This window comes from Erythrobacter sp. WG, assembly GCF_026586795.1.
In the GTDB taxonomy this organism is placed as follows: Bacteria; Pseudomonadota; Alphaproteobacteria; order Sphingomonadales; family Sphingomonadaceae; genus Erythrobacter.
In genome coordinates this window covers 1-51,109 of the sequence record NZ_JAPFGY010000006.1, presented here as the reverse complement: position 1 = coordinate 51,109, position 51,109 = coordinate 1, and the positions used below count along the sequence as shown (strand labels likewise).

At 69.1% G+C, this 51,109-nt stretch carries 73 protein-coding genes, 1 tRNA gene and 1 pseudogene (1 of these 75 cut by a window edge); 13 read left to right on the top strand and 62 right to left on the bottom strand.

Annotated features, from left to right (window positions below):
* Nucleotides 1–10 carry the 3' end of a hypothetical protein gene (locus tag OPU67_RS04755; protein ID WP_267617945.1) on the top strand. The gene continues 380 nt to the left of window position 1, outside the view, so 10 of the gene's 390 nt are visible here — the last part of the coding sequence; its start codon lies beyond the left edge, outside the window; the stop codon is at nt 8–10.
* 5 nt (nt 11–15) lie between these two features.
* Here the strand turns inward: OPU67_RS04755 and OPU67_RS04750 are convergent, their stop codons facing one another.
* Both OPU67_RS04750 and OPU67_RS04745 read right to left on the bottom strand, forming a co-directional pair.
* A complete protein-coding gene (locus tag OPU67_RS04750; RefSeq protein ID WP_267617944.1) occupies nt 16–1,002 on the bottom strand; it encodes an asparaginase in 987 nt (328 codons plus the stop codon).
* Nucleotides 1,003–1,011: 9 nt separating this feature from the next.
* Nucleotides 1,012–1,638 carry a GNAT family N-acetyltransferase gene (locus OPU67_RS04745; protein ID WP_267617942.1) on the bottom strand — a complete coding sequence of 209 codons (627 nt, stop codon included), beginning with the start codon at nt 1,636–1,638 and terminating at the stop codon, nt 1,012–1,014.
* 94 nt (nt 1,639–1,732) lie between these two features.
* Between OPU67_RS04745 and OPU67_RS04740 the strand changes: the two genes are divergently transcribed.
* The 3 genes from OPU67_RS04740 (at nt 1,733) to asd (ending at nt 3,525) form a co-directional block, all read left to right on the top strand.
* Nucleotides 1,733–1,808: transfer RNA gene (locus OPU67_RS04740), tRNA-Val, on the top strand.
* Between the two features lie 75 nt (nt 1,809–1,883).
* On the top strand, nt 1,884–2,636 hold the full coding sequence (locus OPU67_RS04735; RefSeq protein WP_267617941.1) for an SDR family oxidoreductase: 753 nt from the start codon (nt 1,884–1,886) through the stop codon (nt 2,634–2,636).
* A gap of 46 nt (nt 2,637–2,682) precedes the next feature.
* On the top strand, nt 2,683–3,525 hold the full coding sequence (asd, locus tag OPU67_RS04730) for an archaetidylserine decarboxylase (RefSeq protein ID WP_267617940.1): 843 nt from the start codon (nt 2,683–2,685) through the stop codon (nt 3,523–3,525).
* On the opposite strand, the gene OPU67_RS04725 is transcribed toward asd, so the two are convergent.
* The gene (locus OPU67_RS04725) at nt 3,522–3,965 is read right to left on the bottom strand and encodes a TlpA family protein disulfide reductase (RefSeq protein WP_267617939.1); all 444 of its coding nucleotides are present in this window, start codon (nt 3,963–3,965) and stop codon (nt 3,522–3,524) included. The genes asd and OPU67_RS04725 overlap by 4 nt on opposite strands.
* A gap of 154 nt (nt 3,966–4,119) precedes the next feature.
* Between OPU67_RS04725 and argH the strand changes: the two genes are divergently transcribed.
* The 4 genes from argH to OPU67_RS04705 are packed head-to-tail and all read left to right on the top strand — an operon-like array spanning nt 4,120 to nt 7,907.
* Complete coding sequence (argH, locus tag OPU67_RS04720) at nt 4,120–5,496, top strand: argininosuccinate lyase (protein WP_267618073.1); 1,377 nt, start codon at nt 4,120–4,122, stop codon at nt 5,494–5,496.
* Nucleotides 5,496–5,732 carry a hypothetical protein gene (locus tag OPU67_RS04715; RefSeq protein WP_420708954.1) on the top strand — a complete coding sequence of 79 codons (237 nt, stop codon included), beginning with the start codon at nt 5,496–5,498 and terminating at the stop codon, nt 5,730–5,732. The genes argH and OPU67_RS04715 overlap by 1 nt, the downstream gene beginning before the upstream one ends.
* Before the next feature lie 14 nt (nt 5,733–5,746).
* Complete coding sequence (lysA, locus tag OPU67_RS04710; RefSeq protein ID WP_267617937.1) at nt 5,747–7,006, top strand: diaminopimelate decarboxylase; 1,260 nt, start codon at nt 5,747–5,749, stop codon at nt 7,004–7,006.
* A 7-nt stretch (nt 7,007–7,013) separates the two neighbouring features.
* Nucleotides 7,014–7,907: a precorrin-2 dehydrogenase/sirohydrochlorin ferrochelatase family protein gene (locus OPU67_RS04705; RefSeq protein ID WP_267617936.1), complete on the top strand. Its 894-nt coding sequence runs from the start codon at nt 7,014–7,016 to the stop codon at nt 7,905–7,907.
* Between the two features lie 83 nt (nt 7,908–7,990).
* On the opposite strand, the gene OPU67_RS04700 is transcribed toward OPU67_RS04705, so the two are convergent.
* The 23 genes from OPU67_RS04700 to OPU67_RS04590 all read right to left on the bottom strand — a co-directional run bounded on the left by OPU67_RS04700 (nt 7,991) and on the right by OPU67_RS04590 (nt 27,829).
* On the bottom strand, nt 7,991–9,016 hold the full coding sequence (locus OPU67_RS04700; RefSeq protein WP_267617935.1) for a winged helix DNA-binding protein: 1,026 nt from the start codon (nt 9,014–9,016) through the stop codon (nt 7,991–7,993).
* A 150-nt stretch (nt 9,017–9,166) separates the two neighbouring features.
* Entirely contained in the window at nt 9,167–9,934 is a 768-nt protein-coding gene (locus OPU67_RS04695) for a hypothetical protein (protein WP_267617933.1), read from the bottom strand.
* Nucleotides 9,935–9,978: 44 nt separating this feature from the next.
* Nucleotides 9,979–10,770, bottom strand: coding sequence for a DNA adenine methylase (locus OPU67_RS04690; RefSeq protein ID WP_267617932.1), 792 nt, complete (start codon nt 10,768–10,770; stop codon nt 9,979–9,981).
* A 128-nt stretch (nt 10,771–10,898) separates the two neighbouring features.
* On the bottom strand, nt 10,899–11,462 hold the full coding sequence (locus OPU67_RS04685) for a host-nuclease inhibitor Gam family protein (protein WP_267617931.1): 564 nt from the start codon (nt 11,460–11,462) through the stop codon (nt 10,899–10,901).
* Between the two features lie 11 nt (nt 11,463–11,473).
* The gene (locus OPU67_RS04680) at nt 11,474–11,737 is read right to left on the bottom strand and encodes a hypothetical protein (RefSeq protein ID WP_267617929.1); all 264 of its coding nucleotides are present in this window, start codon (nt 11,735–11,737) and stop codon (nt 11,474–11,476) included.
* A complete protein-coding gene (locus tag OPU67_RS04675; protein WP_267617928.1) occupies nt 11,734–12,123 on the bottom strand; it encodes a hypothetical protein in 390 nt (129 codons plus the stop codon). The genes OPU67_RS04680 and OPU67_RS04675 overlap by 4 nt, the downstream gene beginning before the upstream one ends.
* A gap of 13 nt (nt 12,124–12,136) precedes the next feature.
* Nucleotides 12,137–12,538, bottom strand: a complete 402-nt coding sequence (locus tag OPU67_RS04670) for a hypothetical protein (protein WP_267617927.1) — start codon at nt 12,536–12,538, stop codon at nt 12,137–12,139.
* A gap of 9 nt (nt 12,539–12,547) precedes the next feature.
* Nucleotides 12,548–18,205 carry a phage tail protein gene (locus OPU67_RS04665; RefSeq protein ID WP_267617925.1) on the bottom strand — a complete coding sequence of 1,886 codons (5,658 nt, stop codon included), beginning with the start codon at nt 18,203–18,205 and terminating at the stop codon, nt 12,548–12,550.
* Nucleotides 18,198–18,614, bottom strand: a complete 417-nt coding sequence (locus tag OPU67_RS04660; protein ID WP_267617924.1) for a DUF6950 family protein — start codon at nt 18,612–18,614, stop codon at nt 18,198–18,200. The genes OPU67_RS04665 and OPU67_RS04660 overlap by 8 nt, the downstream gene beginning before the upstream one ends.
* A complete protein-coding gene (locus OPU67_RS04655; protein WP_267617923.1) occupies nt 18,611–19,258 on the bottom strand; it encodes a hypothetical protein in 648 nt (215 codons plus the stop codon). Before OPU67_RS04655 ends, OPU67_RS04660 begins: the two co-directional genes overlap by 4 nt.
* Nucleotides 19,255–19,953 (bottom strand): hypothetical protein, encoded by a 699-nt coding sequence (locus OPU67_RS04650; RefSeq protein ID WP_267617921.1) that lies wholly within the window; start codon nt 19,951–19,953, stop codon nt 19,255–19,257. Before OPU67_RS04650 ends, OPU67_RS04655 begins: the two co-directional genes overlap by 4 nt.
* Nucleotides 19,950–22,241 (bottom strand): phage tail length tape measure family protein, encoded by a 2,292-nt coding sequence (locus OPU67_RS04645; protein ID WP_267617920.1) that lies wholly within the window; start codon nt 22,239–22,241, stop codon nt 19,950–19,952. Before OPU67_RS04645 ends, OPU67_RS04650 begins: the two co-directional genes overlap by 4 nt.
* Complete coding sequence (locus OPU67_RS04640) at nt 22,234–22,494, bottom strand: hypothetical protein (protein ID WP_267617919.1); 261 nt, start codon at nt 22,492–22,494, stop codon at nt 22,234–22,236. Before OPU67_RS04640 ends, OPU67_RS04645 begins: the two co-directional genes overlap by 8 nt.
* Nucleotides 22,495–22,496: 2 nt before the next feature.
* Nucleotides 22,497–22,982 carry a hypothetical protein gene (locus tag OPU67_RS04635; protein ID WP_267617918.1) on the bottom strand — a complete coding sequence of 162 codons (486 nt, stop codon included), beginning with the start codon at nt 22,980–22,982 and terminating at the stop codon, nt 22,497–22,499.
* A 16-nt stretch (nt 22,983–22,998) separates the two neighbouring features.
* Nucleotides 22,999–23,601: a hypothetical protein gene (locus tag OPU67_RS04630; protein WP_267617916.1), complete on the bottom strand. Its 603-nt coding sequence runs from the start codon at nt 23,599–23,601 to the stop codon at nt 22,999–23,001.
* A 4-nt stretch (nt 23,602–23,605) separates the two neighbouring features.
* Nucleotides 23,606–24,037 carry a hypothetical protein gene (locus tag OPU67_RS04625; protein WP_267617915.1) on the bottom strand — a complete coding sequence of 144 codons (432 nt, stop codon included), beginning with the start codon at nt 24,035–24,037 and terminating at the stop codon, nt 23,606–23,608.
* Entirely contained in the window at nt 24,030–24,485 is a 456-nt protein-coding gene (locus OPU67_RS04620) for a hypothetical protein (protein ID WP_267617914.1), read from the bottom strand. The genes OPU67_RS04625 and OPU67_RS04620 overlap by 8 nt, the downstream gene beginning before the upstream one ends.
* Nucleotides 24,485–24,832 carry a hypothetical protein gene (locus OPU67_RS04615; RefSeq protein WP_267617912.1) on the bottom strand — a complete coding sequence of 116 codons (348 nt, stop codon included), beginning with the start codon at nt 24,830–24,832 and terminating at the stop codon, nt 24,485–24,487. The genes OPU67_RS04620 and OPU67_RS04615 overlap by 1 nt, the downstream gene beginning before the upstream one ends.
* Nucleotides 24,833–24,911: 79 nt before the next feature.
* The gene (locus OPU67_RS04610; RefSeq protein ID WP_267617911.1) at nt 24,912–25,478 is read right to left on the bottom strand and encodes a hypothetical protein; all 567 of its coding nucleotides are present in this window, start codon (nt 25,476–25,478) and stop codon (nt 24,912–24,914) included.
* 1 nt (nt 25,479) lies between these two features.
* Complete coding sequence (locus tag OPU67_RS04605; protein ID WP_267617910.1) at nt 25,480–25,704, bottom strand: hypothetical protein; 225 nt, start codon at nt 25,702–25,704, stop codon at nt 25,480–25,482.
* Between the two features lie 2 nt (nt 25,705–25,706).
* A complete protein-coding gene (locus OPU67_RS04600) occupies nt 25,707–26,084 on the bottom strand; it encodes a hypothetical protein (RefSeq protein ID WP_267617908.1) in 378 nt (125 codons plus the stop codon).
* A gap of 26 nt (nt 26,085–26,110) precedes the next feature.
* Entirely contained in the window at nt 26,111–26,374 is a 264-nt protein-coding gene (locus tag OPU67_RS04595) for a hypothetical protein (RefSeq protein WP_267617907.1), read from the bottom strand.
* 138 nt (nt 26,375–26,512) lie between these two features.
* Nucleotides 26,513–27,829, bottom strand: a complete 1,317-nt coding sequence (locus tag OPU67_RS04590; RefSeq protein WP_267617906.1) for a phage major capsid protein — start codon at nt 27,827–27,829, stop codon at nt 26,513–26,515.
* Nucleotides 27,830–28,021: 192 nt separating this feature from the next.
* On the opposite strand from OPU67_RS04590, the gene OPU67_RS04585 reads away from it, so the two are divergent.
* Nucleotides 28,022–28,279 carry a hypothetical protein gene (locus OPU67_RS04585; protein ID WP_267617905.1) on the top strand — a complete coding sequence of 86 codons (258 nt, stop codon included), beginning with the start codon at nt 28,022–28,024 and terminating at the stop codon, nt 28,277–28,279.
* Between the two features lie 129 nt (nt 28,280–28,408).
* On the opposite strand, the gene OPU67_RS04580 is transcribed toward OPU67_RS04585, so the two are convergent.
* From OPU67_RS04580 to OPU67_RS04420, 33 genes are read right to left on the bottom strand one after another with little or no spacing between them, the layout of a single operon-like run.
* Nucleotides 28,409–29,143 (bottom strand): HK97 family phage prohead protease, encoded by a 735-nt coding sequence (locus OPU67_RS04580; protein WP_267617904.1) that lies wholly within the window; start codon nt 29,141–29,143, stop codon nt 28,409–28,411.
* Nucleotides 29,144–29,153: 10 nt separating this feature from the next.
* Nucleotides 29,154–31,367 (bottom strand): phage portal protein, encoded by a 2,214-nt coding sequence (locus OPU67_RS04575; protein WP_267617902.1) that lies wholly within the window; start codon nt 31,365–31,367, stop codon nt 29,154–29,156.
* A complete protein-coding gene (locus OPU67_RS04570) occupies nt 31,367–31,528 on the bottom strand; it encodes a hypothetical protein (RefSeq protein ID WP_267617901.1) in 162 nt (53 codons plus the stop codon). Before OPU67_RS04570 ends, OPU67_RS04575 begins: the two co-directional genes overlap by 1 nt.
* Nucleotides 31,525–32,940, bottom strand: coding sequence for a terminase large subunit domain-containing protein (locus OPU67_RS04565; RefSeq protein WP_267617900.1), 1,416 nt, complete (start codon nt 32,938–32,940; stop codon nt 31,525–31,527). The genes OPU67_RS04570 and OPU67_RS04565 overlap by 4 nt, the downstream gene beginning before the upstream one ends.
* Complete coding sequence (locus OPU67_RS04560; RefSeq protein WP_267617899.1) at nt 32,940–33,518, bottom strand: phage protein Gp27 family protein; 579 nt, start codon at nt 33,516–33,518, stop codon at nt 32,940–32,942. Before OPU67_RS04560 ends, OPU67_RS04565 begins: the two co-directional genes overlap by 1 nt.
* A 1-nt stretch (nt 33,519) precedes the next feature.
* Entirely contained in the window at nt 33,520–33,828 is a 309-nt protein-coding gene (locus OPU67_RS04555) for a hypothetical protein (RefSeq protein WP_267617897.1), read from the bottom strand.
* Nucleotides 33,825–34,274 carry a hypothetical protein gene (locus OPU67_RS04550; protein ID WP_267617895.1) on the bottom strand — a complete coding sequence of 150 codons (450 nt, stop codon included), beginning with the start codon at nt 34,272–34,274 and terminating at the stop codon, nt 33,825–33,827. The genes OPU67_RS04555 and OPU67_RS04550 overlap by 4 nt, the downstream gene beginning before the upstream one ends.
* The gene (locus OPU67_RS04545; RefSeq protein WP_267617893.1) at nt 34,271–34,702 is read right to left on the bottom strand and encodes a hypothetical protein; all 432 of its coding nucleotides are present in this window, start codon (nt 34,700–34,702) and stop codon (nt 34,271–34,273) included. Before OPU67_RS04545 ends, OPU67_RS04550 begins: the two co-directional genes overlap by 4 nt.
* Nucleotides 34,699–34,923, bottom strand: coding sequence for a TraR/DksA C4-type zinc finger protein (locus tag OPU67_RS04540; RefSeq protein WP_267617892.1), 225 nt, complete (start codon nt 34,921–34,923; stop codon nt 34,699–34,701). The genes OPU67_RS04545 and OPU67_RS04540 overlap by 4 nt, the downstream gene beginning before the upstream one ends.
* A complete protein-coding gene (locus OPU67_RS04535) occupies nt 34,920–35,567 on the bottom strand; it encodes a hypothetical protein (RefSeq protein WP_267617890.1) in 648 nt (215 codons plus the stop codon). The genes OPU67_RS04540 and OPU67_RS04535 overlap by 4 nt, the downstream gene beginning before the upstream one ends.
* Nucleotides 35,567–36,142: a lysozyme gene (locus tag OPU67_RS04530; RefSeq protein WP_267617888.1), complete on the bottom strand. Its 576-nt coding sequence runs from the start codon at nt 36,140–36,142 to the stop codon at nt 35,567–35,569. The genes OPU67_RS04535 and OPU67_RS04530 overlap by 1 nt, the downstream gene beginning before the upstream one ends.
* Nucleotides 36,143–36,197: 55 nt before the next feature.
* The gene (locus OPU67_RS04525) at nt 36,198–36,620 is read right to left on the bottom strand and encodes a hypothetical protein (protein ID WP_267617887.1); all 423 of its coding nucleotides are present in this window, start codon (nt 36,618–36,620) and stop codon (nt 36,198–36,200) included.
* A complete protein-coding gene (locus OPU67_RS04520) occupies nt 36,617–36,817 on the bottom strand; it encodes a hypothetical protein (protein ID WP_267617886.1) in 201 nt (66 codons plus the stop codon). The genes OPU67_RS04525 and OPU67_RS04520 overlap by 4 nt, the downstream gene beginning before the upstream one ends.
* 4 nt (nt 36,818–36,821) lie before the next feature.
* Nucleotides 36,822–37,040 carry a hypothetical protein gene (locus OPU67_RS04515; protein ID WP_267617885.1) on the bottom strand — a complete coding sequence of 73 codons (219 nt, stop codon included), beginning with the start codon at nt 37,038–37,040 and terminating at the stop codon, nt 36,822–36,824.
* Nucleotides 37,037–37,738 (bottom strand): gp16 family protein, encoded by a 702-nt coding sequence (locus tag OPU67_RS04510; protein ID WP_267617884.1) that lies wholly within the window; start codon nt 37,736–37,738, stop codon nt 37,037–37,039. Before OPU67_RS04510 ends, OPU67_RS04515 begins: the two co-directional genes overlap by 4 nt.
* On the bottom strand, nt 37,735–37,908 hold the full coding sequence (locus OPU67_RS04505; protein ID WP_267617883.1) for a hypothetical protein: 174 nt from the start codon (nt 37,906–37,908) through the stop codon (nt 37,735–37,737). Before OPU67_RS04505 ends, OPU67_RS04510 begins: the two co-directional genes overlap by 4 nt.
* 2 nt (nt 37,909–37,910) lie before the next feature.
* Entirely contained in the window at nt 37,911–38,063 is a 153-nt protein-coding gene (locus tag OPU67_RS04500) for a hypothetical protein (protein ID WP_267617882.1), read from the bottom strand.
* The gene (locus OPU67_RS04495; protein ID WP_267617881.1) at nt 38,060–38,254 is read right to left on the bottom strand and encodes a hypothetical protein; all 195 of its coding nucleotides are present in this window, start codon (nt 38,252–38,254) and stop codon (nt 38,060–38,062) included. Before OPU67_RS04495 ends, OPU67_RS04500 begins: the two co-directional genes overlap by 4 nt.
* Nucleotides 38,251–39,225, bottom strand: coding sequence for an AAA family ATPase (locus OPU67_RS04490; protein ID WP_267617880.1), 975 nt, complete (start codon nt 39,223–39,225; stop codon nt 38,251–38,253). The genes OPU67_RS04495 and OPU67_RS04490 overlap by 4 nt, the downstream gene beginning before the upstream one ends.
* 24 nt (nt 39,226–39,249) lie before the next feature.
* The gene (locus tag OPU67_RS04485) at nt 39,250–41,199 is read right to left on the bottom strand and encodes a transposase domain-containing protein (protein WP_267617878.1); all 1,950 of its coding nucleotides are present in this window, start codon (nt 41,197–41,199) and stop codon (nt 39,250–39,252) included.
* The gene (locus tag OPU67_RS04480; protein WP_267617877.1) at nt 41,196–41,657 is read right to left on the bottom strand and encodes a hypothetical protein; all 462 of its coding nucleotides are present in this window, start codon (nt 41,655–41,657) and stop codon (nt 41,196–41,198) included. The genes OPU67_RS04485 and OPU67_RS04480 overlap by 4 nt, the downstream gene beginning before the upstream one ends.
* Nucleotides 41,650–41,919, bottom strand: coding sequence for a hypothetical protein (locus tag OPU67_RS04475; protein ID WP_267617876.1), 270 nt, complete (start codon nt 41,917–41,919; stop codon nt 41,650–41,652). Before OPU67_RS04475 ends, OPU67_RS04480 begins: the two co-directional genes overlap by 8 nt.
* Complete coding sequence (locus tag OPU67_RS04470; RefSeq protein ID WP_267617875.1) at nt 41,912–42,184, bottom strand: hypothetical protein; 273 nt, start codon at nt 42,182–42,184, stop codon at nt 41,912–41,914. Before OPU67_RS04470 ends, OPU67_RS04475 begins: the two co-directional genes overlap by 8 nt.
* 3 nt (nt 42,185–42,187) lie before the next feature.
* Nucleotides 42,188–42,445, bottom strand: a complete 258-nt coding sequence (locus OPU67_RS04465; RefSeq protein ID WP_267617874.1) for a hypothetical protein — start codon at nt 42,443–42,445, stop codon at nt 42,188–42,190.
* Nucleotides 42,442–42,870, bottom strand: coding sequence for a hypothetical protein (locus OPU67_RS04460; protein ID WP_267617873.1), 429 nt, complete (start codon nt 42,868–42,870; stop codon nt 42,442–42,444). Before OPU67_RS04460 ends, OPU67_RS04465 begins: the two co-directional genes overlap by 4 nt.
* Nucleotides 42,870–43,145, bottom strand: coding sequence for a LexA family protein (locus tag OPU67_RS04455; RefSeq protein ID WP_267617872.1), 276 nt, complete (start codon nt 43,143–43,145; stop codon nt 42,870–42,872). Before OPU67_RS04455 ends, OPU67_RS04460 begins: the two co-directional genes overlap by 1 nt.
* Nucleotides 43,142–43,423 carry a hypothetical protein gene (locus OPU67_RS04450; protein ID WP_267617871.1) on the bottom strand — a complete coding sequence of 94 codons (282 nt, stop codon included), beginning with the start codon at nt 43,421–43,423 and terminating at the stop codon, nt 43,142–43,144. Before OPU67_RS04450 ends, OPU67_RS04455 begins: the two co-directional genes overlap by 4 nt.
* A complete protein-coding gene (locus tag OPU67_RS04445) occupies nt 43,420–43,566 on the bottom strand; it encodes a hypothetical protein (RefSeq protein ID WP_267617869.1) in 147 nt (48 codons plus the stop codon). The genes OPU67_RS04450 and OPU67_RS04445 overlap by 4 nt, the downstream gene beginning before the upstream one ends.
* Nucleotides 43,563–43,715: a hypothetical protein gene (locus OPU67_RS04440; protein WP_267617868.1), complete on the bottom strand. Its 153-nt coding sequence runs from the start codon at nt 43,713–43,715 to the stop codon at nt 43,563–43,565. The genes OPU67_RS04445 and OPU67_RS04440 overlap by 4 nt, the downstream gene beginning before the upstream one ends.
* Nucleotides 43,715–44,404 (bottom strand): hypothetical protein, encoded by a 690-nt coding sequence (locus tag OPU67_RS04435; RefSeq protein WP_267617867.1) that lies wholly within the window; start codon nt 44,402–44,404, stop codon nt 43,715–43,717. Before OPU67_RS04435 ends, OPU67_RS04440 begins: the two co-directional genes overlap by 1 nt.
* A complete protein-coding gene (locus tag OPU67_RS04430) occupies nt 44,401–45,408 on the bottom strand; it encodes a hypothetical protein (RefSeq protein WP_267617866.1) in 1,008 nt (335 codons plus the stop codon). Before OPU67_RS04430 ends, OPU67_RS04435 begins: the two co-directional genes overlap by 4 nt.
* Entirely contained in the window at nt 45,405–45,821 is a 417-nt protein-coding gene (locus tag OPU67_RS04425; protein WP_267617865.1) for a hypothetical protein, read from the bottom strand. The genes OPU67_RS04430 and OPU67_RS04425 overlap by 4 nt, the downstream gene beginning before the upstream one ends.
* Nucleotides 45,818–46,066 carry a hypothetical protein gene (locus OPU67_RS04420; protein ID WP_267617864.1) on the bottom strand — a complete coding sequence of 83 codons (249 nt, stop codon included), beginning with the start codon at nt 46,064–46,066 and terminating at the stop codon, nt 45,818–45,820. The genes OPU67_RS04425 and OPU67_RS04420 overlap by 4 nt, the downstream gene beginning before the upstream one ends.
* An 88-nt stretch (nt 46,067–46,154) precedes the next feature.
* On the opposite strand from OPU67_RS04420, the gene OPU67_RS04415 reads away from it, so the two are divergent.
* From OPU67_RS04415 to OPU67_RS04405, 3 genes are read left to right on the top strand one after another with little or no spacing between them, the layout of a single operon-like run.
* A complete protein-coding gene (locus OPU67_RS04415) occupies nt 46,155–46,838 on the top strand; it encodes a LexA family transcriptional regulator (RefSeq protein ID WP_267617863.1) in 684 nt (227 codons plus the stop codon).
* A gap of 4 nt (nt 46,839–46,842) precedes the next feature.
* Nucleotides 46,843–47,157, top strand: coding sequence for a hypothetical protein (locus tag OPU67_RS04410; RefSeq protein WP_267617862.1), 315 nt, complete (start codon nt 46,843–46,845; stop codon nt 47,155–47,157).
* Complete coding sequence (locus tag OPU67_RS04405) at nt 47,157–47,612, top strand: hypothetical protein (RefSeq protein ID WP_267617861.1); 456 nt, start codon at nt 47,157–47,159, stop codon at nt 47,610–47,612. Before OPU67_RS04410 ends, OPU67_RS04405 begins: the two co-directional genes overlap by 1 nt.
* Before the next feature lie 460 nt (nt 47,613–48,072).
* Here OPU67_RS04405 and OPU67_RS04400 read toward each other — a convergent pair whose 3' ends face one another.
* From OPU67_RS04400 to OPU67_RS04390, 3 genes are all read right to left on the bottom strand, one after another.
* A complete protein-coding gene (locus tag OPU67_RS04400; RefSeq protein ID WP_267617860.1) occupies nt 48,073–48,630 on the bottom strand; it encodes a L,D-transpeptidase family protein in 558 nt (185 codons plus the stop codon).
* Between the two features lie 86 nt (nt 48,631–48,716).
* Nucleotides 48,717–49,400, bottom strand: coding sequence for a DJ-1/PfpI family protein (locus tag OPU67_RS04395; RefSeq protein WP_267617859.1), 684 nt, complete (start codon nt 49,398–49,400; stop codon nt 48,717–48,719).
* Between the two features lie 12 nt (nt 49,401–49,412).
* Nucleotides 49,413–50,702, bottom strand: a complete 1,290-nt coding sequence (locus OPU67_RS04390; protein WP_267617857.1) for an adenylosuccinate synthase — start codon at nt 50,700–50,702, stop codon at nt 49,413–49,415.
* Between the two features lie 150 nt (nt 50,703–50,852).
* Between OPU67_RS04390 and OPU67_RS04385 the strand changes: the two are divergent.
* Nucleotides 50,853–51,109: pseudogene (locus OPU67_RS04385) on the top strand (alpha/beta hydrolase); the annotation flags it as partial.

Genomic DNA, 51,109 nt, shown 5'->3' with positions numbered 1-51,109 from the left:
TGCGCCCTGAACGCCTCACCCCGCGTCGAAGGCCGCCTGCACCCGCACGGGATCGGTGATCCCGCTGGCGATCAGCACCATCAGCAGCACCCGCGCCTTGGCCGGGCCGAGCGCACGGGCGGCGATCAATCCGAGGGCCGCATCGCCCACCTCGACATCGCGGTCGACCATCCCCTCGTCGACGCGGCTGGCGCGCACCACCGGCACGCCGCTCGCCGCCGCGCGGGCCAGCGCCGCAATGACTGAGGCCGGGGCATTGCCCTGCCCCATCCCGGCGAGCACGATCCCCCGCGCCCCGATGCCGAGCAGCGCCTCGACCGGCTGTTCGTCCATCCCCGCACCCGCCGTCAGGATCGCCACGCGCGGCAGCTCGGCCGGAAAGGGATAGCGCGCGCTCTCGCCGATGCGATGCGGCGGGCCGAACCAGTCGAGGCTCGAGGGGGTGACGCGCGCGAGCGGCCCCCTCGGGTAGCTGCGGAAGGCATCGATGCTGGTTGTCGCGGCCTTCCTCGCATCGCGCGCGGCGAGCACCGCATCGCCCATCACCAGCATGACGCCGCGCCCTGCCGCCTGCCCGTCGCGCGCCACCTTCACCGCGTTGGCAAAGTTGCGCATCCCGTCGGTGCCGACCGCGTCCGCGGGGCGCATCGCGCCGACCAGCACGACCGGCTTGATGGTCGGCAGGGTGAGATCGAGCAGCAGGCCCGTCTCCTCGGCGGTGTCGGTGCCATGGGTGATGACGATGCCGCCCACTGCCGGATCGGCCATCGCTGCCGTGCAGGCGGCGTGGAGCGCCTGCCACTCGGCAAAGCCGATATCCTGCGATCCGATCCGCGCGATCTCCTGCGCGATGAGCTCCGCATCGAGGCCGAGCTCGGCCAGATGGGCGACGAGGCTGCCCAGGGCGAGGCCGCCGGGACGGTAGGCCGAGCCGGTCCTCTCGCTTCCCGCGCCCGCGATGGTGCCGCCGGTGCCGAGAACGAGGATGCGCTGCGAGGTCATGCCCCGCCCCTAGCCGGCCGCGGCGCCCTCGCCTAGCGGGCCGTGGCCCGGGCCGCCGCCTTTTTCGGCCTGCGCGAAGACCGCCGCGAGCCCCGGCACGTCGGCCTCGGCACGCAGGGACGCGAGCGCTGCGGCGATGTCGATCTCGAGCACCGTCACGCCCCCTTCATACCCTGCCCCTTCCGCGCCCAGCGAGCGCGCCAGCGCCAGCGCCGGGCGGTTTTCGGGCAGGATGTGGACCGTGAACCGCGTCAGCCCCTCGCCCGCGCAATCGAGCAGCAGCACCGCCGTCAGCAGCCGCGCCAGCCCCCGGCCGTGATAGGCGTCGACCACCGCGACGGAGAACTCCGCACTGTCGGGGTCGTCCTTGTCGCGGAAGGCGTGGACCACGCCCAATGCGGGCGTGTCCGGCAGATCGGTGCGCAGCGCGCCCCAGGCGAGGTGATCGTGCCCGTCGGGGCTCGCCAGCGTGCGCAGCACCTGCGGCGGGGCCTCGCGCATCCCCGAGAAGAACCTGAGGTAGCGCGATTGCGGCGAGAGCTGCGCGATGCCGTCCCTGAGCCGCTGTTCGTCCTCGCGCCGCACCCGGCGGATGCAGACCGGCGTTCCGTCGTTGAGCTGGGTCTCGATGATCATGCTCGCCATCCTAGCACGCCCACGCCGCCGAGGGCAGCGCGCGCGGCACCGCTTGACCCCTGCCCCGCCGCCGCCTAACCGCAAGCCCCTGTCCGGGCGGTTAGCTCAGTTGGTAGAGCATCTCGTTTACACCGAGAGGGTCGGCGGTTCGAGCCCGTCACCGCCCACCAGATTTCCCCGCCATCCCGCGATTTGATCGGACGCGCGCGCCGTGCCATGGCAGTGGACGAACGGCGGAGGACATCATGGACCTGCAACTGGAGGACAAGACCGCGCTGGTGCTCGGCGCCAGCAAGGGGCTGGGACGCGCCATCGCCGCAGCGCTGGCGGCGGAGGGCGCGCGGGTGATCACCGTCGCGCGCTCGGGCGAAGGGCTGGCGAGCGGTCTCCACATCGCTGCCGATCTCGATGACCCCGATGCCCCGCAGGCGATCATCGACGCGGTGCTGGGGGCGGGCCCTTCGCCCGACATCCTCGTGCTCAACAGCGGCGGCCCGCCGACCGGCACCGCGGCGCACACCACACCGGCCGATTTCGGCGCGGTGATGCGCCGGATGTTCGATGCCCAGCTTACCCTCGCCCAGGCCCTCCTCCCTCAAATGCGCGCGCGCGGTTTCGGGCGGATCCTCGCGGTCGCCTCGACCAGCCTCGTCGCGCCCGTTCCCAATCTCGTGCTTTCGAACGCAGTGCGCGCGATGCTCGCCGCATGGTGCAAGACGCTCGCCGCCGAGGTCGCGGCGGACGGCGTGACGGTCAACCTGCTGCTGCCGGGCCAGATCGCCACCGACCGGCTGACCAGCCTCCATGCCGGAACGGCGGCGGCGAGCGGCGCGTCGCCCGAGCAGGTGACGGCCCGCGCGATCGCGGCGATCCCCGCCGGGCGGCTCGGGCGGCCGGAGGAGTTCGGCGACATCGCCGCCTTCCTCGCCTCCCCGCGCGCCGGTTTCATCACCGGGTGCGCGATCAGGGTGGACGGCGGGCAGACGACGACACTCTGAGCGGGCGCGGCTTGCGCGGCGGTGCGCCTGCCGGTAGCGCCGGAGGATGTCCGCAGCCTTCATCGCGCTCCAGCACGTCCTGCCGCAGCACGCCCTCTCGCGCCTCGCGGGGCGCCTCGCATCGAGCGAGAGCCCGTGGCTGCGCGACCGCCTGATCCGGCGCTTCGTCGCCGCCTATGGCGTCGACCTCTCCGAGGCGGCGCGGGGGATCGGCGAGTTCACGAGCTTCAACGACTTCTTCACCCGCGAGCTGAAGCCCGGCGCCCGCCCGCTTGCCGATGCCGCGCAGTTCGTCCTCTCGCCTGCCGATGGCGCGGTGAGCCAGCTCGGCCCCGTCAGCGGCGGACGGATCATTCAGGCCAAGGGGCGCGATTACAGCGTGGCCGAGATCCTCGGCTGCGGGCCCGAGGAAGCCGCGCGGTTCGAGGGCGGGAGCTTCATCACGATCTACCTTTCCCCCAGGGATTACCACCGCGTCCACATGCCCGCCGCCGGCACCCTCGCCGCGACCAGCTATATCCCCGGCGACCTCTATTCGGTCAACGTCGCGACCGCCGCCGGGGTCGACCGCCTGTTCGCCCGCAACGAACGCCTGGCCTGCCGCTTCGACGGGCCCGATGGCCACTTCGCCAGCGTCATGGTCGGCGCGATGATCGTCGCCGGGATCGACACCGTGTGGCCGAACAGGTTCCGCCCCCACGCCGGCGGGATCGTTCGCGAAGACTTCGCCGGCGCCGGCCGCAGCTTCGCCGCCGGCGACGAGATGGGCCGCTTCTACCTCGGCTCGACAGTGGTGCTGCTGTTCGAGCCGGGGCGCGTGGCGTGGCGCGACGACCTGACAGCGGGCGACCCGCTGCGCATGGGCGAGGCGATCGGGCGGCGGCTCTAGCTGGCGGCCAGGCTGTCCCGGATCAGCGCCTCGGCTTCCGGGCTGTCCCAGTCATAGCCCCCCGCCACCCGCAGCACCTCCTTGCCGGTCGCATCGAAGAGGATGGTGAGCGGCAGCGCGCCCTCGGGGGTGAAGCGGCCCGAAAGCGCGGTGTCGGGATCGAGCCAAGGCTCCAGACGGCTGTAATTGCCCTTGGCAAAGAAGGGCTCCACCACCTCGGCTCCGCGGATGTCCTGGCTGACGGTGACGACCTTGACCTCGCCCTCGAGCTTGCCGGCCAGCGCGTCGAGCTGCGGCATCTCCTTGACGCAGGGGCCGCACCACGTTGCCCACAGGTTGAGCAGCACCGGGCCGTCCTGCGCGCCCAGGTCGAGCACCTTGCCCGCTGGATCCTTCACTTGCAGGTCCGGGATCGGGGTTCCGGCGAACTGGCGGGTCATCAGGCCGATCGTCGTGCCCGACGCTGCGCCCGTCTCAACCGGTTGCGCTGGCGCCTCTGCCGCCCTATCGCATCCCGCCAGCAGCAGGAGCGGCAATCCGAGAATGAGCGACGAGCGGGACATGACGGGCTCCGGACAGGGTGGCACGAACGCCATGTGGGGCGGTCGGTTCGCTGCCGGCCCTAGCGCGATCATGCGCGAAATCAATGCCTCGATCCCCTTCGACAAGGCGCTGTGGCGGCAGGACATTGCCGCGTCCAAGGCCCATGTGGCGATGCTCGGCGCGCAGGGGATCGTCGCGCCCGAGGATGCTCAGGCGATCAGCGCGGGCCTCGACACGGTCGCGGCCGAATACGAGCGCGACGGCGTGCCCGAGGACTGGGACCGCGAGGACATCCACATGACCACCGAGGCCCGGCTCGCCGAGCTGATCGGCCCGGTCGCCGGGCGCCTCCACACCGCGAGGAGCCGCAACGATCAGGTCGCGACCGATTTCCGCCTGTGGGTGCGCGATGCGGCGCAGCAGCTCGACGAAGGCCTCGCCGCGCTCCAGCGTGCGCTGGTGAGGCGCGCGGGCGAGCACGCGGACTCGATCATGCCCGGCTTCACCCACCTCCAGACCGCGCAGCCGGTGACGTTGGGCCACCACCTCATGGCCTATTACGAGATGTTCCGCCGCGACCGCGCGCGCCTTGCCGACGCGCAGGCGCGGATGAACGAGTGCCCCCTCGGCTCGGCGGCGCTCGCGGGCACGGGCTTCCCCATCGACCGCGAGGCGACCGCCCGCGCATTGGGCTTCGACCGGCCGACCGCCAATTCCCTCGACGCCGTCTCCGACCGCGACTTCGCGCTCGATTTCCTGTGGTGCTGTTCGGCGACCGCCCTCCACCTCTCGCGCCTTGCCGAGGAGCTGATCCTGTGGGCGAGCCAGCCCTTCGGCTTCATCCGCCTGCCCGACAGCCTGTCGACCGGCAGCTCGATCATGCCGCAGAAGAAGAACCCCGACGCTGCCGAACTGGTGCGCGGCCATTCGGGCCGGGTGATCGGCAGCCTGACCAGCCTGATGATCACCATGAAGGGCCTGCCGCTCGCCTATTCCAAGGATATGCAGGACGACAAGCCGCCGGTCTTCGAGGCAGCCTCGCTGATGGCGCTCTCGGTCGCGGCGATGACCGGGATGATCGCGGATGCCACCTTCAACACCGGGCGGATGCGCGCGGCAGCGGAGCTGGGCTACGCCACGGCGACCGATCTCGCCGACTGGCTGGTGCGGCAGGCAGGCATCCCGTTCCGTGAAGCACATCACATCATCGGCGCTGCGGTGAAGCTCGCCGAGAGCCGCGGCGTCGCGCTCGACCAACTGCCGCCCGAGGACCTCAAGGCAATTGATGCGCGCATCGACGAAAGCGTCTATGCGGCGCTCTCGGTCGATGCCTCGGTCGCGGCGCGCGCGTCCTTCGGCGGCACCGCGCCCGACCGGGTGCGCGAGGCTGTCGCCGCCGCGCGCGCGGTGCTGGGAATGGAGGAATGATGCGCCTTGCTGCCGCCCTCGCCCTTGCGGCGCTCCTATCGGCGTGCGGCGCACAGGCCCCGCTCGTCCCGCCCAAGAACGCCGCGCTGCCGCCCGCGCCCTATGGCGCCTCCGAGCGGCCGAGCGCCGACGAGCTGCTGCGCCGCGACGCCCTCGCCGCGCCCGAACGCTCGGTCGAACTGCGCCGCCGCTCCGAAGAGCGCGAGGACGATCCCTTCGACCTGCCCCCCGAGTAGAGCCCCTTCCCCGCATGGACCATTTCACCCTCAAGGACGGCGTGATGCACGCCGAAGACGTGCCGCTGCCGGCCATCGCCGCGGCGGTCGGCACCCCTGTCTACGTCTATTCGCGCGCCACGCTGGAACGCCACGCGCGGGTGTTCCGCGAGGCGCTGGCGGACGTGCCCGACAAGCTCATCGCCTTCGCGGTCAAGGCGAACCCCAACCTCGCGGTGCTCAAGGTGCTGGGGCAGCAGGGCATGGGCGCGGACGTCGTGTCGGTCGGCGAAATGCGCCGCGCGCTGGCGGCGGGGATTGCACCGGACATGATCGTCTTCTCGGGCGTGGGCAAGACCGCCGCCGAGATGGTCGCCGCGCTCGAGGCGGGGATCGGCCAGTTCAACATCGAGAGCGAGGAGGAGGGCGTCGAGCTCGCTGAGCTGGCGGCGGCGCGGGGGCTGACCGCACAGTGCACCTTGCGCATCAACCCCGACGTCGACGCCGGCACCCACGACAAGATCTCGACCGGCAAGGCCGACAACAAGTTCGGCGTGCCGATCAGCGAGGCGGGGCAGATCTTCGGCAAGCTGGCGGGCCTGCCGGGGGTGAACTTGCGCGGGGTTGCGGTGCATATCGGCAGCCAACTCGCTGATCTTGCTCCGCTCGAAGCAGCCTTCGCAAAACTTGGCGCGCTGGTGCAGGCGCTGCGCGGGGCAGGGCACACGATCACCCATGTCGACCTCGGCGGCGGCCTCGGCGTGCCCTACCGGGTGGGCGAGGTGCTCCCCGCGCCGGCGGCGTATGGCGCGATGGTTGCCCGGGTGACGCGGGACTGGGGCGTCAAGCTGATCTTCGAGCCCGGCCGCGTGATCGCGGGCAATGCGGGCGTGCTGCTGACCCGCGTGGTGCGGGTCAAGCGCGGGATTCGCGATCCTTTCGTGATCGTCGATGCGGCGATGAACGACCTTGCCAGGCCCGCTCTCTACGGCGCCTATCACCATTTCGAGGCGGTCGAGCCCCGGGGCGCACGCATGACCGCCAACATCGTCGGCCCGATCTGCGAGACCGGCGACACCTTCGCCATGGGCCGGGAGTGCGACCTGTTGGAGGCGGGCGATCTCGCCGTGTTCCGCACCGCGGGGGCCTACGGGGCGACGATGGCCTCGTCCTACAATTCGCGCGGTTTCGTGGCTGAGGTGCTGGTGGATGGCGACCGTTTCGCGGTTGTCGCCGACCGCATCGAGGCGGGCGCAATCATGGATGCCGAGCGCGTCCCGGAATGGCTCGCCTGAGGCCCCTGTGAGCGGCATTGCCAGCCTGCCGCTGTTCCACACAATCGCGGGAAAACAGGTGCTTGTGCTGGGTGACGGCCCGGCGGCCGAGCCCAAGCGGCGGCTGGTCGAGCGGGCCGGGGGCGTGATCGTCGAGGATTTCGCCCGGGCCGTGGACGAGGGGGTGCGGATCGCCTTCATCGCCTTCGAGGATCCCCTTGCGTGCGAGGCGGCAGCGATCAATGCGCGCTGTGCGGGGATGCTCGTCAACGTCGTCGACCGCCCAGAATTGTGCGATTTTACAATGCCTTCCATCCTCGATCGTGACCCGCTGCTGATCGCGATCGGGACCGGGGGGGCCTCGGCGGGGCTCGCCAAGCACGTGCGGCTGCGGCTCGAGCGGGTGCTGCCCGGAACGCTCGGCGCGCTCGCCCGGGCGCTCGAGACCGCGCGGCCCGTCCTGCGGCGGCGTCTGCCCGAGAGCACCGCGCGGCGGCGGGCGGTGGACGCGGCGCTGCGCGAGGGAGGCCCGCTCGATCCGCTCGATCCGCAGGCTTTTCAGCGAGTTGCCGCCTGGGCCGAGGGGGCGGGAGGCGCGCTGAAGGGCCAAGTGCAGGAGGTGGTGCTGACCAGCGCCGATCCCGAGGAGCTGACCTTGCGGCAGGCCCGCTGGCTCGGCGAGGCGGATGTGCTGTGGCTTGACGGGGAGGTCCCCCCGGCGATCCTCGCCCGAGCCCGCGCCGATGCCGAGCGCCGGATGTTTCACGTGAAACAGGGGGGCAAGGAGGGGTCTGGAGGCGGTCTGGCGGGGGTCAAGCCCGGGCCAAGCGCGGGCAAGGCGGGGTCTGGGGCCGGTCACGGGGAGCCTGGCGACGGCCTCACCGTGATCCTGCGCTGGCGACCGGGTGAGACCGAGGTCTAGGGAGTTGGCCCGCGTGGCCGCTGGCGGGGAGCCCCCACCCCCGACCCCTCCTCCAAGGAGAGGGGAGCGATGGCCCCGCCCAATCAGGCCGCCTGCAACACCGGCAGCCGCAGGCTCGCGAAATAGCCCGACATCGCGGCGAGCGCCTTGTCGCTCAAGGCAATGAAGGCGCGGCGGCGGTCGGCGGGGTCGGGCACGCGCACGAAGATGCCGCTTTCGACCATCTGGGTAATCCAGCGCAGCGCCGTGGTCGCCGGGACACCGGCAGCGATGCACAGCGAGGAGACCGACACACGCCCGCCTTCCCCGTGCGCGGCGGTGAGATCGAGCAGCATATCCCACGCCGGATCGCCGAACAGCGCCGGATCGAAGAAGCGGTTCCGCGCCTGGCGATTGGCGATGATCTGACGCACCACCTGCGGATCGGGCAGCGGCACGGCACGCGAAGCCGGCGCCTGGCCGAAGCTCCCTGCGAGCGCCGTCTCGGCCGGGCGATAGTCGCGCCGGAACTCGCCGAAGGCGCTGCGCTCTTCCGCCGGGGCCCCGCCATGGCCGAGCCGATCGAGCGAATGGGCGATCGCCTCGACCTGTTGCGAGAGGCGCAGCAGGGCGAGGCGGTCCTCTTCGCCCATTTCCCTGAGGCGCGCCGCCCCCGCCTCCCCCATCACCCGGCCGACCGCGATCACGCGTTCGGCCCGGCTGGGGCTGACGAGGATCTGCGGCGCCGACTGATCGAGCACCGCGAATACATCGTCGAGGCCTGCAAGGTTGGTGCCGACGATCAGCTTGGCCCCCGAACGCGCCACGCGCATATCGAGCCGGGCGAGGCCCGCCAGCATCATCGCGTCGATCCCGCGCGAGCCGGTGACCGGACAATCGACCACCACCACATCGCCCAGGAGCGCGATCGGCCCTTCGAGCAGGGCGCGCACCGGGCCGCCGTCGATGCACCGGAACCCCGCCCCGCCGAGATCCCCCGCGACCTGGCGGCGCTGCCCTTCGTCCTCCCCGAAGATCGCGACCCGCGCAGGCAGGCCGGCGCCGTCATCGGCGCAGCCATAGGCAAGATCATCGGGAAAAGCGGTGCCAGTGGCAGGGGAGTTCAGCATCGACTCGACTCCAGCAGTGTTGGAACGAGTGTAGAACAAATGGGGATCAGGTCAAGGTTATCCTACTCCTGCGCCGCAATCGCGCAGCCCGCCGCCTCTGTAGCGGGGCGCGAGCTTCTGGAGTCTTTGACAAGAGCGATTAGAGCACTCTCAAGGCGTGGGGATCGGGATAAGCTGTAGCGCTGATGGCAGCGGCAGCTTCCTCTTTAAGCCGTCCGTTCGCCGCTGCATCACGATGGCTTCCCCTTCGAGAGTGAGCTGGACCATCGGCATAGCGTCATCGAGCCTTGCGACGTTCTGATCAGTGAGGCCAAGTACACCCGAACCGTAAGCAGCGACCATGCGGTTATGATCATCGGTCTCCTTCTTCAGCTCCTGTGTGATCCGCTTGATCTGCGCTGGCTGATCTGCAGCCTGCAACTCTCCGAGCAGCCGCAGGATCTGTCGAGCATGGACCTTCGGGCTGCCATGAGAGAATGCTTCAAGGTTCGAAATGCCCGAGACGCCACCATTCGCCGCTCTATCTAGAGCCGCACGCGCCTTGCTATCGAGCTCATTCAGCGCCTCCTTGATATCGGTAATTGCCTGAAGGCCTTGATCCACCAGAGTCTTGTTCGCAGCGTCCTTAATCGAGGAACGCAGCTCCAAGTAGGCCAGCCGAAGAGCCGCCAAGCGCTCTGCCTCCTCCCGCGCCTCGAAAATCCTCACCTTCAAATGATAGTCGACACCGAGATGACGCCGACCACAGTCGTGGCCGACGAGCACCTCGGTTCCTGTCGTCAACAAGCGAACCCGCCACCCCTTGGCGAACTTCGGTGAGTTCGGCGAGCAGATGTAGCAAGTGTGCTCCTTCTGCGTGCCCGTGATCTTTGCGACGATCTCGAAACCGCCTTCGAGCAAATCAATCCGGTCCTGCATAGCGCCCCTCGAGTGATCGCCCCCCCACGGAAGGCAACGTCGATCTATGGCCCCGAGATTATCAGCTCCCTCGCCGGAGTCACGGCGCCGCTGGCGCGATAATTGAGGGAAACCTCCTCCATCTCGAACCCGGCGAACAGCTCGCGCACCTCAGGGCGGTCGTTGAGGCTCAGGATAAAGCGTCCCTGAAGCTTGCCTAAGAGGTCTCTCAGACGCTCGAAATCGGCTGGTGAGAAGATGTCCTTCCCATAGTCATCAGTGTGCCCCCAGTAGGGCGGATCGCAGTAGAACAGCGTCCCCGGCCGGCTGTCATAGCGCTCGATGCAGGCGCCGAAGTCGAGGCACTCGATGAGCACGTCCTCGAGCCGCTCGTGCACCGCCTCCAGCATCGGCTCCAGCTTGCTGAGGCTCCAGCGCGGCCGGGCGTAGTCGATGCCGAAGGTGCGCCCCATCCCGCCGAAGCCGGTCTTCTGGAGGTAGAGGAAGCGCGCCGCCCGCTCGAGGTCGGTGAGCTGGTCGGCCGGGGTCGCGCGGAGCCGCTCGAAATCGGCCCGGCTGTAGAGCTGGAACCTCAGCACGTCGAGCAGCTGCTGGTAGTGCCGCTGGAGGATCCGGAAGAGGTTCACGACGTCACGATTCACGTCGTTGATCACCTCGAGCTTGGGCCGCGCCGGACGGCGGAAGAACACCCCGCCCATGCCGACGAAGGGTTCGACATAGCGGGTGTGGGGCGTGGCCGCGATGCGCTCGGCTATGCGGCGTGCGAGGGCGCGCTTGCCGCCCAGCCACGGAGCAACCGGCTGGACAGGGCGCACGGCAATCAATCCTTCTTTCATCACTTGCACCTTAAGGCAGGCTCCGCCGCTTGCGGCCGGGGGAGCCGACGGGCCGGTCATGACGGCCCCAGGTGCGAGACTGCCTTCTCGCGGCTCGGGCTGTTGCGACCAGCCCAGCCACCCCCGTTTCAGGAGGCGGCGATCTCCTTCTTCAGCTCATCCTCGTCGAGGCCGGTGTCGATGAAGAACTCGTCGGTCTGCTCGACGCTCAGCACCCGCGCGAAGGTCGCGCCAGCCTCGGCGTCGGCATCGGCGAAGACGGCCTTGATCACCGCCTGCCTGTCGAGGTCGACCTTCGTGCGCAGGAAGTCCTTCGCCCGGTGCCAGCGCAGCCCCTGAAGGAAGGCGACCACGTCGCCAATCTTCACCCCGCGCTTCAGCTTGACCGCCGGCGGCGTGAGCCGGATGCCGATCTTCGCACCCGCAAGCTCGGCCGAGCGGCGGCCCTTGGCGAGCTCCTCCTTGCCGTTCGCCTCCCACCATGCCTTCAGCCCGGCGAAGAGCGGCTTGGCCTCTGCCTCCAGCTCGGCCAGGCGCTGGTCGCGCTGGCCGGCGATCCGGTCGATCTCGGCGGCCGCGGCGAGCCGCTCCAGCGCCTTCTCACGCTCGATCTGGACGTATTCGGCAGCCATCAGTGCGGCCTCGGCCGTGCTGGTGGGAGCGGGGGCGGCGACAGACTTGCGACGGGGCATAGAGCTTCTCCTCAGATCGGTTTAGCGGCGGCTGCGGTGAGCCCGCCGAGGGTCCAGAAGGCGAGGTCGATCCATGGGTCGCGCTTTGCAAAGTGCGGCGGGATCTCGGCCAGCGCGATGCGCGAGCCACCCGCCTCGCTCAGCTCGCGCACCAGCCCGATGCCGAGCCCCGCCAGCGCGCCGCCCAGCGCGCCGAGCTGGGCGAACAGGCTCAGCAGGCCGAGCGCCACCGCGAAGTGGGCGATCTGGTCGGTGATACGGGGGTGGAACCTCACTGGTCGCCCTCGGCCGGCTGCTCGGATGCGACCGCCGGCGCCTCGAACCCCGGCTCGACCTTGGGGTCGCCGGCCGCCTCCGCGTTGCCGCCGCGTGCGATGCGCCTGGCGACGCCGGAGATCTGCGCTGCGCGGTGCGCCTTGCCGTAGAAGTTGTTCGCGCTCACGAACCGCGCCAGCCCGTCGAGCAGCTCGACACCCTCGGCCGGCAGATCAGCCCGGGCGGCATAGAGCGCTTCCAGCGCGGTGATGATGCCGCCCAGCCAGTCGGCGCCGGCTAGCGCCTCGCTCAGCTTTTCGCGGGTATGATCGGGAAGGGCCGCGGCGTGCGCGCCGAAGAAGGTGAGCACGGCGCGGTTGGCGTCGAGGCCTGAGAAGGTAAGCATCGGTCGGGTCCTTTCAGTTGAGCAGCAAGCCGGCATCGGCCGCGGCGGAGATGCCGCGCGCCTGCCGGATGATGTCGGAGATGACGCGCGCCGCGCAGGCATCCAGCCATGCGGCAGGGTCAAAGGGCGTGTCGGCGTGGAACTGCCAGGCGTGGCTGGTCTCGGGGCCGAGCAGCAGCCGGCCGGCAATCCGCTCCACCGCGCCCTCGGTATCGATCAGGCTGGCAGAGATCCGCACCTCCACGCGCGCAGGCACCGCCGGGGCGTTGGGCTGGTGGAGACGGTCCTCGGTATCGCTGACCACGGGCGTGATGCGCACCCGGGCCAGCGGCCAGTCCGGCTCGCCCGTCTCGTAGGCGATCTCGTGCCATGTGTCGCTGCGGGCAAGGCCGGGATGATCGTCGATCCGCTTCATGTCGTCTCCTCAGGGCAGCACGTTCGGGGGGACATCACCGCCGCCGCCGCCCGTGCCCCAGCCGCCCGTGCCCCAGCCTCCCCCGCCGACGCCGCCGCCGGTGGCTGGCGGAGCCGAGACGTCCGGCGTCCTGACCCAACCCACGAACCGGCGACCGAAGCCGGTCAGGTCGTTGCGGTTGGTGGTGGCGACGTAGGATCGAGCCCCGCCGACGAAATCGGGGTTGAACTCATAGACGTAGTAGATCGTCGAGCCCGTCAGCCCGCCGATGCTGGCGGCCGAGAAACTGGTCGTTCCCTGGTCATCGAAGACCGTGTGCGCGTTGATGGTGATGGTCGATGTGTTGGTGAAATCGGTCGTGGCCGTGAGCGGGTTGGTGTCGAGCGTTTGCAGGATGCCGCTCGCCATGATCTGCGAGTTCAGACGGCGGCTCGCCGCACGCCCGGTACTCGGGTTGAGCAGGCTCACCACTGGCTGATCGACCGTGCGGTCGGCTGCCCGGTCGGACGGGCCGGAGCTGTACGGCAACCACTCCGTCTGCGAGGCAGGCACCTTGGTGACGAACGGTTGGGCAAAGAAGATGTAGGCCCAATCCCAGCTGATGATGCCTCTTGCCCACAACCTGACATAGCGGGCGTTGGCAGGTGCCGTGGCGAAGCCCGCCGACCGTGTCATGGTGGCTGGGTTGCCGTTGTTGGCACCAAGGTTCTCGGCGATCGTGTTGCCGCTCGCTTCTACGATGTAGTTGCCTGAGCCGTCGTAAAACCCGATCTGCGCGTAGGCGCTGCACCGGTGGGCTCCGAGCAGGCAGCTGAAGAAGACGCGTTCACCCGGCAGTACGGGAATGGCGAACCTCTTGAGGTCGGTCCCGATAACGAAGGCGTCGAACACGCTCCCGATGGGAGCGGTTCCCGGCCTCTCAGCATAAGCGACATTCATCTGCCCATGCCATCCGGGCAGGTTGAGGCCCCGGTTGACCGTGCCGCCTTGCGTGCCGTCCCACGCAGCATCCCAGCCCAAGAGGCCGTTCATGAAGTCGCTGTTGACGACCAAGTTACCCTGACTGAACGGCAGGGTCGCGGCGTTGCGGGTGGCGAGGTCGCCTTGGTTGACGATCGCCGCTGCCGCGTGGTTCTGCGTGCGGTTGGCTCCCCCTTCATCAGGCCAGCGGTTGCCCAGCAAGCTGGTGCTGTCGGGGCTAGCAACGTACCAGGGATTGATGCGCTCGACGCCCGCGACGGTAGTGAGGTCCGTGACGACTGCGGGCCTGCCCCAGATTTCCGAAGACCAAGCGACGTTACTCTTGGTCGCTAGCGCCCCCTGGTTGGCAATGGCCGAAGCTACGCGGTTCTCGGTGACATTCGCGCCGAACTCTCCGGGACGGAGGTCGTTCATGACCTGTCCGTTGTTGTATTCGACCTGATTGCCGAAGGTCCTGCCGAAGGCAGTCTCTGAGAACGGCGTTGCTTGCGCCCCGCGCTCAACCTTGATCGCCCACCAGACCGCGTCCTGATAGGCACCCGACGCCGAGAAGGTAGCCCGGCACACGAGGCGCAGCCATGCGGTGCCCGGAGGCGTGGTGAAACCGTTCGCCTCCCAGCGGTCGTTCGTGCCGTTGTAGCTGAGTGGGTGCCAGGACAAGGCCGTGTTGCGGGCTTGGTTCAAGCACTCGACGTAAGGCGAGAAGGTCGTGCCGGGACCGCCGTAGCCGGTCAGACCCACCGAGGTGAGCATGTTCTCGACGAATGGAATGTCGTAGAGCGGGAAGACCGTGTCTGCCGCACCGCCATTGGACCTCGCAAAAACGTAGGCGTCGCCGTCGAGGTACTGCGAACGAAAAGCCGCAAGACTGCCGCCTCCGCCCACCGCGTTGGCCCAGCCAATCTGTGCGGGGCTACGGCCATCGGAGGGAGCGAACGGGTAGGGAAACATGTTGGGGCGCACCATCGCCAGCTTGCTGACGGGCACGTTGGTCGTGGCCCACGGACCTTGACCCGCCACGGCAGAGGCTACCCGCGTCTCGGTGCGGTTGGAGTTGGCCTCCTCCGGCCAACGGCCACCCAGAAGGCTGTTGCTGTCCGGGCCGATCACGTACCAGGGGCTGATGCGGTCAACGCCAAGGTAGTTCGTGAGGTCGGTGACAACCGGTGGGCGTCCCGAGATCTCTGCCGCCCAAGCGACGTTGTTGCGGGTCGCGAGCGTGCCTTGGTTGACTATGCCCGCCGCGACCTTCCCCGCTGTCACGTCAGCGTTGTTCTCCGGCTTCCCGGCGCCGGTCACGCCCGCCCAGACCGCGCGCTGCGACGCGATCTGGGAGATCGCCTCGATCACCCGCTCCCGCCACGTCGCATAGTTGACGAAGCCCGCCACGAAATCGGCGCGCACGATGTTGGAGGTGTTGTTGGCGTCGAGGCCGACGGCGCTGAGATACCCGATGAGCGCGTCGTAAGCGGCCTGATAGTTGGTCCTGATGCCGGCATCGACGCCGAAGTCGATCGCCCGGTCGCGCCAGATCGGGAACTCTGCCTGAATGTTGGAGCGCCGCTCGCGCACGCTGATCTTCTCGCCGCGCGTGAGCCTGCCGTCGTTGGCGATGTTCTCGAGGTCGATCTTCGACTGCGCCGCATCGGCCTGCGCATTGGCGAGGTTCTGCTCGAGGATCGTGGGCGTGAGCCCCGGCCACGTCGCCCAGGGCGACTGGTTGGCAATGCCGGCGGCAACCTTGCCCGCCGTCACGTCGGCGTTGTCCTCGGGCCTGCCAGCCCCGGTCACGCCGGCCCATTGCGCCCGCTGCGCGGCGATCTGCGAGATCGCCTCGATCACGCGAGTGCGCCAGACCGCGTAATTGTTGAAGCCCGCGACGAAATCGGCGCGCACGACGGTGCTGTTGCTGTTCGCGTCGATGTTGATCGCCGCGAGGTAGGTCATCAGCGCGTCGTAGGCGGCCTGGTAATTGGTGCGGATCCCGACATCGACGCCGAAGTCGATCGCCCGGTCGCGCCAGATCGGGAACTCGCTCTGGATGTTGGTGCGCCGCTCGCGCACGCTGATCTTCTCGCCGCGCGTGACCACGCCGTCGCTGGCGATAGCGGTCAGGTCGGCCAGCGACGCTTCCGCATCGGCCCGCGCCTGCGCGAGCGAAGCCTCGAGCACCGCGGGCGTGAGCCCCGGCCAGGTCGCCCAGGGCGACTGGTTGGCGATCGCCGCAGCGGTGTTCTGGGCGGTCACATCGGCCGCGTCGAAGGCGTTGGGCCCCGGGGTGAAGGGCGGATGGAGGGTCTGTCCCGGCAGCGCCGACGTGACCATCGGCTCGGAGAACGCGACCTGCATGGTCCCCGCGCCGCTGCTGAAGCCGTAGAACTCGAGCCTGCCTGCGACAGCCCACGACGGCACATCGACAAAGAAAGAGACCACGCCGGCGCCGATGCTTCGCGGTTCACCGCTGATCGTGCCGATCTGCGTCTGCGTCACACCGTCAGCCTGGAAGCCCCAGATCGCGAGGGTCCATGGGCCTGCAGCTGGCCCCGCGTTCTCGACACGCGCCTGGACCGAGAGACGCTCACCGGGATTGAGCTTGAAGGCCGGTGTGGGAAGCGGGCCGTTGCCGATGCTGACCTGCTGGCCGGGCGCGGTGGCGGTTGCCGTAGCACGGAAGAACCGCAGGCCCTGGAACTCACCGTAGTCCACGGGCGCCGTCAGGCCGGCAGGATTGAAGAGCAACGCCCAGCCCCGGTTGCCCTCCATCCGCGAGAACGGGACGCGGTTCGCATTCGCCGTCTGGGTGCGGGTCGATCCGGCCTCGGCCGGCCTAAGGTCCGCGAAGGAGACGCCGTCCGGGTAAGCGAAATCGGGCAGCGCTGCTGGGCCGAGGACGCGGCGATCACCCAGGACGCCCTGCACGACATAAGAGATCGCTACCCAGTAAGATCCGCCACCGGGCACAGGGATTTCGATGCGCTCCAGGTCGGGGCGAGCGTTAGCGGCGAAGCTCCATTGGGCGTTGACGCCCGGCTCATCGCTCTGTTGCACGTACTCGACCACGATGCTCTCGGCCGCCGGATCATCAGACTGTCCGGTCACAAGCAAGGCAGGGACGCGGACACCCCCTGCGGCGATCTGCGTCGCATCCAGTGTCCAAGCGGCAATGCCCGGCGTAGCGACCACCGGCGGCGGTGCCTGGTTGCTTGCGATCACGCCGTCATCAAGCGGATCGGTGTCGCTGAACACGCTCGCCGAGATCTGGCGCAGGCTCAGCTGGTGGTGCCAGGCGCGGTCCGATCCCCATGCCTCGACGCGGAAGGTGCGCGTGGCCCCGCCGAAGCGCCGGTCGCTCTGCCAGGTGACCCAGTCGCCTTCCTCGATGGAGGCGAAGCGCGGCGGCAGGGTCACCGTCGCCCGGCCCCAGAGACGGCCCAGACGCCGGATGATCTCGGCGATGCGCTGCGCCTGGGGCTGGTTGGTGACGAAGTCGAGCGTGGGCTGCTGTTCGCGTGGGCCGCGGTCGGCGATCACGTCGGCGGTCTCGCGCCGCACCGGCGCGCTGCGCACGTTCCAGCGCTGCGCGGGATCCGTGAAGCGCGCAACCACGGTGTTGACCCAGCCATTGTCCTGCTGACCGAGGATGGCTCGGTTCCACGTCACCTTGCTGCCGACGATGATGTCCGCATCGGTGAAATGCGCAACGGGGGCGCGCGCCTGACCGGGATCGATCTCCACCGCACCTTCTGGCTGGCTGATCACCCCGCCGACCGCAGCCGCGAAATCGCTCTCGACGTCGATATAGGGTTCGCTGGCGGCGACGAGCCCGCCGATGGTGTAGCGCTTCTGCCCGTCGACCAGCTCGTCGCACAGATTGGCGCGGGCGAAGACGTTCTGCGGCGGCGCTTCGATCGCGCTGAGCCCGCGCCCGATGATCAGCATTCCCGGATCGTTGACCTGGTCACCGGCATAGATCCCGCGCACCCAGTTGTAGCGGATGACGATCGGGTTCTCGCTCCACTCCCACGTCTCCGCGTTGGTCCAGCGGTGCGGGCCGCTGCCACCCACGGTGCTGTCCTTCCGGGGATCGTAGCAACGCAGGCCGCGCACGACGAAGCGGAAGCGCGGACGGCCGCTGGTCCAGATCGGGTTCTTCGCCTTCTCGTCGTCGGCCTTGTAGGCGACCACCGCATAGGCAATCCCCCAGCCCCGATCGTCCGCGGTCCAGCCCGGGCCGTGATCGGTGAGGATCCACGGCACCTCCTGCCCCCAGGCGCCGTTGCGCCAGAACACCCGCAGCTGGCTGTTGAACCCGGGCACATCGCCGTCGCCAGTGTAGGCGACATAGGTGTCGTCGACGAAGAAGCCTTCGAGCGCGTCGCAGCGGTGATCGGCAAGCGCGATCACGAGCACCTCCCAGTCGGTGCCGTACTTGCCGCCATAATTGAACGCATCGACGAGGCTGCCGGCAGTTGCCGAGCGTCCGAAGATCGCCTGCCGGGGCTGCTCGCCGAGCTGCAGCCCCGCCGCCGCGGCGCTGCGGCGGCCTGCGCTGCCACCGACCGGCAGAAGCGCCGCCCCGATGGTCAGCGCCGCCGTGATCGCGAAGCTGGCAAGCTGTCCCAGTCCCGGGATGAAATTGACCGCGATCGCCGCGATCTGGAGGATCGGCCTGAGGACCTTACTCATCGGCAGACCCCCGGGCATCGATCGACCAGGCGATCGTCATCTCGCTGCGGGGCAGACGCTCAAGGCCGCGCGTCGCCGGGCCGACCAGCATCTCGCCCTCGATCACCATTAGGCGGATCCCGAACAGCGGATCGGGCACGCCGGCGATGTCGCCGCGCTGCGCCAGCGCCGGCGGCACGCGGTCGAAGCGCGCGTCGAGCGCAGCCTCGAGCCCGCCTTCAGCACTCACCCGCTCCCTCGCCTCGCGCAGGTTCGCCCAGCTACCGAGCCCTGCCAGCGGATCGCTGCCGGTCTGTGCCTTCACGCAGGCCGCGGCAAAGCTCACGCAGTCGCGCCCGCGCCGCCAGCGGAACCGGCTGAGCCTGCGCGCCTCGATCGCCTCGATGAGAGCGGTGCGGTTGCGGCTCACCGGGCCACCTCGTTCGGGAAGCTGCCGTCGATCCCGCCGCCGAAACCGCCGCCCACGCCGGGGAGCGAGGAGCCGGCACGCGCCGGACGCCGCCCGCCCCAGTACAGCGTCTTCTCACCAGCATATGAGACGTTCTTGAAGAAGCCGTCAGACGGGTTGATGAGGCGCTGGTCGGCATCGGACCGCATGCGCCCGCCACTCCGGCCGAGGCCCTTGGCGGCGGTCTCCAGCTGCGCGACAATCGCGGCCGTCCCGCCGACCTCCTCCTCGGTGCTGAGCGTGTCGAGCCGCCCCCGTGCCCAGACGTTGAAGCCCAGCAGGGTATTGCCGGTCTGGTCGAAGATCAGGCGCCACAGCACCGCGGGCGCGCCGGACAGGTCCTCCGCCTCGAGCAGCTCGAGCGTCGCCGGCTCGATGCCTGACAGCGTCAGGGTGATGTTCTGTGCCGCATCGCCCAGCGCGCCGCCCGCCACCTGAACGAGGCCGCGGTCGCCGATCGGCTCGAAGGTGCGTCCGTCGAAGGTGATCGGCGCCCACCCGCCCCACACGCGCACGATCGGATCGCAGGCAATCTCCACCGCACCGGTGACGATGGCGGTGCCGGCTTGCAGGGCGGCGAGGGCCGAGGGCGGCAGCGTCTTCATGGCCGCAGGTCCTGGATGGCCGTGATGGTCCCGCCGGAGAGGATGCCGGCAACGCCGATCGGGCCGAGCTGGCTATCTTCCGGCACGAGCTGCATCACCACGGCAGGATTATCGAGATGCGCGATCGCACCCGCCGGCACGAGGCTGGTGTTGAGCGGCGGCTCGACGGTCACCAGCGCCTGCCCCGCTCCGTTTGCCGTCGCCGGCAGCACCGCGCGGGCCATGGTCCGCCGCATCATGTTGCCGGCCGCCGCGTCGGCCGCGTCCCAGCGGAAACCGATCATGTCGCCGGTGCTGATCTGGAGGCCAGCGGGAAGGCCATTGAGCGTGATGCGCGCATCGCCTGCGCTGTCGGTCAGCTGCAGCCAGCTGGTGGCGGTCCCGTCGAAGGGCGTGCTGGTCCCGGCCCGCACCATTCCGGCGAAGCCGAAGCGGTAGAGCTTCGGCAACCGCCGCTTGGGATCCACGGCGTAGAACCGCCGGATGCGCCCGCGCAGCCGGTCGAAGAAGGCCTGCCACAGGTCGGCGCTGTCGGGATCGCTGCGATCGAGCTCGTAGCGCGCCGACCACAGCGGCCAGCCCGACTGCACACCACCTTGCCGGCCGCTCGCTTCCGGCGCACCGAAGTCCACCCGCTCGATGTCGAATCGCACCCGTGCGATCCCGCTCGGCGTATCGGGCTGAAGCAGGATCATGGCAGCACCCTCCGGTCCTTCGCCTCGCGCACGGTGGTGACGATCTGGCCGGGCAGCTCGGACTGGAGGCGGTCGAGCCGCGCGTTGAGCCGGGCGATCGCCGCCGCGTCGGCGCCGGTCGCATCGACGGCGATGGTGATGGGCACCGTCGTGCCTGCACCCCCGCCAGAGCCCAGCAGCGCGCGGGTCTTGGAATTCGACAAGATGCCCAAGCCGTCCGGGCCGGCATAGGCCAGCTCCGGCCCCTCCTCGCCGACGATGCCGAACTTGCCGGTCGGGATGGTGCCGCCGCGCGCAAAAGCGCCGGCGAACTTACCGCCCTTGAAAGCGTTCTGTCCGACCCCGCCGCCCGAAGAGCCAAAGCTGCCAGCTGCTGCGCCGCCGAGGCCGCCCAGGATCCTGCCGAACAATCCTCCGCCGCCACCGCCGCCTTCGGAACCGAACAGTGCATTGGCCAGCGGCCTGATCACCGCCTGCTGGATCGCGATGCGGAGCAGGTCAGCGATGATCTGGTCGGCCACGCGCTTGAAGGCCTGGCCGAGGTTCTCGGCACCCATGATCGCATCGGTCAGCCCGTCGTTGAGCGCCTCCAGCCCGTCGATCTTGATGCCGTCGAGCGCCTCGTTGATCATGCCCGGCGTGGCATTGAGCCCGCGCATGTAGCGCTCGACCTCGGTCTCGTTCTGCCGGCCGACGGCTGCACGCCGGGTTCCGGCGGTGGCGCCCAAAGCATCGAGCGCGATCTGGGCGCGCTGCTTCTCGGCGGCGGTGGCGACCTGCGAGGCGATCACGGCCTCGAGCTTCGCCTTCAGCGCGGCGTCCTCCGCTTCGAGGATCTGCAGCGCGATCGCCTTCCTTTCCTTCTCGGTGTCGGCGAGCTGGAGTTGCAGCTGCAGGGCATCACGCTGGGCGTTGTACTGCTCGTCGGCGAGCAGCTGCGCCTCGCGCTCGATCTGCGCCATCCGCTCGCGGGCGATGACCTGCCCCTCGAGGCCGATATTAGCCGAGACGATGAGGTTGCCCTGCTCGTCGAGCTTCGGGGCAATGCCGAGCAGCGCCTCGACCTGCGCGATGAGAGCGTCCTTCCGCTTCCGGCCGAGATCGCTGGCCTCGATCTCAGCGATCCGCTGCTCGCGCTCGAGGTCGAGAAGCTGCACCTGGATTGCAGCGCGCTCCTCGGCGTCGGTGGCGAGCGAGAGCTTGGCCTGCAGCGCCTGGCGCTCGAGGTTGAAGGTCTGGTTGTCGAAGTCCTCGGCTTTCTGCGCCTCGGTGCGCTCGCGCGGTCCCCGGCTCCCCCGGTTGCTCCGGGTGCGCTGAGGGCCGAGGATCCTGCGCCCGGCAGCGGCATCGCCGTTGAGCGCCGCCTGGGTCTCCTCGAAGACCTTCACGTTGGCGTCCTCGACGGTGAAGTTGGTGATCGCCTGGGTGGCGCGGAAATAGGCTTCCTGGCTGATCCTTCCGGCCTTCAGTCGGCTCTCGAGCGAGCCGATGGCGAAGCTCGCGCCGATGTCGCCCTTCTGAAAACCGGTGACCACGTCCTCGGTCCCGTCGCCCTGGCGCACCATCCTGATGCCGCCGCCGAAACCGCCCTGAAGGGTCAGCTCGCCGCGGCGGATGTCGTTCATCGTACCCTCGGCCTCGGCGCGGCGCTGCATGGCGCCGATCCGGCCGGCCGCCGCCTGCGCCCGGGCGAGCGCCAGGAGCGCCTGCGACTGGGCGTCGATCTTGCCGGTGGTCTTTTCGAGCACCGAGCCGAGGATGTCCTGCGCGTCGCTCAGCTTGCTGCTCGCGAACTCGACGCCCTCCAGCGCGTCCTCGGCCTCGAACAGCTTGCCGATGAACGGGGTCAGCACCACCACCGCCGAGGTGATCGCGATCCCCCACGGGCCGCCGAGGAAAGCGGCCAAGCGGCTCGTCCCGCCCATCATCATCTGGACCGACTGGATCACCTGCCCGGACTGCGAGGCGAAGATCTGCATCGGCCGCGCGCCCAGAGCGAACATCGTCGCCATGTCGTTGAGCTGGAAGCTCAGCTGCTGCATGCCGGCGCGCTGCTGGTTTGCCGACTGCACGACGCGCTGCCCGGCGTGCTCGAAGCCGGCACTCATCTGTTGGGCGCTCTGGCCGGTGCGGGTCATCTCGGTCGCGAGCTGGGCCGAGCTGCCCTTGGTCTTGTCGAGCGTCTGCCCCAGACGGTTCGCCTGACCCTCGGCGCGGGTCACGCCCTGGGTGAAGCCCGCGTCATTGGTGCGCAGGTCGAGCAGCGCCTCGCCGAGCTTCTCAGCCATGGCCCACCCCGCCCAGCCACGCCGCGCGATCGGCGATCTCCGGCGCGGCCTCTTCGCTCACGCCGATGCCCATGCCGGCGAGGTCCTGCGGATCGGCGCGCGCCGGTGCAGGCTCGCGCTCGCCGCGCGCCTTGCGCTCGAGACGCGCGATCGCGGCCTGCCTATCGAGCTCGTTCTCGAAGGTCAGGTTGTTGGTGAGCGCCGCGCGATTGATCGCGGCCAGCGTCTCGCCCGCCTCGATCCGCGGGATCATCTTCAGGAACGCCCGAACCACCGCCGCAGGCGTGCGGTGAAGCCAGTCGCCGATGCTCCCGCCGTAGAAACGGACGAGCCGGGGGAGAATGATGCCCCAGTCAGGCTCCCAAGGCCGTTCGGTATCGGACCAGTCGCTGTCGTCATCGCTCCTGCCACCTTCAGCTTGGTCCGCAGCAGGAGCCCGGTAAAAACATCGATGATCGCCCATCGATGGGTGCCGGAGAGGCCGGCGAAGACCTCGTCCGGCACGTCGACGAGGATCGCCCGCGCCATCGTCGCCACCAGCGCGTCCAGCTCCTCGGCGATCTCCTCGCCGCCGTCAGCCTGCAGCTCCTCGAGCCGCTTGCCCCAGCGGCCGAAGCGCAGGCTTTCGGCCACGCTCAGCTCGTCGGTGTTGCGCAGCTCGAAGGGCTTGCCGTCGATGGTGATGAAGGGCCGCTCGACGATCGTGCCGAGGTCGAGCAGCGGGGCGCGGGCGTTGTCCATCGGTCAGGCGCTCCGCTCAGAGGCCGGGCAGGTGCGCGGCGCGGATCACGCCGAAACGCTCCTGGGCATTGGTCGCGGCGAGGTTCTCGAGCGCCTCGAACTGGAGCGCGAGGCCGGCGCCGGTCCCGCCCTTGCGGAACACCGGGGCAGGCGCGCCCGACTGGAAGCAGCGCGGGATCTCGAACTGCATGCCCAGCGCCTCGTTGTAGGGCGACAGGCCGCGGGCGAGCAGCGCGTACTCCTTGGTCAGGCCCGGCGCTTCGCTGAGGCCGATCCGCTTGGTGCCGGGCTGCCCGGTCGCCGGCGCGACGGTGGTGATGGTGTTGCCGTTGAGCGCGAGCGCATACTGCTCGAGCGTGATGTCGAGCAGGGTGACACCGAACATCAGGTCTTCCTCGCTGAGGAAGGCCTTGACCGGGCCGGTGGCGCCAGCAGTGCGGACCTTGTCGTAGGTCTTGCGGTGGGTGACGGTGACGCCGCCGTTCTCGTAGTTGCGATCGCCGTTGGTGCCGACCAGCGTCCAGCCCACGCCCGGCGCGGCGGAGATCGTGGGGAAGGCGGTGCCGATCGGGGCGACCCACAGGGTCAGCGGGGCGCCGATGATTTCAAAGGGGGTCATGATATTACTCCTCGATTGTCAGCAGGCCGTGCATGACCTGGAAGGACTGGAACTGGCGGGGCCACTCGGTCTCGGGCTCGCGGCCGGAGAGCGAACCGCTCGCCGCGTTGACCCAGTGCAGGAGGCAGCCGGCGTGGACGCTCCGCTCCAGACGGCGCAGGGCGAGCGCGGCGGCGCGCATCACTCGGGCCGCCTCGCGCGGGGTCTCGCCGAAGGCGAACAGGTCGACGCGCTGGGTGTCGTGCTCGAGCCTGCTCTCGCCGGTCAGCGAGATCCCGCCCGAGCCCCTGATGACGATCGCCTTGCGCGGCATGGAAGCCGTCTCGGCCGCGGGCAGCTCGCCGGCGAAGATGCGCGAGGCCGTCAGAACCGCGACCGCGGGAATGGTCTTCAGATAGGCGACGAGGCCGCCTTCGAGATCGGCCGTCTCAGACATCGCTCACGCCTCCCTGAGAAGGTCCTGAAGCCTTCTCGAAAGCGGCCCTGATGTTGCTGGCGAGCTTCGGATAGACCGCATCGGCAGCCGGCCGCAGGTAGGGGCGCGGCGGGATGCGGACGCTCTTGACGAAGCGGAAGCTGCCGTCGGGCTGCGGGATCTTCAGCGCCTTGGCGCGCACCGGCACGATCACTCCGCCCAGCTCATGGATCAGGGCGTAGCGCACGTCGGTCGATCCCCAGGTGCCGACCACCCCGGCCCCGTCCTCGCGGGCGGGCGCGACGATGTTGATCGACGCCTCGAGCCGGCCCTGCCGGTTCTGCCAGGTGTGGTTGCGCCGGGCGTGCCGGGCCGCCTCCGACATCGTCGCGTTGACGCCGATCTTCTGCGCCTCCCGCATCCGCGCGGTGAGCGCCGGGCCGTTCCATGTGAGGCTCTCGCTCGCCATCAGGCAATGCGCTCCAGCGCGGCTTCGCGGTGGGTGTGCTTGAACTGCACCGGGCCCTCGACCTTCAGCCGGCCGGGGATCAGCGTGCGGCCGAGCCGGTCCATGACGATCGCGATCTCGTCGTCCGCTCTCAGGTCCGCGTCGCGGCCGATCATGATGCCGAAGGTCTCGGTGCTGGTGCTCTTGGTGCCGTCGGCCCGCTCGCTCGCGGCCTTCGACCACACGAAGCACGGCAGCGCGGCATGGTGCACGGTGAAGGCCGGCGCGACAGGGTTGCCCCAGCTGTCGATGCCGGTTGCGGTGTTGCGCTCGACCCGGGCGAGCATGGTGAGGCGGCCGGCGATCACGATCGGCTCCGAAGATCGCTGAGCAGCTCGAAGGTCACCCAGGCGGCAATCGCGGCGAAGGCGGAGATGACGGCGCGCCTCATGCCATCATCATCCCGCGCCGGTCCTCGAGCGTGCGCAGGATCGCCTCGCGATCGGCGGCCATGTCGCCCGAGAGGGTGAACTGGTAATCGCCCGCCCGCTCGCTCCGCAGCGCGCCGCGGTAGCTGAGGTCGAGGGCGATGAGCTTGATGGTCACCTCGTCGCGCGCGGCGGCGAGACCGACCGGCGTGTAGGTGACCCGCACCAGCGGCGCCCAGTAAGGCAGGCCGTTCGGCCCGCCGGTGAGGCGCTGGAGCGTGCGGCCGCCGTGGGTGAGCCGGAAGTCGGAAGGCGCCAGCACCTTCTCGTCGGCGGCATTGCCGGTGTTGCCCGGATCGATCTCGGTCACGGTGATCGGCTGCGCGACATCGGCCGGGCGGGTGAGGCGCAGCGTGGTGCGAAAGCGCGAGGCGGGGTCCAGCGGATCGCCCAGCTCGACCGTGATCGCGCCCGCCCCGCCGAAGCGAGCGTCGAGCTCGAGCGCGATCGCATCGATCATCGCCTCCAGCTCCTCGTCCGGCAGATCGGTCGCGACGCGCAGGCGGACACGGTCGAGCAGGGTCATGTCAGGCGGCCTCCGCCCGGGCCGCAGCCTCGGCAGGCCCGTCCGCAGGCATCGCGATCACCAGCACGTCGTGCGAGGCATCGGCGGTCACGTCGTGCTGACTGAAGGCGGGCACACGCGCCACCTCGGTGAACTCGGCCCCTTCGACCGGTTCGCCATCCTGGCGCGGGTAGGAGAGCACGGCTGCCGCGCTCTCCCCCGTGATGATGCGGACGGTGATCGACACGATCAGGCCGCCTTGGTCTCGCCGTCGCCGGCGGCCTTGGTCTCACCGCCCTCGGCGGGCTTGTTCTCGCCCTCGACGGCGGGCTTGGTCGCGGCGGACTTGGCCGGCTTGGTCGCGGCGGACTTGGCCGGCTTGGTCGCGGCGGGCTTGGCCGGCTTCGACTGGGCGCCAGCGGCGCTCTTGGTCTCGGTCTTCGGCTCGGCCGCCTTCTTCGACTTCAGCTTGCCGTCGACCAGGCCAAACTTCTTGGCCATCTCCTCGGGGATCTCGTCGCCCTCGGTGGCGTAGAGGAAGGCGGCGCGCTCGTCGCCGTCGGCGACCAGCTGCTCCTTGTCGGCGGTCAGGTAAAGCCGCTCGGCGGCGATCACGTTCTGGGACATGGTCGTGTTCTCCTTTGGAAACTGGATCACTGGGCCTTCGCCCAGGTCACAACGAGGTGCAGGCCGGTGGTGTTGACCGCCGCCATCGCGATGCGCCCCTCGCTGCCGGCGGGTATCGAGGCGTTCGCCATGCGATCGGTCGGCACCGGAGGGTTGGCGCTGGTGACCGAGACGACGCTCAGCAGCGTGTCGCCGTGGCGAATGCCGGGGACGGCGATGTTGCCGATCGGTCCGCCGGGGACGACTGCATTGGCGACCGTGCGGTTGAAGCCTGACTGGGTAATGGACATGGGGCTCTCCTGAAGGGGCTTGCCGGGCGGCTCGGGGAAAGAGCCGCCGGGGAAGCCGGGGCCGGTGCAACAGGGGGGGAACACCGGCCCCAGCGGAGTTGCGACCGGGCGGGGGCGTTGCCCGGTCGCGGGGGCTCATCACATGCCGGTGACGGTGTGGAAGGCCGCCGGGCGGAACAGCACCAGCGCGGCGCGCATGTCGGCCCGCATGGTGCGGATGCCCTGCGTGAACTGGCTGCCGGTGTAGCCGACCTGGATGTCGATGCCGCGGCGCTCGAACAGGGTGATCCAGCTGGGCTCGAAGCTGCCGACCAGCGAGGTGTTCTCGGCGATCGCCTCGTTCTGCACCACCGGCAGGCCCCACAGGCGCTCCGGACCGCTCTCCATCGGCGAGCCGAAGATATAGATCCCGTCTGCGGTGCGGGTCAGGCGGATGTCCTGCCAGTCGAGCGGGTGGATCACGTGGTGGGTCGGCAGGGCCCGGCCGATCGTGCGGATGCGGACCATCGCCTTGTAGAGCGCGTCCATCTGCGGATCGGTGCCGCGGGCGAGCGTCTGGATGCCGACGGTATTGAGGATGCCGCGCATGTTGGGCGCGGTGCCGTTGCCGGTCATCGCCTGGCCGTCGAGCCGCTGGCGCACGCCGTAGGCGAGGCGGGAGTTGGCGTAGCTCTCGATCAGCGCCACGTCCTCGAGCTGCTCGTCGGTCACCGGCAGGCTGTCGGTGATCTTGACGACGCTGATCGAACGCTGGGTGAAGACGAAGGTGCTCTCGGCGAAGGCCGCGCCTTCCGCGGCCTCGGCCGCGGCGTGGGTGCGGGTGGTTTCCTCCATGTAGGGCACCGCCGCCTGGCTGACATTGCCCATCGGCAGGATGTCGAGCAGCTGGATCGGGCGGGTGACCGCCTCGACGAAGCCCGGGAGGCGGATGCTCTCCGGCGCGAAGCCGGAGGTGGTCGCCATCAGCGCCTTGCTGCCCATCGTCTCGAAGGCCGCCGCCTTCGCGAGGAACTCCGAAGGCAGCATGTCGCCGAACTGCACGGTCGCGCCTTGGGGCGAGCGCTGGCCGTACCATTCCTTGAACTCGGGCGAGTTGACCAGCTGCTCGCCGATCGACTTGAACTGGTTGCGGTTGGCGGGCTGGCCGCCCTGCCCCTGGCCGGGGTGGACGAAACCCGGACGGGCCTTGCCGCGCGCGGCGAAGTCGGCGGCGGCCTTGTCGGCCTCGCGGAAGGTCTCGACGTGCTTGGCCAGCTCGTCGGCTTCGGCGTTGAGCGCCTTGACGTGCTCGGCCACGGCGATCGCGTCGCTCGCGCCGGACACGACGCTCACGGCCTTGCTGTAGTCATAGCCGTCGTCGGTCCTCGCCGCCTCGAACACCTTGGCGAGATCGGCCTGGCGGGTCTGGAGCTTTTCCTCGGCCTCCTTGCGGGTGAGGTTCTTGATATCGGACATCGCGTTTTCTCCACTGGGGCCGAGCCGGGCAGGCCCGGCTGAAACCGGTGGAGACGTATTGACGGCATGGGCGCGCGCGCTCGCCCCGGACAGATGTCCGGGCGCGTGGATTGCCGGCGATGCGGGGATGCCAGCTACCTAGCGGCAAAGCGGCCGATGGGCAATTGCCACCGCGCCTGCTAGGCGCCGGCCATGCGAGACCTCGACGAGCTGCGCAGGACATTCATTCGGATCGAGCACCTGCCCGACTTCCAGCCCGATCAGCGCATCTGGTGGATCTATGTCCGCAATGCCGCGATCGAGGTTGTCTCCCGCGCCGACCTTCCCGAACTCCAGGCCGCGACCGACCTCGTTCAGGACTTTCCCGAGAAGCGGCCGATGGAGCGTGAGCGGTGGCTTGCGTTTCGCGAGGCCGTCGGCCTGTTCCTGGCGCAGACATCATCGGAGTAGGCGTCGGGCGACAGGGCCTCAAGCAGCGAAGCGATAGGCCAGCCATGCAGCACGCAGCTGAAACACCCCTTAGGGCCGATTTCAGAGGCCATAAGAAGCCCGTCACCCCGTTTTGGCGGGGGACGGGCCTCAAATCGATCCTGAGGCTTTCTGGCGGCTCCTAGCGGGGGCGAACTTCAGGCGCGCTTCGCGGGTCATGTGCCGGGCGATCTCGTTCTCGATCGCGGCCTTGGCCCTGGCCGCGGTTTCCGGCTCTTCCGGGTTGAGCGCCGCACCGATCCGGGCGTGGATCTCCTCCAGCTGCTTGCGTCCGGTTGCGGTGAGCGCCTGGGGATCCTGCTTCAGCGCCTCCGCCAGCTCGCCAAGCCCGCCGATCAGCGGCGCGAAGCCGGCCTCCTTCAGCTCCTTCATGGTCAGCGTGCCGGTGTTGCGCCCGGCGCCGCGCAGCACGGTCGAGACCTCGTGGACGTCGAGCCGCTTCAGCACCCGCACCCGGTCCTCGCCGCGCACCTGGAAGTCGGCGTCGATCACGTTGAACCCGTAGGAGTACTCCTGCACCGCCTTCCCAGTGGCGAGGTCGAAGAGGAGCGTCTTGTGCCAGTCCTGCCCGGCGCGGGTCTCGAGGTTGAGGTGCAGCTCGGCGAAAGCGATGTCGCCCTCCTCGTAGACCCGGGCCTTGCCGAAGGGCATCTTGTAGCGATCGTGCTGGTGGATCAGCGCGCACCACTGCTCGCCGCCCTTCCAGCTGAAGGCGCCGGGCGCATAGGTGTCGCCGTCGTGATCCACCTCGGTGAGGCGCGCGAGGATCGCGAGACCCTTGCCGGTCTCGCCCATCTCGGTGACGGTCAGGTTCTTGGTCTGCATGGTCGGGCTCCTAGAGCGAGAAGTGGGGAACGAAGCTGAGGGTGCAGTTGGGGCGCATGTTCTCCGCCATGATCCGGGCATCCTCGGCCGAGACGATCTTGCCGTTGCGCGCGATGTGGCTGAGCTCCGATCGCGGCTCACCGAAAATTCCGTCAAACACCACCAGCTCGGCCGCGCCGGCAGCGCGCGCCGTCTCGAGGATCGAACGGTTCTGGGCGAACTGGGTCTCGGTGCGGGCGATCACCCGGGCGCGCGTCTCGGCGTTGCCCCAGTGCCCGCCCTCGACCTGGTTGGCGATGCGGTTGGCGAGCGCCAGGATCCCGTCGCCCTCCTCGATGCCGGCCGAAAGCGCCTCGAAGATGGCCTGCCGGGTATGGGCCGGCACGTCGACCAGCCCCGCCCGGGTCCCCCCGGCGGCGATGATCTGGCGCATGACCGGATCCGGCAGGCCGGTGCCGAACCCGGCTTCCTGCAGGGTCTCGGCCACCTGCCGGGCGATGCCGAGGTATTGCGCCTGGTAGCGGGACGACAGGCCCTGTTCCCAGGCCTCGATGTTGAGGAGGTCGATGATCTGGTTGATCAGCTCGGGATCGGGCTCCGCCTTCTGACCCTTGGCCTGATCAATAGCGCCTTCCTTGAAGCCCCGCGCGCGCAACACGTCGCCGGCGATCCGGCCGGCGGTGTCGCCCCAGTCCTGGAACAGCGGGATCAGCGCCTGGGCGAAGGCTTCGCTCTGCGGCCGGGCCATGCGGTTCATCAGCCGCGCGACAGGTTCGGCCCTGGCCAGCTCGTCTTCGCTTGCAGCGCGCGCGTCGGCCGGGAGCCAGTCGCCGAGGGACGCAGACTTGCGGGCGGGCGCCGGGAGCGCCTTGGGCATCGGCTCGGTTCCGGCGAGCTGGCCGCGCGTCGCGTACTGAACGTCTCCTGCCTGCCCTGCCTGGCGCGCTTCACGCGGCTTCCCAGCCTCCGCTAGCGGCACCTCGAGCATGGCGATCGGGCGCATGTAGTACTTGTGGGTGTCGTCCGCCTCGCGGCCGGTCTCGGTCAGATAGTCGTAGAGCGTGATCGCCCCGGCCTTCAGTTCATTGAGCTTGCGCTCGGTAACCTTGGCCTCGTCTTCCTGGAGGGCGAGCACCTCGTCCGTGTCCCAGTACAGCTCGAGCCTGCGACCGCGGTTCGCGCGCTCGAAGTCCGGCAACAGGCTGCGCTGCAGCTCGTCGATCAGCGCGCGGCCGAGCGGCAGCACGCCGTTGTGCCAGGCGAGCTTGCGCAGCTCCTCCATCGTCGCGCCGACCTTGGTCTGCTGGAGCCCGGCGCCGAAGCCGACCACCGCGGCCGGGATGCCGAGCGCGGCGCAGACCCGCTCCTCTGCCACGTCCCGCGCGCCGCTCAGCTCCATCTGCTGCGGGTTGAAACCGTACTGGGTGACGTCGGTCGGCGCGCCCATCACCAGCGTGCCGCCGCGGCCGTCGCCGCTGAAGGTCTGCTGGAACCAGGTCTTCGTCGCCTGGACGTCCTCGGGCGTCGGCATCGCCCCGCCCTTCGGGCTGATGACGACGCCGGGCACGCCCATGTTGCGCAGGAGGCTGGCGACGAAGTTGCTGCTCTCGATGTCGGCGAAGATTTCACGGATCACCCCCTGGAGCGGCGACAGGCCGCGGCGCAGGTCGCGCGGATTGAGGCCGTGGCGGAAGTGGATGACGTCGGCGGGATCGAGGTAGAGTTTCCCCATGCCGGTCCCGGGCGTGTACTCGTAGTGCGAGAGGAACACGCTGCCGTCGAGCCCGGCCTTGGGCTCCATCATCCAGTGCGGGACGTACCACAGCTCGACCGGCAACCCGGCCATGTCGCGGACCTTGATCCAGTAGCCGTCCCCGCCGGTGCAGTAGCTGAGGATTGCGCCGCCCCACAGCGCTATATCGCCGTAGAAGGGGTTGGGGTTGCGGATCAGCTCGAGCAGCGGGTGCTCCTCGACCGGCTCGAGCTTGCCGCCCTGCTTGCGCTCGCGCATCGCGAGGCGCGCCTCTGGCAGCGCGCGCTGGAGCCACTGGATCGGCGCCATCACCACCGAGGCGTCGAGCATGTCGCCGACCTCGCGCGCATAGTCGAACCGGGTGCGCTTCAGCAGCCCGCCGAAGAACAGCGACTGCGCGGCGTGGCGCATCTGGGTCAGCGAGGTGGTGACGCGGGCAAGCGCCTTGGTGAGGAAGTTGCCGTTGCTCATCAGAGGACGTCCTTCAGCATCTTCGCCTGCTCCGCAGACAGGGTCATGTTGTGCATGCGGCCCGCTCCCGTCTGGCGGATGAGCACCGAACCTTCGGCGATCGTGACCAGCGTGAGCGTGGAGAAGGCATTCGCGCCAAGGTTGTGCGTGCCGGTCTTCATGCCGGGATCCAGTTCGCGTCGAGGTCGAGGACGTCACCCTGTCCGTCGCGGCTGCTCGCCACCGGGCGCCAGGGCGCGGCGTTCGCATCGCTGCCGGCATGGATCGCCAGCGCCAGCGCCCAGAAGCGGTCGGCGTGGCCGTCGGGCGTCCGCTCGGCGGTGAAGCGGATGTTGCCCGCGCCGGTCACCTGCTTGGTGACGCTGCGCAGATCCGCGCGGATCTTGCCGTCGTAGGGGATGCGCAGCCGCCGGTCTTCCATCGCGCCGCGCACCGGGTAGGCGAGCGCTTCCTTGGTCTGCGCGGTGAAGTTGACGTTCTCGTAGCGGTACTTGCCGAACCGCGCCTGCGCATCGTCGCCCCAGCCAATACCGAGGCCGGTGTAGTCCTGGGCGACCCGCCCGCCGCTCGCCAGAACGCGCTCGACGATCGGCCAGATCACCTTCTCCTGCTCGGGCTTGGTCAGCCCCTGCAAGGTGACGACGTCGCGGGTATAGAACACATCGCCCAGCTTCTCGAGCAGCCAGACGACGGTGAGGTCCTTCTTCCGGCCGATGTCGATCCCGGCGAACAGCGTGCCGCCCTCGGTGGTCTTCCAGTCGCTGCCCTCGGGGTATTCGCAGCGGGCGATCAGGTCGTACTCGAGGAAGGCCGCGTCGTCATCGGCCGGGCGGCACATGTACTCCTGCAGGAAGCTCTCCTCGTCGGCCGCGCCCGAGCGGATGAAGTCGAAATAGGCAGCCTCGTCCATCGCCTGCCGCTCGTCCTCGGCCGCGAGGTACTGCTGGAGCTTCCAGAGGAAGCCCTGGTCGAGCGCGTCCTGGAGCGTGACGGTGTGCAGACTGATGCCCTTGGGGTTGCCCTGCTCCTTCACCTCGCGGACGAGCTGATTGAAGAAGTTGTTGGAGCCGCGGTGCGTGCTGACCAGCTCCATCCCGCCGCCCCAGGTGATCCCCGGGTAGGCGATCGTCCAGAGCTTGCGCGGATCGGAGTGGAGCGCAAACTCGTCGAGGATGCGCGGCCCGCGCTTGCCGGCCTGCGCGTTCGGGTTGGACGACATCGAGTTGATGCGGCGCCCGCTGGCGAAGCGCAGGACGTAGGCGGTCTGCCGGTCGCGCGGGTCGAGCAGCTGCTCGCCCAGGTCCTCGGCCGCGATCGTCGCCTGCCCCGCCCAGAACTTGCAGTCCTCGAGGAAGAGCTGCGCCTGGATATCGTCGCGGCTGCTGACCCACTGGTCGAAGAGCGCGGTGGCGAGCGCGGTGCGCGCGACGGCAGCGTAGGCGGTCGCCCAGCTGATGCCGATCTGGCGGCACTTCTCCATCAGCTTCAGCCGGGAATCGTCCTTGATCCAGCGCGACTGGAACGGCAGGAAGACCGCACCCGGGTTGGCGGGGATGATCTTGGCGTTGCCCATCAGGAGGCGCCCTGCGTCATCGCCTTTGTGATCTTGGCCATCGCCTCGGGCGAGACGCCCGCACGCTTGCCGACCTCACCGGCTTCCTTGGCGGCCGCGGCAAGGCGCGCCTGCAGCTCCTTCTCGAGCCGCTCGCGGTATTCGGCCGAGGTCTTCTGCGCCGACACCGCCGATTGCAGCGCGCGGGAGAGCTCCATCACCCCTTTGGTGGTGACCTCGCCGTCCTCGAGGATCTCGAACACCGCCACCTTGAGCAGCTCGGCCACCGCGACGGTGACTTCGTCCGGGGCCTTGGCCTCCATCGACCGGGCCAGCTCGCCGCCCATGCGCTGGATCTCGTCAAGACGGCGGAACTGGATCGCCTTGCGGACGGCATAGCGCCCCCAGGCACTCTTGCTGATCGGCGGCAGCTCGAGATCGGCGAGCCGCTCGTTGAACTCGGTCAGGATCACCGCGCTCGGCAGCTTGCGCTCGCGCAGCGCCTCGTTGGCCCAGACGATCGCGGCCTCGGCCTCGTCGGGCAGCATGTCGATCGACGAAAGGTGCCCACGGCCCTCGCGCTTGGGCTTCCGCGCCATCTCAGCGGTCCTCTGACGGGCGCATGACGCCCTCGATGATGCTGCGCTCCTCGAGGTGATCGTGGCCCGGCCCCTCGATGCGGGCGAACAGCACGTCGCCGGCCTCGTGCAGGGACACCGCGCCCAGCTCGGCGAGCTTGCGCATCTGGGTGCGGATCCAATCGCGGTCGCGGCGGTAGCCGTAGATGTCGAGGGTGCGCTTCAGCAGGATGTCGGACAGGCGCCCGTCGGTCTGGCCGGCGAGCTCACGCAGCATCCTGAGGCGCGCCTCCCGGGCGATCGCGGCGGCGAGGTCGGCGGCGAGGCTCACTTCTCCATCCCCTTCGGAACGACCACGGACATCATCAGGTCGACCTGCTTGGCAATCTGGCGGACGGTCGCGGCGGTCTCGGCCGAGGTTGCGGCGTGCTCGGCCTGCTTGTCGGAGATCGCGCGCGAGCGGCTCTCGTAATCCGCCTGCGCCTGGGCGAGCTTGTCGATCGCCCGCTCAATCCGCTTGATGTCCTTCGCGCCGACCGCCTCGCGCTCGATCGCCTCGACCCGCCGCTCCACCTCGTCGACCTTGATCTCGACGCCCGCGATCTTGCTGCCGATGGTGGTGTTGAGCGTCTTCAGCTCGTGGGAGAGCGCGGTCAGCTTGCGATCCAGTCCGCCGGTCGCGACCGGGTTGCGCGCACCGCCCCGCCAGATCGCCGCGGCCATGCCCGCGATGATGATGACGATGATCGCGATCTCTCTGATGTCACTGGGGCTCATGGGCCATCGGGTCCTTCACTGGAGTTGGTGGCCTTGCCGAGCGCGCGCTGCACCCAGGCCTTCACCTGCTGGCCGAACATCTCGAGCAGGCTGAAGCCGGAAAAGCCGAGGCCGATCGCCACGACGAAGGCGAACAGCCAGCCCGGCCGGTTCTCGATGATCCACAGTTCGACGAGCACGATCATGATGAACGTGACCAGCAGGCGCAGCGGCCAGCCCAGCTCGGCCTCGGCGCGCATCGTGAAGGGGCGTGCGGCAAGGATGCCGACAAGGCCGAGGATGCAGGTCACCACCGGGATCGGCAGGCCGGCGAGGTCGACCAGGAAACGGTCGCCCAGCGGCGTCTGGGCGCTCGGCACCACCGCCGCGACGGCGAGCGTCGGCAGCCAGACCGACAGGAACTTGGTGAAGGACAGGGGCTCCGTCATCTCCCGCGCTCCAGATCGGTCTGACAATCGAAGCAGCGCTTCGCCGAAGGCAGCGCCAGACGCCGCGCCTCCTCGATCCGCTCGCCGCAGCCGAGGCAGAAGGTGTCGCCGATCCCGCCCAGGCTCTCTCGGATGCGCGCGACGGCGCTGTCCTTCTCGAGCCGCTCGAAGGCCTCGGCACGCTCGAGGCCGCGCTCGCCCAGATCCATCGGAACGGTCACCGGCGCGGACCTTCCGGGGTGAAGGAGACCAGCGACTGGGCAACCACCCAGTCGATCAGGCGATCGTGGCGGTGCGCGTCCTCGCTGGCGCGCTGCGCCTGGTCGAAGGTCAGGCAGACGAGGCCCGGCGGGCAGGCGCTCAGCGTTCCGGCGGAGCGAAGGTCTTCAGTGCCGGGCGCACCAGCAGCCCGGCCGGCGGCGTCGCCGGCGCCGGGCAGATCAGCCGGTCCGGCACGGCGGGGATCGACTGCAGCGTCTCGCGCCCGCAGCCGGTCAAAGCGGGCAGAGACAGCAGCAAGATCGCTGCGAAGATCGCGGGTGACTTCATGGGTGACGGCCTCCTGTTCGGCGGCGACGCGGGCGGCATTGGCCTCGGCATCGCGCTTCGCCTGCGCGCTGGCGGCGAGGTAGCTGATGATGGTGTCGACGAAAGCGCTCTGGGTGGCGGTGAGCAGCTGCTCGGTTTCGGTGATCTTGCGGTCGCGCGCGGGCACGATCAGCAGCGCATGCACTGCCCACATCAGCGCGCAGATCACGAGCGGCGCGTTGCGCCAGTCGCTGACGAGCCACTTGGCGAGCCCTGAGAGGCCGCTGAGAAGCTTCTCGAGCGCGCCCGAGGCGAGCAGTTTAAGACCGATCCACATCAGCCCTGCCCCGCGTTCTTGGCCAGGGCGGCGCGGACCTCGTCGCGAATGTCGATCGGGCGGGCGCTGCCCCAGTCGGGGATGCCGTTGGCGCGCACGCGCTCGTACATCGTCACCACGCCGTCGCCGCTCCAGCGGCCGTCGAAGAACAGGTCGCGCTCGGCCTTGCGGCGGGCGATGATCTCGCGCGGGCGGGACCAGTTCATGAACTCGGTCCATGCCTTGTCGCGCCGGCCGAGCAGGAAGGACTGCACCCAGTCAGCCTGCCCGATCGCGCCGGTGTTCCAGTGGAAGGAGAGCGCGGCGGTGAGCTGCGCCTCGGTCAGCGTGCGGCCGCGGAAGGCGGCGATCACCTGCGGCAGGTACCTGGTGCGCAGCAGCCACTCATAGACCTCGATCGCGCGCACCACCGTCGAACGCTTCCCGCGGTAGCGATCGACCTTGTGCCCGCTCTTGTCGGTGACGCCGAAGCCCCACGTCAACACGCCCACGCTGTCGAGATAGGCCTCGAGCACGAGGCCTTCGTGCTCGGCGATCTCGAGCAGCATCCGTTCGGAGAGAAGGTGAGCGGTCATGGGACCGCTGGATGGGGGAAATCGGGGCTGCGCTCGCCCCGGACAAGTGTCCGGGCTAGGCCCCGAAGAGGTCGCCCTGGCGGCGATCGGTGAGGCGCTGGCCGGCCCGCTTCAGGGCGGCGCGGCGGCGGCGCACCGTGCGGATCGTGTATTCGCAAGCGCGGGCAATGTCACGCTCGCTGTAGGTTCCGGCGAGCAGCATCGCGTCGCACTTGGCCTGCATCCGGGCGATAAAGCCGGTATCGGCGAGCGGGATCTCGAGCGGGGTGCCGGCAAAGCCGCCGGTGAAGTGATCGCCGATCTTGCGCGCCGCCTCCAGCCCGACAAGCTTCGACAGCCAGTGATCGGGGCCGGGAACGGGCGGGATGTAGACGCGGGTTCCGCCGACCGCCTCGGCCACCTTGCGCGCCGCGTCCTCGCCCGCGAGGCGGGCGATATCGTCGAGCACCTGGGGGAGAGGGGCGGCGGGCTGGGTCATTGTGCCGGCTTGGGCTCCCAGACGGGGTCGCCAGCGCCCGGCTCCTGGGCGAGCGGGAGCGCGGCTTCGCAGGCGGCGCACTCGGCGGTGACGCGGCCGACGTGCCACGCCTTGCCGCCGCAGCACGGGCAACGGTTGGTCTCGCCGGGCCAGTAGAGCATCGGCGCGGGGCGGTGCATGGTGGTCTGGGCGTTCATCCCGTCACCCCCGCAGCACGATTGTCACCGGCGTGACGATCTCATCACGCTGGTCATCCGCCACGTAAGGCGGCACGCCGACCAATGAGAGGCTGAGAGTGACCTGCCCGCCGGGTCCGCGCACCGAATGCTTCACGCAGAGCGTTTCGCCCGAAAGAACCCATCCATCCGGCGCGTCAGCAAGCCTGCACGGCTGCCCGATCTTGACTGAAATCTCTTTCACTTCACACCTCCCGCTGCGCGCAGCTTCTGGCCGAGGGCGCTGGCGATCGCGTCGTAGCCTTCGGCGGTGATGGGGCCTTCCGCCCCGGGTTCGATGCCGCACAGCCGGAAGGCGGCAGTATCGAGGGTCCAGTCGGCGGGGACGATGTCCCTCGCCTTCAGCTTGGCGAGGATCGCCTCGCACAGCAGCTCCTTGAGCTTCAGCAGCGACCAGGGCCGTCCGGCCGGGTCCACCTGCGGCCAGCCATGGCGCTCGGCCATCGCCTTCAGCGCCTCGATCAGGCGGTAGCCCTGCGACTGGTCGGCCCAGACGAGCCGCTCGCACTTGAGCTGCCGCCTGGCAAAAGCCTCGAGCGCCTGCTCGGAAGGCTTCTCGACCGCGCCAAGGTGGTGGAGCGAGATCCACAGCGCCCGCGCCTTGCGCGCCATCGGGTGCTGCGCCGGGCGGGCCGCGCCTGCTTTGGTGAGCGGCGTGAAGCCGATCTCCTGGAGGCGTTTCAGCACCCTCTCCAGCTCGGCCTCTGTGCAGTCGCCCGCGCTGGTTCTGCCGGCGGAATCGAGCAGGATCTGGCGATAGTCGTCATCGGCCAGCTGCAGCTCCTTCTTGGCGACGTGGATCTTCGCCAGCATCGCGCGGCGGTGGCTGGCCGACCGGTCGAACCGCGCCGGGGCGGCGTTGGTGTGGAGGGCGAGGGTCACGAGAGCACTGCCCCAACCCAGAACAGCCCTGATGCGGCAGCCGCGCAGGCCAGCGCGAGCCGAAGCATGGTGGAGAGTTCGCGAGTAGGCGTCTGGCCCCAATGCAAGATCACGAACACGGCCGTGAGGCTCGTGCAGATGGAGATCAGGTGTTCGAAAATCGGATCCATAATCAATCTCCGATGGCCGCGATCCCGACGGCGAGGATCGCGAGGAAGGTCAGGCCGAAGACGGCGGCGAGGCTGTCGGCGCGCGAGGCCCCGGCGCCGTTCACGGCATCGTTCTGGCGCGCGACGAAGCGGCACAGGGCGAGGAAGCCGGTCATTGCAGCCCGCTCGCGGCGATCAGCGTCTCGATCGCGACCGTCTTCTCCCGGCCCCGCTCCTCGAGACGATCCGCGGCGGCCCGCAGGCAGCGCGCCGCGCTCATGAGCTGCCCGCGCTCGTAGTGATCCCACGCCGCTTCGATCAGCTCGCTGAGCGTCATCGGCGCCGGGCGTTCGGCCGCCCCGCTCATGCGCGGATCCACCGGGTGGCGCGCTCGCTCTGGGCGTCGCGCAGATCGCCGATCGACAGGCCGCGATCGTCAGCCGCGGCGAGCATCGAGGCCGCCTCGACCAGCTGCTTGCATTCGCGCAGGCCCCCGCTGTCGGGCGTGGTGGCAATGGTGACGAGGTAGCGGCGGATGTCGGGCTGATCGATGCCCCAGTGGTCGCAGAAGGCGGTCACGTCCTCGGGTTCGGGCGTGCGCTGCACGTGCATGTTGGCGATGCGCGACTGGAGCCGCGCGAGCTGGTCGCGCTTCGGCCCGGTCTTGATCCGCTGCACCAGCTCTTCGTTGCCAAGGAAGCAGATGCCGACGCCGGTCTCGTCGTGCCAGTAGCGCAGCTCCTCGATCGCCTCGAGGCTGAGCCAGTTGGCCTCGTCCACCACCAGGACGCCCTTGCGTCCGGTCATTCGGGTGACCACCAGCGCCGAGGCATCGGCGGTGGAGAGGCGCCGCGGTTCGACCCCGAGCGCCTTCTGGACCTCGCGGATCATCGAATGGAGGCTGTTGCTGGAGGGCTTCATGGTCGCCTTCCAGACCGGCCCAGTGCGCTCGGCATACTCGTCGATCGTCATGGTCTTGCCGGTCCCCGGCCCGGTGCCGATCAGCGTCATCCGGCCCGAATGGGCGATCTCGAGCAGCTCCATCATCCGAAGGCTGGTGCGTGTGTCGAAGTAGCCCGGGTTCACCGGCAGCTTGTCCTGGCGCATCGCCTGCGCCTCGACCGACTGCTTGAACTGGAACACCTTGCGCGCGACGTTGCTGCCGCCATCCTTTGCGGCATAGGTGCCGGCGGCGAAGGTGGTGAGCGTGCCCTGCGGGATCCCGGTCTCGCGGGCAAGCTGGCTCCATGGCATCGGCGGCTCGCTCAGCTCGCGATAGCCGTTGAGCCATAGCCGCATCTCGACGACGTCGACCGGCAGGTCCTTCACGTTGATCATCGTTCCCTGTTCCTCCTGTTCGGGTCAGTTGTTGGCGGCCGCGAGCTTCAGGCGGCCGAGGCGCTGCCGCTCGAGCACCGAAAGGGGCGAACCCTCACCGGCCGAGGCGGCGGACTTGGTGGCAGCCGCCTGCGCGGTGGCGGCGGCGTGGCGGACCGGGCGGACGACACCGGGCTCGGGCTTGATCTCCGGGATCGGGCGCGCCTGGAGCGCGGCCACCTGGTCGGGCGACAGCAGCCGCTCGGCCGCCTCCAGCTCCTTGGCGCGGCGCTTGACGTTGGCAGCGCGCTTGGCCGTCTCCTTCGCCCCGGCGGTGGTGGCGAAGCCCTCGTCGGCGAGCAGCTCGGCCTCCATCAGGTAGTGGCCTTGCGTATCGTAGAGGTGGACCGAGCTGTGCAGGTTGTCGGGATCGAAGCGCACCGTCACCCTCTGCCCACGCAGCGCGAACATCTGCGGGTGCCAGTAACGGTTGCCCTCCAGCTCGAGGACGCCGGTCTGGCGGCCCACAAGCTTCTGGTCGGCGGCGAGCAGCGCCATGCGCAGCACCGCCGGATCGACCACCTTCTGGATCGGCGCGACGGCATAGCTCTCCGCGAAGACCTCGTCGAAGCTGCGGCCCTTCGCGGTCTCGGTGCGGCGCCCGGTCTGGGCGTTGTGATCAGCGATACCCTCGGCCACCACCGCGCAGAAGCGGTCCCACTCGACCGCGCGCGAGCCGTAGTTCTCCGGCTTCGCCATCGGGCTGTTGCCGGTGTAGGCGCCCTCGAAGGCCGGATGCTTGGCAATCGAATCGCACAAGTCGCGGAAGGCGCGCTCGATCGGCTTCGACTGGCCGCGGTAAGGGATCGTGAAGTGCGTCTTCACGCCCAGTCCGGGCAGCAGGCCCATCGGCTCCTCGTCGCGGATCTTGAAGCGGAAGCGGGTCTTGCTGCCGCCGGTGATCCACTTGCTGGCGAAGGCCCGCCCGTTGTCGAGCACGACATGGCCGGGAATGCCCCAGTCGCGGAACAGATCGGCGAAGGCGAGCCGGGTCAGCACCGCGCTTTCCTCGGTGCCGATCCGGTGGGCGAGGATCTTCCGGCTGTAGACGTCCTGGATCGCCACCATCATCGGGCGGACGATGCGGCCATCGGGCGTGCGGGCGAAGACATCGAACTTGTGCCCGTCGATGTTGACCCACTCCATCGCCTGCAGCTCGGCGACGGTGCGGCGATTGGCCGGGACCGCGCGGCGCAACGCCTCGGCCCCCTCGCGGCGCAGCACCAGCACCTCTGCCGGGATCTCGCGCTCCAGGCGGCGTCTGAAGGTCCGCTCAGACGGCATTGAGAGGCCGTTTGCGGCAGCGATCTTGGCCGTCCGGCGATAGACGTTGGTGAGGGTAGGCTTCGCGTTGCGCAGATAATCGGACTTGAAGGCCTCCCACAGATCGGGGTGGATTTCGGCCTCGGCCCCGCCGCCCTTGCGGCGCGGAGCGAGCGCGGGCAGCCAGTCGGCGCGCGGCAGCCCGTCGATGAGGCGCAGCCAGTTCCAGACCGTCGCCTGGCCGACCGCGTGGCTCGCCGAGGCGGCAGCGACCGCCGCGGACTTGGTGGTGCCCGCTTCAGTCAGCAACTGGATCTCGGCAACGACTTCGAGGCGGCGCTCCGCCTCGGCCTTCACGCCCGCGCTCTGCGAATCGTACCAGCTCCAGGCGGTGCTCTGCGTGGCGGGTTCCGCGGGCGCGGTGCGGATCATGCCGCGCCGTGCCAGCTCGATCCGCGCCTCGCCCGGGAGCAGGCTGGCATGGAACTCGACCCCGCCGCCGCGGCCCTTGCGGGTGCGCACCAGCAAGCGGTTGTCCGGGCCGAGGCGCGAGTGCCAGCGCTCGGCATCGGCGCGACGGTTGATCCCGCGCTTGTCGGCCGGCAGCCCGGGCAGCGCCAGATCGGCCAGCTCGGCCGCGGTGAACCACGTGTCGGCTTCGCTCGGGATCACTCCCCGCCCTCCCTGATTTCCGGCGCTTCGGCCTTGAGCGCGCGCATCTCGGCCTCGATGCGCTTCTTGAGCTGCTCGAGGTGGCCGATCCGGGCCGTCTTCACTTCCTCGCCGATCAGCACCGCGGCGCCGATCTCGCCGAGCAGCGGGCCGAGCAGGTCCTGCCGGTCGGTGACCAGCAGCAGCGCCAGGGCGCGCGACATCGGCACCTTGTGCTCGGTGCGGGCCGGGCTGGCGTAGGCATCGAGCATGGCGCGGCTGATCGGCTCGTCGAGCACCTCGCTCATCTTCGCCGCGATCACCTCTCGCGATTCCCCGGCGCAGGCCGCGCAGGCGAGCGCGGTGCCGATCATCGCGTTGACGCGCTTCTCGAGGCCCGCGAGGCCGGCGACGCCGGTCTTGGGTGCCGGCACGGTGAAGTCGAAGCCGAGCTGGCCGATCGGCTTGGACTTAGGCATCGGGTCCTCCTTCGCCGTGAAGGTGGTCGCGCGCCCGGTCGAGCGCGCTGGTGAAGTGATCCTTCGGCAGCACGGTGACGACGCGGTTCTGCTCGAGCACCAGGCGCTGCCCCCCGGCGAGCCGGACGAAGCGCGCGCCGAACTCGATCGCGGTCCGCACCGCCGCGCAATCGATCGCGCGCCAGATCTCGGCCGCGGGCACGTCGGCGACACGCTCGCGGTAGCGCTGGATTGCGTGGCGGGTGAGGAAGACCTCAGGCATGGCCGCCCTCCCGGAAGGGGAAGTGAACGTGATCCGGGAACTGGAAGGCAAGCTCGGCCTTGCTGGGGCCGAACTGGGCGCCATGCCGGGCGAGATAGGCGCGCACCTCCTGCCCCCACATCTTGCGGCCCCAGACAGTGCCCTGATGCGCTTCCCAGCCCTTACCCCAGATGGCCTTGCGGCGCTGCTCGAGGGTAGCATCGGCCGGTAGGCTTGCGGTCAGTTCGGCGATGCGCTGCTGCGCGCGGGCTCTCCAGACGCTCACCGCTCAGTTCCTCATCATCCAGCGAGCGTCGAAGTCGGTGAAGCTCGGCTCGCGCACGGGCTCGCCGGTCAGGCTCAGTGGCGGCAGGGCCGAGCGGCGCAGGCGACCGCGCGCCATCTTCGCGCGGTGTTCCTCGCGCACCTGGACGGCCTTCATCCGCGCCTCGGCCTCGATCGGCGTGACGCCCAGCTCGAGCGCGAGCAGAAAGACCTTGCGGTGGTGGCGGTAGTATTCGGCCTTGCTGGCGAAACGCGGCATCATGCATCCCCTTCCCGGCTGCTGACGTCGAAGAGCATCACCTTGCGAACGAGCAGGCCGAAGCCGCCGACCGCGCAGCCCATGTGCGGCTCCTTGCCGATCCACCCGACGAGCCCCATCGCGCGCAGCACCGGCGTGCTGGCGCAGTCGGCCACCCGCCAGGTGCCGGCGTAGGGCTGCTTGTTGCTGATCCACGCCTGGCGAAGCACCTCGGCGGCTTCGGGATCGGCAGTCTCCAGTGTGGCGGCGACGTCGCGCGGATCGGGCAGGCCGACCACCATCGCCTTCATCGCATCGCGCCGCGCCAGCTCCAGCTCGCGGTTGGTGACCCTCCCCGGACCCTCGGTCATGACGCGGCGCAGCTCGGCCTCGCTACGCATCGCAGCGTCGAGCTCGTTCCACTCGTTATGCGGGGCTTGATAGGCCATCAGACGCGCTCCCCGATGCGGATGAAGTGCAGCGGCGCGCCGTCCGGAGCGCGGGGAATCGCGATCGGCTCCAGCACGGTGATCCCGCGCTTGCGGGTGTCGTCGCGGGCGATCGCACCGCGCTCCTCGAGCGAGCGGACCAGCCAGTCAGCCGTGAAGATCGTGGTGCCGATCGCGGTGGCGATCTCGCGCAGCGCGGGCGCGATGCCGTTCATCTCGCGATAGCCGGCGATGAAGCGCAGCGCGTCCTGCTGGCGGGGCGTGAGGGTCATCATGCCGCGGTGCCCTCCACCCTGACGAAGTGAAGCGGCTCGCCATCGGGCGCCCGCGGGATCGCGATGGGTTGCAACGCCTGCAGCTTGCGGTTGCGCATGATGCCGCGCCGGACGCGACCTTCGGCGACAAGCGAGCGGACCACATACTCGGCTTCCGCTTCGCTCCCGGCGAACTGCCCATCCGCCAAGTCGGCGATCGAGGGCGCGCGCCCGTGCTTCAGCTCAAAGCCAGTAATGAAACGAAGGGCATCGTCCTTCTGCTGCGGGAATGCGCTCATCGCACCGCGCCCCTTGTTCTCTGGCCCAGCTGGGCGCGCAGCTGCTCGCGCTGCTGGATGCGGCGGATCGCAGGGAACCGGTCGAGCCCGGCCTCGCGCATCTCGCGCGCGATCGCTTCCTCGGTGGGGAGCCGCGGCTTCACCGGAACGCCTCCCAGGCATCGCGCATGATCGTGATGATCGTCGCCGCCCACCAGATCAGGCCCGGCGCGACCAGCGCCGCCAGTGCCAGCGCTGCGGCGATCTCAAGGAAGCTGCCCCGCGGATCGGGCTCGCCATCATCGTCCCACATCAGAGGGCCTCCTCGAGCGACAGGATTTCCGCATTGCGGTGGAGCGGCGGCAGCCAGATCGTGCGCGTCTGGCCGGGCTTCGTCGGGCGCTTCACATCCCAGACGATCCAGCAGTAATCGACCATCCCGCCCGAGAAGGCGCGCTTGCCCATCGCGGCGATGCGGTCGCCCGGCGGCATCGAGGGGCGCTGGCAGAGGTGCAGCACCGCCTGCGGGGGGTGTTCGGTGAAGAGCTGGAAGCGGGCCTGCGAGGCGAGCCACTTGCTCGGTACGAGTATGCAGACGCGGCGCGAGGTGAGCGCCAGCGCGCGGCGCACGAACGCCTCCAGGATGCCTTTGCGGTAGCTGTAAGGCGGGTTGAAGACGAAGCTGCAGGCGACCGGCGCGGTCTCCGTCTCGAGAAAATCGCGGGTCTCGAAGTAGAACGCGCCGCCATCGCCGGGCAGGAAGTTGCCTTTGGCGAGGTTGTCGACGAGGTCGGAGCCGATCACCGGCACCATACGCCAGAACGCCGGCAGCAGCGTGTTGCCCATGCCGCAGCAAGGGTCCCAGATCGCCAGCCCTTCGGCGCGCTCGAGCGCGAAATCGTCGAGCGCGAGCGCGAGTTGCTCGGCGCACCAGTGCTCGTCGACATACCAGTCGAGCGGGTGGCGCTTCGCGTGCCGGCCGGTGGAGATTTCGCCCCTCACTCGCCAAGCTCCTCGATCAGCTGGTCGCGCAGCGTCCGCTTCATCTCTGGGGTCAGCAGGGCAACGAACTTGGGCAGGAACTGCCGCTGCTGGGGCACCGAGAGGCGCTTCCAGTTGTTCGTCACCGCATCCATGTGCTTCTGGTGGGCAACCGGGGTGGCATCGGGGCGAAAGCCCTCGAGCCCCGCCGCAATCTTGGCATCCTCGACGCCGATCTCATGGTCGGCGAGAAGCGCCTCGATCACTTTCAGGCGAACACCCTCGTCCTTCACCTGCGCGATCGCCTTCAGCTGGCTGCCGTTCTCCCCCACCACCGGGTGCTTCGCGAGCGCCTCGGCAAGATCGGGGAAAGGCTGGATGATGAGACGATAAAGGGTCAGATCACGGCGGATCGTCCGCTGGTCGAGGCCAAGCGCGTCGGCCACCGATTCCTGCCAGCCATATACGGCGGACATCGTGTCCGCCGTATCGATCGTCTCTTGCTGGAGCGCCTGCTCAGCAGCTTCCTCACCATGCTTGACCCGGTCCCAGCGGGCCTTGATCGCCAGCTGGTGCTGCGAGAGGTTCCCATGCTCGCGCGCGATCCGCTCCTGCGCGGCCGTCACCAGCGCGGCCGTGAACTTGGCGCGCTCGATCGGGCCGAGCGGGCGGCGGTGCAGGTTCTCGGACGCCTCGAGATCCGCGAGGTCCTCGGCCTTGCCGCTGACCTCGATCGCGAAGACGGTGATGCCCTCCATCATCGCGCCGGTGAGCCGGTGCATGCCGGTAACCAGCTTCCACGGCTGCTTGCCCTCGGCGAGCACGTCCTGGATGAGCTTAGACGGCAGGTTGCGCGTGACCTTGATCGGATCCCGCTGGCCATCGACCGCCATCAGCCGGCCGAGCGCCGCTGCCTTGTCCTCGTGGAGGAAGCCGATCCGCTCGGGGATCAGCACATGCTCCGGCGCCAGCTCGAGCAGCTGCGCCTGCGCCAGCATCGGACGCTTCGTCGCCCGACCGCTCATTTCGCGCCTCGACTTAGACGATGCGCTGGGGCCGCAGCCCGGCTAGCCTCGGCGTCACTAGCAGAGGAGAACAGCCCATGCCTCACGCCGATCTCAATTCGCTCGATCAGTTGCGCGACCAGGTCTACGCCCTCCAGCAGCTCGTGCTCGCGCAATGCGTGGCTTTCGCGCAGACCGATCGCGCCGCCACAGAGGCCGCACTGCTCATCGCCGCAGGGCAGGGGGACGCCCTGCTCGCGCAGGGCCGCATCGTCGCTGCACAGCGGCTCGCGCTCCTCGTGGAGGAGGTCCGCAAGTGCCTCGATTGATGTGCGAACGTCCGCGATCGCACTCTTCAGCGCGATCCGCCGCACAAGCGGCCGGATCAGCGCGCGATCGGCGAAGCCGATATCGGTCAGCTCGAGCAGGCTCATGCCGCCACCGCCTTCCCGCGGCCAGCCAGACGCTTCGCGTCCTCGGCATCGATCTTGTCGAGCTCACGGTAGAGCGCCTCGATCGAATGAAAGTTCGCACCGACCGGATCGGGGTTCTTCGGCCCCTTTCTCCACTTGAAGAAGGTGACTGGATGGATGCCCGCCTGGCGGCAGAGGCGCGCGAGGGGGACGCGGGCTGCTTTGGCGCGCCGCTCGATGTCCGCGATGACAGATTGCTGGTCCATAGGCGCATAGCATTATTAGCAATAATGCGCGCCCGCAATAGCATTTTTGCAATTTAGATTGCTAACGGCGGTTTGGTAGCGCCTGCACATGGAGGGACTCGATCAGGACGCCGAGCTGATCCGGGCGCTGGTGCGCTTCTCGGGTAAGACATCGGCCGAAGTGGCACGCGCAGCCGGCCTGGCCGCTTCGACGATCAACCGCCATTTCAACGGCACCGCGACCACGAGGCTGAGCCTCAGCACGGTCGAGAAACTGCGCGCCGCCTATCCCGATTTCGCGGGCTGGCCGCTGCCCAGGGCGGCTGAAAAGCAGCAGCCCTTCAAGCACCCCGAGTACATGCTCGAGAACCGCGCCAGTAACGGCGACACGGTCGAGCTCGACCAGATCGACCTTCGCTATGGCATGGGCGGAACCTTCGCCGATGGGCCTATCGAGGTCGAGCGCCGCCCGTTCTCGCGCGAATGGCTGCGCTCGATCACCAGCACTTCCCCCAAACACCTGTTCTGGGCAATCGGCGACGGCGACAGCATGGAGCCGACGATCCGTTCGGGCGAGATCGTGCTGATCGATCGATCACAGAATACGCCGCGCATGGATGACGGGATCTGGGCCGTCACGCATGGCGAGATCGGCATGATCAAACGCCTTCGTCAGCTGCCCAGTGGCGTCGTCGAACTCCACAGCGACAACCAGTTGGTGCGGCCGCAGACCGCTGTCGATGGCGAGCTGCACGTGATAGGGCGTGTGATCGCGGTCGTACGGAGGCTCTGAGGTCGTGGCCAAGCCTGGGATCATCGCCGCTGGCGTTGCCAGCGTCCTCGCCGTCGGAACAGCCGGCTATTTCGCCAACGAATGGCGGGTCTGCCGGAGCCTGAAAGCTGACTATCTGGCTTTCGCCCAGGGTTCCCTGGCAGACCAGCAGCTAAAGAATGCGGTGGATCGGCCCGAGTTCGACAGGTTCATAGCTGAGAAGACCGATACTGCAGTTATGGAAGCCGGGCAGACCCTGTTCGACCTCGAGACACGCTGCGGCAAGCGCGCCGCTGTCGATGCGCAGGTGGAGGCGCTGGAACTGATCCTCGGTACTTGATGGCAAGCTTCATCATCCATGGTCAGATGCCTGATCGCTTCAGGTTGCACCTTGCAGAGGCGATCAGGTCGCTCGGCTACTTCCGCATGGATGCGCTCGACCAGCTGCTCGAGATGTATCGCGAGCAGTGGCCGCGCGGCCTGTCCTCGACGATGTTCCGCTCTTCAGATATCGGGCCGCTGCTGAGCGACAAAGGGGCGGCTGATCCAGATCATGCTCAGAAGGCGACCACCAATCGCGCTCACTTCAACCTGAGGCGTGAGGAGTTCGATCTGAAGGAGATACACGGCGCAACCGGCCTGATGTTTTGGGCGCCGCGAGGCTGTGTATGCAGCCAAGCGAGCGAGCGCGATGGTGCCAAGGTCAACCTCTCCGGCAAATGGTCCCTCCCGCTCCCAGGCTGCAACCGCGAATGGTGTCCCTGCAACTGGACCTGGTCGTTCGACTTCGACTAAGATTCCCGCCCAGTTCACCATCTAGCTGATCAGTGCGCCATCGGGCGAAAATCGCGCAAAGCGGGCATTTTTCGCATTCGCCGATATGCTCGTCCTCGGCGCCCACTTCTGCCCCACTTCGCCGATGCCTCAGAGGCATCTTGCGGTAGGCTCAAACGGCTCTGAGAAGCACGAAAGCGGCGGATTTCAGGGCTTCTGCGGATTTCAGAGGCCCACTTCTGAGAAACGGCCACTCCAGCCGATCGCGGCAATCCGTCGTCTAAATGGCCCGGGACTCTAGACACAGCGCGCAAACGCCAATTTTTGGAGCCCCGCAGCAAGAGTGGCGGATTTCCGGGCCTTTTGCCCCGCGGAGCCCCGAGCAATCCCGGAAAATCCCGCTCGCCGCCACTCTAGAACCTCGTGTCATCTAACAGCCTCACCACCCTGCGGGTGGTCCCCCGCCCCGGTTCGGGTAGGATCAGGGCCTGATCTCGATCACCGTCCCATCAGGGACGAGGCGCCAGAGCTCCTCGATTTCCGCGTTGGCAAGCGCGATGCAGCCGTCGGTCCAGTCGCCCGGCACCCGGCCTGCGGGCCAGCCGTTGGGCTGCCCGTGGAGGAAGATGTTGCCCCCCGGCGAGCGGCCGTGGCTCCTCGCGAAGGCGCGATCCTCGGCATTGGGGTAGCTGACCTTGAGGCTGAGGTGATAGGCGCTCTGCGGATTGCGGCCCTCGATCGTGTAGCGCCCCTCGGGCGTGCGCTCGTCGCCCTCGAAGCGCTTGTGGCCCTGCGGCTGGTCGCCGAACTGGAGGCCGCGCCAGGCGCGCACCGGCTGGCCGCCGGCATAGGCAACCATCAGCCGCTCGGACTTGTCGACGATGAGATAGTCGATGGTGGCGGGGCGCGCGCCGGGCATGATCCGGGCCGCCTCCCGGCCGAGCAGCGGGGGTGCAGGCGCAGGCGTGCGCGCGATCTCGGGCGCGGGCGCGGCGCAGGCGCCGAGCAGCAGGCAGGCGAGGAGGATGCGGGGCTTCACGCGGGCGAGCATAGGCCGGCCCGGGTTAATCGATCAATGCAGCGGCGACCCCGTGTCTCTGCGGGGGACGCGCGGGCGCCGGGAGATCACCCGGCAAAGCCCAGCCGCTCGGCCGCCGCGATCAGTTCCTCCTCGCGGCCCGGCGCGCGCTTGGCACTGGCGGCGGCGTAGCGCGCGACCAGATCGGCCCCGGCTTTCTCGGGCGAGCCCGCGTCGAAGGGCGGCGCGGGGTCATACTCGAAGCCGAGCTGGATCGCCCTGGCGACGTCCTCGCCCGCGACCGCGGCGATCAGGGTCAGCGCGAAATCGATTCCCGCGGTGACGCCGCCACCGGTCACGCGGTTGCGGTCGACCACGGTGCGGGCGTGGACCGGCTCGGCTCCGAAGCGCGCGAGGTGGTGGTGCCAGGCCCAATGGGTGGTCGCCCGGTAGCCCTTGAGCAGCCCCGCCGCGCCGAGGATCAGCGCCCCGGTGCACACGCTGGTGACCCAGGTGGCGGTGCTGCCGGCCTGGGCCAGCCAGGCCATGGCCGCGTCGTCGTTCATCACTGAGGCAACCCCGATCCCGCCCGGTACGCAGACGATATCGGGCGCGGGGATGTCGGCATAGGTGGCGGTGGGGACGATGGAGAACCCGGCGTCGGTCGGGAGCGGATCGAGGCTCCCCGCGACATAATGCACGCTCGCCCCCGGCAGCCGCGCGAGGAACTGCGCGGGGCCGGTCATGTCGAGCTGGGTCATGTCGGCGAAGGGCAGGAAGGCGATCTGCATATCGCTCGCTCCTCAGTCGACGAAGGGATCGCGCATGAGGATCGTGTCGTCCCGCTCCGGCGAGGTCGAGACCAGCGCGACCGGGCACTCGATCAGCTCCTGGATGCGCTGGATGTACTTGATCGCGTTGGCAGGGAGATCGGCGTAGGAACGCGCCCCGGCGGTGCTTTCGTGCCAGCCGGGCATTTCCTCGTAGATCGGCTCGCACCCGGCCTGATCGGCGGCGTGGCTGGGCAGGTAGTCGTAGACCTTGCCGCGCAAGCGGTAGCCGGTGCAGATCGCGACCTTTTCCAGCCCGTCGAGCACGTCGATCTTGGTCAATGCGATGCCGGTGACGCCGGAGATGGCGCAGGACTGGCGGACCAGCACCGCGTCGAACCAGCCGACGCGGCGCTTGCGCCCGGTGACGGTGCCGAACTCATGCCCGCGTTCGCCGAGCCTTTGGCCGATCTCGTCCTCCAGCTCGGTCGGGAAGGGGCCGGAGCCGACGCGGGTGGTGTAGGCCTTGACGATGCCGAGCACGAAGCCGGTCGAATTGGGGCCGAGGCCGGAGCCGCTCGCGGCGGTGCCGCTGACGGTGTTGGACGAGGTGACGAAGGGATAGGTGCCGTGGTCGACATCGAGCAGCACGCCCTGCGCGCCCTCGAACAGGATTTTCGCGCCCGCGCGCCGCACCTTCTTGAGGCGCTTCCAGACCGGCTGGGCGAAGCGCAGCACGAAGGGGGCTATTGCGCGCAGTTCCTCGAGCAGCGCCGCGCGGTCCACGGGCGGCTGGCCGAAACCGGCGCGCAGGGCGTCGTGGTGGGCGCAGAGGCGATCGAGCTGCGGCTCGAGCGTGTCGAGATGCGCCAGATCGCACACCCGGATCGCCCGCCTGCCGACCTTGTCCTCGTAGGCCGGGCCGATGCCGCGGCCGGTGGTGCCGATCTTGCCCTTGCCCGCCGCCGTTTCGCGCAAGGCATCGAGATCGCGGTGGAGCGGCAGGATCAGCGGGCAATTGTCGGCGATGGCGAGGTTCTCGTCGGTGACGCTGACGCCCTGCCCCTCGATCTTCGCCACTTCATCGCGCAGCGCCCAGGGATCGAGCACCACGCCGTTGCCGATCACTGAGAGCGTGCCGGAAACGATGCCGGAAGGCAGCAGGCTGAGCTTGTAGGTCTTGCCGTCGATCACCAGCGTGTGGCCGGCATTGTGCCCGCCCTGGAAGCGGACCACGGCGTCAGCCCGGCTCGCCAGCCAGTCGACGATCTTGCCCTTGCCCTCATCGCCCCACTGGGCGCCGATCACGGTGACGTTGGCCATGTGCTTCCTTGCATTCGAGCGGACGAACCGGGCAGGCGCCTAGGCGCTCGGGCTGGCGAGGGCAAGCGGGCTGGCGGGGCGGCGGGGCAATTCACCTGTCGGCAAGCTTCGCGGGCGCAGAATGACGAGGATCGAGGGAGGGCAATCCGCATGACCATCACCGCCGCCAGAACCGTGATCGCCGTGGGCGCGCTCGCGCTGCTGACCGCGCCGATCCTCGCCCGGCAGGGGCGCGGCGGCGAGGGGCCGGGGGGCGAGCGCCTGTCGCCGGCGTGCCGGGCCGAGCTGGTCAGGCTGTGCGGCGCGGCGGGCCGCGAGGGGCTTCGCACCTGCCTCGCCGAGCAGCGGGGCGCCCTGTCGCAGGACTGCCGCAGCGCGCTGCGCGCGCGCATCGCGCAGCGCCGCGG

Excerpts from the sequence above, each read along its gene's own strand:
- OPU67_RS04750 (WP_267617944.1), bottom strand. The coding sequence starts at position 1,002 with ATGACCTCGCAGCGCATCCTCGTTCTCGGCACCGGCGGCACCATCGCG.
- OPU67_RS04745 (WP_267617942.1), bottom strand. The coding sequence starts at position 1,638 with ATGATCATCGAGACCCAGCTCAACGACGGAACGCCGGTCTGCATCCGC.
- OPU67_RS04735 (WP_267617941.1), top strand. The coding sequence starts at position 1,884 with ATGGACCTGCAACTGGAGGACAAGACCGCGCTGGTGCTCGGCGCCAGC.
- asd (WP_267617940.1), top strand. The coding sequence starts at position 2,683 with ATGTCCGCAGCCTTCATCGCGCTCCAGCACGTCCTGCCGCAGCACGCC.
- OPU67_RS04725 (WP_267617939.1), bottom strand. The coding sequence starts at position 3,965 with ATGACCCGCCAGTTCGCCGGAACCCCGATCCCGGACCTGCAAGTGAAG.
- argH (WP_267618073.1), top strand. The coding sequence starts at position 4,120 with ATGTGGGGCGGTCGGTTCGCTGCCGGCCCTAGCGCGATCATGCGCGAA.
- OPU67_RS04715 (WP_420708954.1), top strand. The coding sequence starts at position 5,496 with ATGCGCCTTGCTGCCGCCCTCGCCCTTGCGGCGCTCCTATCGGCGTGC.
- lysA (WP_267617937.1), top strand. The coding sequence starts at position 5,747 with ATGGACCATTTCACCCTCAAGGACGGCGTGATGCACGCCGAAGACGTG.
- OPU67_RS04700 (WP_267617935.1), bottom strand. The coding sequence starts at position 9,016 with ATGCTGAACTCCCCTGCCACTGGCACCGCTTTTCCCGATGATCTTGCC.
- OPU67_RS04695 (WP_267617933.1), bottom strand. The coding sequence starts at position 9,934 with ATGCAGGACCGGATTGATTTGCTCGAAGGCGGTTTCGAGATCGTCGCA.
- OPU67_RS04690 (WP_267617932.1), bottom strand. The coding sequence starts at position 10,770 with ATGAAAGAAGGATTGATTGCCGTGCGCCCTGTCCAGCCGGTTGCTCCG.
- OPU67_RS04685 (WP_267617931.1), bottom strand. The coding sequence starts at position 11,462 with ATGCCCCGTCGCAAGTCTGTCGCCGCCCCCGCTCCCACCAGCACGGCC.
- OPU67_RS04675 (WP_267617928.1), bottom strand. The coding sequence starts at position 12,123 with ATGCTTACCTTCTCAGGCCTCGACGCCAACCGCGCCGTGCTCACCTTC.
- OPU67_RS04670 (WP_267617927.1), bottom strand. The coding sequence starts at position 12,538 with ATGAAGCGGATCGACGATCATCCCGGCCTTGCCCGCAGCGACACATGG.
- OPU67_RS04665 (WP_267617925.1), bottom strand. The coding sequence starts at position 18,205 with ATGAGTAAGGTCCTCAGGCCGATCCTCCAGATCGCGGCGATCGCGGTC.
- OPU67_RS04655 (WP_267617923.1), bottom strand. The coding sequence starts at position 19,258 with ATGAAGACGCTGCCGCCCTCGGCCCTCGCCGCCCTGCAAGCCGGCACC.
- OPU67_RS04650 (WP_267617921.1), bottom strand. The coding sequence starts at position 19,953 with ATGATCCTGCTTCAGCCCGATACGCCGAGCGGGATCGCACGGGTGCGA.
- OPU67_RS04645 (WP_267617920.1), bottom strand. The coding sequence starts at position 22,241 with ATGGCTGAGAAGCTCGGCGAGGCGCTGCTCGACCTGCGCACCAATGAC.
- OPU67_RS04640 (WP_267617919.1), bottom strand. The coding sequence starts at position 22,494 with ATGATCCCGCGGATCGAGGCGGGCGAGACGCTGGCCGCGATCAATCGC.
- OPU67_RS04635 (WP_267617918.1), bottom strand. The coding sequence starts at position 22,982 with ATGGACAACGCCCGCGCCCCGCTGCTCGACCTCGGCACGATCGTCGAG.
- OPU67_RS04630 (WP_267617916.1), bottom strand. The coding sequence starts at position 23,601 with ATGACCCCCTTTGAAATCATCGGCGCCCCGCTGACCCTGTGGGTCGCC.
- OPU67_RS04625 (WP_267617915.1), bottom strand. The coding sequence starts at position 24,037 with ATGTCTGAGACGGCCGATCTCGAAGGCGGCCTCGTCGCCTATCTGAAG.
- OPU67_RS04620 (WP_267617914.1), bottom strand. The coding sequence starts at position 24,485 with ATGGCGAGCGAGAGCCTCACATGGAACGGCCCGGCGCTCACCGCGCGG.
- OPU67_RS04610 (WP_267617911.1), bottom strand. The coding sequence starts at position 25,478 with ATGACCCTGCTCGACCGTGTCCGCCTGCGCGTCGCGACCGATCTGCCG.
- OPU67_RS04600 (WP_267617908.1), bottom strand. The coding sequence starts at position 26,084 with ATGTCCCAGAACGTGATCGCCGCCGAGCGGCTTTACCTGACCGCCGAC.
- OPU67_RS04595 (WP_267617907.1), bottom strand. The coding sequence starts at position 26,374 with ATGTCCATTACCCAGTCAGGCTTCAACCGCACGGTCGCCAATGCAGTC.
- OPU67_RS04590 (WP_267617906.1), bottom strand. The coding sequence starts at position 27,829 with ATGTCCGATATCAAGAACCTCACCCGCAAGGAGGCCGAGGAAAAGCTC.
- OPU67_RS04585 (WP_267617905.1), top strand. The coding sequence starts at position 28,022 with ATGCGAGACCTCGACGAGCTGCGCAGGACATTCATTCGGATCGAGCAC.
- OPU67_RS04580 (WP_267617904.1), bottom strand. The coding sequence starts at position 29,143 with ATGCAGACCAAGAACCTGACCGTCACCGAGATGGGCGAGACCGGCAAG.
- OPU67_RS04575 (WP_267617902.1), bottom strand. The coding sequence starts at position 31,367 with ATGAGCAACGGCAACTTCCTCACCAAGGCGCTTGCCCGCGTCACCACC.
- OPU67_RS04570 (WP_267617901.1), bottom strand. The coding sequence starts at position 31,528 with ATGAAGACCGGCACGCACAACCTTGGCGCGAATGCCTTCTCCACGCTC.
- OPU67_RS04565 (WP_267617900.1), bottom strand. The coding sequence starts at position 32,940 with ATGGGCAACGCCAAGATCATCCCCGCCAACCCGGGTGCGGTCTTCCTG.
- OPU67_RS04560 (WP_267617899.1), bottom strand. The coding sequence starts at position 33,518 with ATGGCGCGGAAGCCCAAGCGCGAGGGCCGTGGGCACCTTTCGTCGATC.
- OPU67_RS04550 (WP_267617895.1), bottom strand. The coding sequence starts at position 34,274 with ATGAGCCCCAGTGACATCAGAGAGATCGCGATCATCGTCATCATCATC.
- OPU67_RS04545 (WP_267617893.1), bottom strand. The coding sequence starts at position 34,702 with ATGACGGAGCCCCTGTCCTTCACCAAGTTCCTGTCGGTCTGGCTGCCG.
- OPU67_RS04535 (WP_267617890.1), bottom strand. The coding sequence starts at position 35,567 with ATGTGGATCGGTCTTAAACTGCTCGCCTCGGGCGCGCTCGAGAAGCTT.
- OPU67_RS04530 (WP_267617888.1), bottom strand. The coding sequence starts at position 36,142 with ATGACCGCTCACCTTCTCTCCGAACGGATGCTGCTCGAGATCGCCGAG.
- OPU67_RS04525 (WP_267617887.1), bottom strand. The coding sequence starts at position 36,620 with ATGACCCAGCCCGCCGCCCCTCTCCCCCAGGTGCTCGACGATATCGCC.
- OPU67_RS04520 (WP_267617886.1), bottom strand. The coding sequence starts at position 36,817 with ATGAACGCCCAGACCACCATGCACCGCCCCGCGCCGATGCTCTACTGG.
- OPU67_RS04505 (WP_267617883.1), bottom strand. The coding sequence starts at position 37,908 with ATGGATCCGATTTTCGAACACCTGATCTCCATCTGCACGAGCCTCACG.
- OPU67_RS04500 (WP_267617882.1), bottom strand. The coding sequence starts at position 38,063 with ATGACCGGCTTCCTCGCCCTGTGCCGCTTCGTCGCGCGCCAGAACGAT.
- OPU67_RS04495 (WP_267617881.1), bottom strand. The coding sequence starts at position 38,254 with ATGAGCGGGGCGGCCGAACGCCCGGCGCCGATGACGCTCAGCGAGCTG.
- OPU67_RS04490 (WP_267617880.1), bottom strand. The coding sequence starts at position 39,225 with ATGATCAACGTGAAGGACCTGCCGGTCGACGTCGTCGAGATGCGGCTA.
- OPU67_RS04480 (WP_267617877.1), bottom strand. The coding sequence starts at position 41,657 with ATGCCTAAGTCCAAGCCGATCGGCCAGCTCGGCTTCGACTTCACCGTG.
- OPU67_RS04475 (WP_267617876.1), bottom strand. The coding sequence starts at position 41,919 with ATGCCTGAGGTCTTCCTCACCCGCCACGCAATCCAGCGCTACCGCGAG.
- OPU67_RS04465 (WP_267617874.1), bottom strand. The coding sequence starts at position 42,445 with ATGATGCCGCGTTTCGCCAGCAAGGCCGAATACTACCGCCACCACCGC.
- OPU67_RS04460 (WP_267617873.1), bottom strand. The coding sequence starts at position 42,870 with ATGGCCTATCAAGCCCCGCATAACGAGTGGAACGAGCTCGACGCTGCG.
- OPU67_RS04455 (WP_267617872.1), bottom strand. The coding sequence starts at position 43,145 with ATGATGACCCTCACGCCCCGCCAGCAGGACGCGCTGCGCTTCATCGCC.
- OPU67_RS04450 (WP_267617871.1), bottom strand. The coding sequence starts at position 43,423 with ATGAGCGCATTCCCGCAGCAGAAGGACGATGCCCTTCGTTTCATTACT.
- OPU67_RS04440 (WP_267617868.1), bottom strand. The coding sequence starts at position 43,715 with ATGTGGGACGATGATGGCGAGCCCGATCCGCGGGGCAGCTTCCTTGAG.
- OPU67_RS04430 (WP_267617866.1), bottom strand. The coding sequence starts at position 45,408 with ATGAGCGGTCGGGCGACGAAGCGTCCGATGCTGGCGCAGGCGCAGCTG.
- OPU67_RS04425 (WP_267617865.1), bottom strand. The coding sequence starts at position 45,821 with ATGAGCCTGCTCGAGCTGACCGATATCGGCTTCGCCGATCGCGCGCTG.
- OPU67_RS04420 (WP_267617864.1), bottom strand. The coding sequence starts at position 46,066 with ATGGACCAGCAATCTGTCATCGCGGACATCGAGCGGCGCGCCAAAGCA.
- OPU67_RS04415 (WP_267617863.1), top strand. The coding sequence starts at position 46,155 with ATGGAGGGACTCGATCAGGACGCCGAGCTGATCCGGGCGCTGGTGCGC.
- OPU67_RS04405 (WP_267617861.1), top strand. The coding sequence starts at position 47,157 with ATGGCAAGCTTCATCATCCATGGTCAGATGCCTGATCGCTTCAGGTTG.
- OPU67_RS04395 (WP_267617859.1), bottom strand. The coding sequence starts at position 49,400 with ATGCAGATCGCCTTCCTGCCCTTCGCCGACATGACCCAGCTCGACATG.
- OPU67_RS04390 (WP_267617857.1), bottom strand. The coding sequence starts at position 50,702 with ATGGCCAACGTCACCGTGATCGGCGCCCAGTGGGGCGATGAGGGCAAG.